Origin of the sequence: Legionella quinlivanii (assembly GCF_003265995.1) — a bacterium.
GTDB classification, from domain to species: domain Bacteria; phylum Pseudomonadota; class Gammaproteobacteria; order Legionellales; family Legionellaceae; genus Legionella_C; species Legionella_C quinlivanii_A.
The window spans coordinates 1-57,671 of sequence record NZ_MVJN01000016.1; the positions used below are offsets into that span (position 1 = coordinate 1).

The window sequence follows — 57,671 nt, forward strand, 5'->3', positions numbered from 1 at the left end:
AACCTCCAAACCTTCCTGCAGACGGAATCCTGTCGTCTTTGCGTCGCTAACGCTCGCAATGACGGTTCTTTTTGTACCGGTGTATATCCAGTTGAGCCTGGCTTGATGGCAGTACCTATGTACTTCGACTACCCCCTCTCCCTCTGGGAGAGGGTTGGGGAGAGGGCAAATCAGTCTCTCAGATACATATCTTTTAATCTGACATAATGTTTCGCTGAGTATTCGAGTTGTTCCAACTCCTGCCCGGTGAGCGGCCGAACTTGCCGCGCAGGATTACCAAGATATAAGTAGCCGGATAAAAGGCGCTTCCCGGGTGACACTACACTGCCTGCAGCAATCATAACATGATGCTCCACATGAACAGCGTCCAGTATTAATGCTCCCATGCCGATCAGACAGTAATCTTCTATATGACAGGCATGCAGAACGGCTTGATGGCCTACTGTAATCCCATTTCCCAGAATCAACTTCCTGCCACTGGCAGTAAATGGACCATCATATGTTACATGTAAAACAGCATCATCCTGATTTGTTTAATCGACTATTGGATAGATTCAGACGTAATCTAATCGTCTTATCTTTGTTTCAAGTATTTCTCCCTCCGGATCCTGGTTTTCACCTGGGATTATAAACATCCCAGAGGAGTCATGTAACTGATCTGCTGAACGTTTCCTTTGACTTTTTCCAGTCTGTTGAATCTGTTTAAATAGGGACGTATGCTCTGATTTATTCATAGGCTTAAGCGTGTCTGCAAGCTTTTTGCTCGTAAAGAATGCAATTTGATATTTCGATTGTATTCGGCTTATAGTTTCCTCGTCAGCGACAGGCGCGATACACAGGATATTCCCATTGTCAAACTCAACTGTTGCAGGTTTGGCGGGATCACTTTGTAAAGCGAGCACTAAATCAGCTAGAAAACGAATGGGCTGACCATTCACTCGCACAATGCGATGACTTATACAACTTGCACCGCTGCTTAAGGCAAAACCATCATAGCCATCGGTTTCTTCCGAGGTTAGTATGGAATGTAATACAACTATCTCGCCGAGATCTTTACTTCGGCTTAGAGCCTCAAAATCATCGAACATCCGGGGCCTTTTGGAGTTATCGCTAATCACCGTACCCCCAGCATTATAACGGGTTGTGAATCCTTCTATCATTGAAGCCGTACAGTGGCTAAAAACAAAGGCGCCATCTTTTCCAGAAGGCTGGATATGGTATTTAATAGGTTTGTCTTGTCTGAATCCCAGCAGTCTCTGGCGGCCTAATTGTCGGTTTAATACAACGGTGAGTGTTAATTCGCAAAGCCTCTCGTTCTTATCATTGGCAGATGCTTCAACATTTAAATCTTGCGCCGATGATGTACTCAACTCGTCTATTACCGCATCGTCAATTCCTTCAACGATTGATTCTTTTCTTAAGACAACCAGATCCAATTTACTGCCATATACTTTGCGCTGGATAAGATAACGAAAATCTATCGAATTTTCTAACTCCTCGACTTCAACATAGCCATCTGATTGAATTGAATGCCCGTCTATCTTTAAAATAATATCGCCAGGCTCTAATATACCATATGCGCAGGAGGTCTGAGGCACCCTATTAACATATATACCGGTTAAGTCCTTGCTGTTGGCATCGCTTAGCCCAAGTACTGCACGCAAAGCTGCATTTTTTAAAGTTTGCCAACTAAAAGACAGCGCTGGCACTGTGACATAATCAATAAACCCTGCCGATTTAAGTTTCCCGAATTTTCTATAGGCATTTATAGTATTCACCACAGTGATTGCCGGGATAAAATAAGCAACACTACTAAGTGAACTGTACCCCTGTGTGACTATTCCAATACATTTTTCTTGACCACTCTCTCTTTCTTGTATAGTAATTGGTCCTCCACTATTACCTGGATTAATTGGTGCGCTGGTTTGCACGGTTATACCTGGGAGACCAGAAAGTGCGATTGTAGATATCTGGGTTCTTGAGATATGTCCTTTTGTGAATGACAAGCTCGTTCCCCCCGCCGGATAACCATAGGCACTCACTTCTTTACCCTTAGTCTGAAATGTTGTTTCTATTGTTAACGCACTAATTTTACTTTCAAGAAAGGCTTTATCTTCTGTATTGGTTGTTTCAAGAATTGCCAGATCCATTACCGGATCAACCCAGCAGGCACGAACAGGCACTTGTGCTGAACCCTTGTCAAATTTAACCTTCAGATACGTGGCATTCACAACAGCATGGGCATTCGTTATGAGATAAATTGTATTCTTATATGAGATAACCGTTACAGTTGCACTCGACTGCGTTGTTTGTCCGGTAGACCACAATACGGCATGGTTGATAGTTTGCTTATTTGCTTCGAGTCTCAAGGTTGAATTTACTAACACAGGTAATCTCTCCAGTATTCTTAATACATCTTCTTTTTCTAATTGATTGTCAGCTGGTAAAAAATTAGATATAGGTTTTTCTTATTCTTCAATAAGTAATAAATTTGCACAGCGGATTATCCCACTTACTTTCCAGCGAGTCCAGCGTGTTTGGATGAAAATTGGTCATTTTGCAGTGTGGAGCCAGGGGCTTGCCGCTTCGTGTTTCCCATTGGATAAACTCTTCTAATGGAGTCTGTGGCTCAGCGCCTGCTGCTAGAGCACGAATGCGCTCATCCGTAATATTTTCGTCTTTTTTAGCCATAGAACATACAGTTTCCAATAGCTTTGAAGAGTTTACCTTGATTCCCGTTTCCTAAATGATTTGCTTGCAGTAAGATAATCTTAAAGCTTCGACTGACTCATGGAGAGAATATGGTCCTGTTAGGCACACCGCATACTGGTTCAGCGACTCGTTTAATGTTGCTGGGAGCCGGCGAGTTGGGCAAAGAGATTGCCATTGAAGCGCAGCGTCTAGGTATCGAAGTGATTGCAGTGGATCGCTACGCGCATGCACCGGCGATGCAGGTAGCGCATCGCTCGCACGTTGTGTCCATGCTCGATGGAGAAGCGCTGACCCGCCTGATTAAAGCAGAAAACCCACATTTCATTGTGCCCGAAATTGAGGCGATCGCCACCAGCGCCTTGCTTGAATTGGAAAATGAAGGCTATGTGGTTACGCCTACTGCGCAGGCGGTCCATTCCACAATGAATCGGGAAAGTATTCGCCGTCTTGCCGCGGAACAGTTAGGATTGCGAACCTCTCATTATTCCTTTGCCAATACTCAGGAAGAATATGAGGCGGCGATCCAAAAGATTGGATTGCCTTGCGTAGTGAAGCCCACCATGAGTTCTTCTGGTAAAGGGCAGAGCATCATTCGTTATCCGGAGGGGGTCGAGGCTGCCTGGGTGGATGCTCTTGCAGGGGCAAGGGGTATGAAAGGCAGCGTCATCGTAGAGGAGTTTCTTGATTTTGATTATGAAATCACCTTGCTCACCGTTCGTCATCGGCAAGGCACTTCATTTTGCCAACCCATCGGCCATTTGCAGATTCAGGGAGATTATCGGGAATCCTGGCAGCCGCATCCAATGCCTGCACAGGTTCTTGAACAAGCCCAGCAGCAGGCTAAAACGGTTACCGACGCCTTGGGCGGATTTGGTCTCTTTGGGGTTGAATTTTTTATTAAAGGAAATGAGGTGTATTTTAGTGAAATCTCTCCGCGGCCCCATGATACGGGACTGGTCACTTTAATTTCTCAGGACTTGTCGGAGTTTGCCTTACATCTTCGGGCTATTTTAGGTTTGCCAATTCCACATATCAGACAATATGGGCCGGCGGCTTCCGCTGCTCTGCTGGCTAATGGTGATAGTCAGAATATCGAATACGATCTTCAGTCAGCACTGGAACTCCCTGATACACAAATCAGACTTTTTGGTAAGCCTGAACTGCATGGAGAGCGGCGAATGGGCGTATGCCTGGCGCTTGGACATTCTATAGATGAAGCGCGCGCCAAAGCCCGGCAAACCTTGAGTCAGATACAGGTTAAAATGCTGCTTTAAAATTACTGAACGCTATCGGGGGTATTGCAAATGATAATGATTATCATTATCATTTGACTTGTAATCCACTTCAAAATAGTTAGATAGCTACTCGAATCTAAAAATTGAATGAAGTAGAATAGGTTATCATTACAAAGGGATGTGTTTTGTATGCTAGTAAGCCGTTTGCATCAATTCTTTGAAGATTTAAGATCTATCGCAGAGCCTTGCGATATAAAATTGCTTACCTCCATGCAAGAGGATTTCGCGATTCTGAATGCGTCCTCTGAAACTGAACAAATCAAGGACGCCCAGATCAACTGTTTGCTGGACTACTTCAATAAGCGCTGGCAGGAAGTCGTCGACAAGGATTTGAATTACACCTTCGATCCGAGAGGGGCCAATCTGCCTTGGGTGGAACTTGCCAGGGAATTAAGCACTGAGCTTAACATTCCTTATCTGAAAATATTAATTCCAGTTTTGATTGATCATGTTGAACCTGATCTGCTCACGCGTTTAAGTAATGAGCTTGATCCCCGTACTATTTTTATAGGTGATGACGATAAATCCTGGCATCGGGTATTGGGTTTATTCAACACAATACAAAAGGATGCTCATTCACTGTATAGCTATGATACCTACAATAAATTAAGACCTCGCCCTATGACATTGAAGGAGCTCTTAAGGCTGAGAAGCCGAAAAGGGGAACTGTCCTTTGATTGGAAAGATCAGATTTACCAGAGTTTCTGGGACTATCTGATAAGAGAAGCCGCACCAGAATGGAAAAAGAAAGGTAAAATTCTCCAGGCTCTCAAACCATTATTGCTCGCGGTTCTGGAAACTTATCTGTTGCTGGATGCAGAGCATGCGGAGACGACGCTGCGATTCAACGAGGCTTATGGCCAATTATCGCTTCAACTGAAATTAGCCAGTATTGAAGATGCGAATCATTTTTACGGCCTTAAATTTACCGCCGAAAATAAAGAAAAATATTTGCTGGATATTCTCCTTGACCTATCGGAAAAAAAACTCGATCTCTGCTGGATAATAGCCATGAGTCAATGGTTATGTGAGGATGGTTCGTTAATTGTCAAAAATATCGCTCTGGACTCAGTGTACAGGACGCGTAAATTAGGTCCCTATTTCGACAATGCCGCATTGCAAAAAATCTTGAATCAATTGCAAACCAGTTGTCCAGCGGAACTTTTACCAACGCTAAATCAATTAATATCGGAGACTAGCGAATCCTTGCCGGATGCTCGGCCCAGTGAGGAGCTAGTGCAAAAGCTAAGAGATTTATATGCTGAGCGCTTTAAAGCGGTAGTTGATAAGGAGCATGACTATTTAAGGCTGCAGAATGGAGTTAATCAGCCCTGGATTGCTCTGGCACAGAATCTGGCTGGTGCCGCTTTAATAGAATCCAATTATTATCGATTCTTAATTCCCAGTTTGGCTCCTGAAAATGATATTGAGCTAATCAGCGGTGATCCAGTAACCCATTATCCATTGTCTCATTATATTTTGTCTGAAAATGGCCGTTACCTGATTTATCTCAGTAATTGTGTCAACCAACACACTGCGCGGCGTACTTTTTTAAATTGCAGTATCGAGCCCCCGCTTCCATTAACTCCAAAAGAAACTCAACGCCTGAATTTTGCCGCCAGTGAGTATATGAATTATTTTAATAAAGAGGTAAGGAAGGATCCCAACCCTCCATTACTTAAATCCACTGTCGACGCCGTGAGGGAGCTTGTTAAAGGCAGTGTCTATAATAATGGGCTTTTGGCTAACACAGTAGATGATTATAGAACGCAGGGACAGAATGCTGCTAAGGCTTATGCAACTTTTCGTGAATTTTTTAAGCAATTGCCGAAAGATGAGCAACAAAATCTTAATTCACAGCGCATTACTTTGGAGCGTGATGAATTCACCTTCCAGGAAATTTTTGAGCAGATTTGGGGGCAGGACAATGGGGATTGGGAAAAACAAAACCTGTGTATGGCCACCGGTGGCCGATTTTTCGCAAAGCTGGTTAGTGACCATTCATTTAAGTATTTCAATGATGAGTTAGAACAGTCTGATAGCATGGATATGCTGTATCTTAGAAACAATTCCTGGAAACGCGCTTATAAAGACAGTTTACCGGAAGACGAATGCTTAAGAAGGATCCGAATCATTCTGGTCTCGTTAATGACTCATACTTTTCATAAATATGGTCCTGAAATCCGACTGGATCTCTGGGATTGCAAGAACAATGTTACCACCACCGGTGAAGAGATATTTGATAAATTAAAACATCTTATTAACTACGACGAACAGGAACACGTTCAATTCGATTATTACATGGTACTGGATATAGTTTCAGGCGCATTGACAAAAGCTGCCTGGTTGCGCTTTCCAGAGACTAAAGCCTGGCTTCAAAGTATACAAACGGGAAGGTTATTCAGTCCATCTACAGTCAGCTGTTTTGAGCCCGAATTATTGTTTAATATGTTGATGCCGCGTCTTCAAACCAAAGAGGCCGAGCCAGAATTATTATTGAATTTCCTGGATCAGATTTTAAAGACCATGCTGCAAAAGGAAAATGAAAATAAAATCTGGATTCGCATCAATATTAAATTTCAGAACTTCCTGCATCAATTAAAACCTGATGTGCAGAATGAAATTCTGCGACAGCTGCGAACCGCGAACAAACAACAGACTATAACTGAAGTGAAATCAACATTTAACATACTAAGCGGTCAGTTTCTTAAAATGAGAAGTGAAATTCAAGTAGTTAAAACGAGAGCCGCGAGCCCCCGATTTTTCTCTAATGCAGTGCAGGATAATACTGTAGTGAGTAACTGCGATGAACCGGTTAGCCCGGCTTCATTTAAAGATCAGGTCATGACCTTGGGTGAATCAAAGATGGAAGATAAAAAAACATTTAGCTTTCAGTATGCAGCCTTTCTTACCAAGCCCATTCCTGATCGAAGAAGTACTCTTGCTGTTAACCAAACGACTATGGTGTACAGCTAGTCTAAAGAACTTAAAGATCCACTGCATATTGCGTTAGTATTTTTAAAAAGCTGTCATAACGTTTAGCTGAGATGTTTCCATCGTAAACGGCTTGTGTTATTGCACAGCCGGGGCTTTGCTGATGATCGCAATTTCTGAATCTGCAACTGGATGTTAAATTGCGAATTTCTCGAAAACCATAAATAATATCCTGCCGCGGCATTTCCCAAAGACCAAATTCCCGTACTCCCGGAGAATCAATTAAAGCACCGCCTTTGGGCAGATGGTAAAATCGGGAATTTGTGGTGGTATGGCATCCTAATTCGGAGCTAAGCGAGATTTCGGCTGTTTGAATGCTTTCATGCGGTAAAATCTGTGCAATAATTGATGATTTACCAACCCCGGATTGTCCTACAAACACGCTGATCTGATTTATCAGATGTGTTTCCAGAGAAGAAAAACTGTCAGGCTCAGTATTGCTAAGAAAGAGAACTGGATAGCCTATGGATTTGTAATAAACGAAGGCTGCTTTAATGTCAGCGCATTCCAGATCAGTCTTGTTAAGCAAGAGGATGGGGTTCAAACCTAAATGTTCAGTAATAACAAGATAGCTGTCCAGCAGCGACCAGGTAATCGCTGGTTTGGGGGCGACCACGATAATTAGCTGGCTTATATTGGCCGCAATCGGCTTTGATCCTCGTTTGTCCTGTTTTTCTAAAACCACTTTTCTTGGAAACCGGCTGACAATAACGCCTTGCGTTTCTCCCTGTACTTGCCAGATAACCTGATCACCTGCAACCAGCGAGTCGATATTGGGCCGGATGAGGCAATGAATAATTTCGCCCTTTTCGGTTTCCACTTCGGCATGCTTTCCATAGCGCGTGACCACTAATCCCTGATGATTCAAGTCGTTCAGCGGATGTGTTTCTTCCAGGAAATCAGCCTGAATTTTCTGAATACGGGCTGCTTGCTGTTTATTTATTCGTCTTTTACTCATAAGGGAAAGCTGATGTATAATCCTGAACGGTTCGCTATCCTGAATAGCCACTCAATAATTGGATTATAATTATGAGAGGTACTACATGGTAGTTGTTCAATCTTACGCTGTTTATCATTTAGCTATTATACAACATCCAGGATGATTTTATTAATGAAAATCTATTTAGTAGGAGGCGCTGTCCGCGATCAGTTATTAAATTATCCTGTCGCTGAGAAAGATTGGGTAGTAGTTGGGGCAACCCCGGAAAATTTGTTAGCAAAAGGCTACAATCGAGTCGGGCGTGATTTTCCGGTGTTTTTACACCCCGAAACGCGCGAAGAATATGCACTGGCAAGAGCTGAACGTAAGTCAGGTCACGGCTATTATGGATTTGAGTGTGATTTTAGGCCAGAAGTCACCCTGGAAGAGGATTTGCAGCGCCGGGATCTAACAATCAACGCCATGGCGATGGATGAAGCTGGCAAGCTTATTGACCCCTATCAGGGTAAACGTGATCTTGAAGCAAAAATCCTGCGGCATGTGTCGCCAGCGTTTATTGAAGATCCCGTTCGAGTACTCAGAGTCGCACGTTTTGCGGCAAGATATCATCATCTGGGGTTTAAGCTGGCGGATGAAACGCGGTTGTTAATGTATAAAATGGCGAAAAATGGCGAGTTAAATCATTTGATTGCCGAAAGAGTCTGGCAGGAATGGCAACGCAGTCTGACGGAGAGAAATCCCGAGATCTTTATTTTAACATTGCGGACCTGTGGGGCATTGGAAATCGTGTTGCCCGAAATCAATCGCTTGTTTGGAGTGCCTAATCCGCCGCATCATCATCCCGAAATTGATAGCGGTGTGCACACCATGATGGTTCTGGCAAGGTCAACTGAATTAACAAGCGATCCGCTGGTTCGTTTCGCGGCTCTGGTTCATGATCTGGGAAAAACAGCGACGCCAATGGAAGAGTGGCCCAAACACCGTCAGCATGAGGAGCGGGGAGTTCCAATAATTGAACAATTATGTCAACGCCTGAGAATTCCGGCTGAGTATCGCAAATTAGCGGTTCAGGTATCTCGATTGCATTTATTGATCCATCGAATCAGAGAATTGAGGCCGGTCACTATTGTGAATGTAATGGAGCGGGCTGATGCCTTTCGACGACCACAACTATTTGAGCAGTTGCTATTGGCTTGTCAGGCTGATGCACAGGGCCGAGGCAAGAAAAGCGAATATAAACAAATTGAAAACTGGCGATATGCCTTGCAACAATGTGCTAAAATTTCCGCTCAGAAATTAATTGAGCAAGGCTACACAGGGGCAGACATTAAAACTGGATTGCATGCGCATCGAGTGGCTTGTGTCGACTTAATTGTAAAATTTTGGAAAAATAATGAGAAATAACAATAATCTGATTTGGATTGACCTGGAGATGACTGGCTTAAATCCAGAGGTTGATCGTATTATCGAAATCGCAACGGTTGTAACCGATTCAAGGCTTAACATTCTTGGAGAAGGACCGGTGTTTGCTGTTTCGCAAAGTGAAGAATTGCTTCTCGGAATGGACGAATGGAATACGAGGCAGCATAATCAGTCAGGCCTGGTACAGCGTGTACGAGAATCCAAAATCACCGAGGCGCAGGCTGAGCAGAAAACTATTGATTTTCTAAGCCAATATCTGGATCGCGGAAAATCGCCAATGTGTGGGAACAGCATTTGCCAGGACAGGCGTTTTCTCTATAAATATATGCCAAATCTGGCTGAGTTTTTTCATTATCGCAATCTGGACGTCAGTACTTTAAAAGAGTTAGTCAAGCGCTGGAATCCCCGGTTAATGGATGGCCTCATAAAAGAATCCAAGCACTTGGCGCTCGATGACATTAAAGATTCAATAGCCGAGCTGGCTTATTATCGGCAGCACTTTATTAATTTATCAGGTGACACGCATGTATAAACGTGAGCAGTTAACTCTTCCCAATGAGGCCGGCAAGCTATTGTTGCACTCATGTTGCGCTCCCTGTTCAGGGGAGGTGATGGAAGCGCTGGTTTTTTCAGAAATTGATTTTACTATTTTCTTTTATAATCCCAATATTCATCCTGTGCAGGAATATGAAATTCGCAAGCAGGAAAATAAAGCGTTCGCAGAAAAGCATAATATTCCATTCATCGATGCCGATTATGACAAGGATAACTGGTTTGAACGCGTTAAAGGCCTGGAGTGGGAGCCTGAGCGTGGTAAACGCTGCACTGCCTGTTTTGATATGCGCTTTGAGCGAACAGCGCTTTATGCTCATGAGCATGATTTTCCGGTGATCTGTAGCTCGCTGGGGATATCCCGCTGGAAAGATATGAATCAGATCAATGACTCAGGCACCCGGGCAGCCAGCCGCTATCCTGGAATTGTGTATTGGACCTATAACTGGCGCAAGGACGGCGGAGCCGCACGCATGTATGAAATTGCCAAGCGTGAAAATTTTTATAAACAGGAGTATTGCGGCTGCGTGTACTCTTTGCGAGATACTAATGCCTGGCGAAAGAAAAATGAGCGTGAGCGAATCAAAATCGGCATAAACTATTATGAAAATGAAAGTATCAATGCAAAACCACAGGATGAAAAATGACTACTCAGGACAAACACTCTCACCACGACCATGATCATTCCTCACATGGACACAGCCATCCTGCTCCCGCTTATAGCAGAGCCTTTTTAATTGCGATAGTTGCCAACGGCATTTTTGTGGTTTGTCAGATTATTTTTGCTATTATTGCTAATTCATCAAGCTTGCTGGCGGATGCTATCCATAATCTGGGTGACGTGCTTGGCCTGATATTGTCCTGGATAGCCAATAGTCTTTTGACACGAAGTCCGACCGATAAAACCACTTACGGTTTGAAAAAGACCTCTATTATCGCAGCCTTGACTAATGGGATTTTGCTGGTTTTCACCTGTGGAATTATTGCGACCGATGCGGTTTATAAGTTATTTTCAGAAACAGAAGTGCAGGCGGTTTCGGTCATGATTGTGGCCGCGATTGGAATTCTGGTCAATGGGGCAACTGCCGCCCTGTTTATGAAGGGAACCGACGATCTGAATATTAAATCCGCTTTCCTGCATCTTTTGTATGATGCCTTCATTTCAGTGGGTGTTGTCATTTCTGCGGCTATTCTCTACTGGACCGGCTGGCAATGGATTGACCCCGTGGTGGGTATTTTGATTGCAGTGATCATCATTAAAGGAACCTGGTCATTATTTAAAGACAGTTTCCGATTATTAATTGATGGTGTGCCCACTGGCATTTCCCTGATTGCTGTGCGGGATCAATTGGAGGCGATTCCCGGGGTAAAGCAGGTGCATGATTTACATATCTGGGCTTTGAGTACTCGTGAAAATGCGCTTTCGGTGCATTTGTGGATGCCTGAGCAAGTGTTGAGCGATGAAAGGCGTCGGGAAGTGGTTAGCATGCTGGAAAAAAGCCATAATATTACCCATGTCACCATACAGGTAGAAAGCAGCCTTGAGTATTGCGAGGATGCTTGCTCACCGAATGAGCGTTAATTCTCTACACGCAGACTGCTTTATGAATAAAGCAATCCAGATTTAACTCTGGATTGCTGTTCAGGCTTAAATAGCCTAACTCATTCGTTGAAATAACTTCCATCAATTAATTTCAATCCCTGCCTGAATGCCTGACAGGCCTCGTGCTGTTCGCCAAAGCGCTCATATAAGGCGCCTATTTCTGCGTAAGCTTCCGGACTTGGATGCAAAGCAATACTGTTCTCAAAATAACTGCGCGCTTTACCCCAAAGGTGTTGGGCAATACATAAGCGTCCCAGGGTCAACAATAGGACAGAGGAGTTCGGGTGCTTCTTGATAAAACTTTCAGCGAACGGTAGCTGCTGTTCATTCACATGGATCTGGCCATAAAGTTTAATGAGTTGCTCATTAAATTGCTTGCGTAAGCTGCGGCGCAAAATGGCTTCGGCCTGTGCCTGTTGATTGTCTTTAATCAGATAACTGCAGTATTGTGCCATCAAATCAGGAGAATCTTTAATAGCTTTCGGCAGGCTCTGTACCAATGCATCCAGTTCCTTTCGCTGGGAAAGACGGATGCAATCAGCCATCGCCTGTTTGTAGGCATGTAGCTGTAACTGCTCATATTCTGCGGCTGAGATAATATTATTTCGTTTAAGCTCTGGCAGCAGCGCTATTAGTTGTGGCCAATCACGAACTTCCTGGTAAAGGTGCATCAGTAGTTTCAATACATAGGGATGACGTGGTGCCAGGTCCTGCAGATGTCGCAGGGTGGCCAGGGCCTGTTCCCACTGCTGATTAGCCAGTTGTAACTGCGCCTGGGTCAGTTCCACGGCTATTCGTGCTTCAGGCATGGACTGCTGTGCTTCGCGAAGATAATCATCTCTTAACTGGCTATCTCCCATTTCCTGGGCAGCTCTGGCCGCGGTCAAATAATTTAGTAAGGGGGTATCGGTATCGGGAAGCGCTTTGATTAAATGGGTCTTCGCTGCATCCCAGTATCCTTCGCTAAACTCAATGAGCCCTTTTCTCGTTTTGGCCTGTGCAATCTGTGCGCGCCGGCGGGCACGCCAGGCACGATAGTTCGAGCGCGAATGACATAGTTTTTGTACAAAAAGAATCAGCCAGTGCAAAAGAAAGAAACAAAGAATGATTCCCAAAATAGCAAACCATAAGGTAGTTTCTATAGTCCAGTGATTCACAGCAATTAGCAGATAACCTGGATCATGATTCAACTGGATACCAAGAACTATTGCAAGCAGTAAAACGACCAGCCCAATAATTAGTCGTGTCATGGCTGTGCTCCATCCGGGGTCGATTGATTGACCGTAGAGTTTTTCTGGTTATCGATGAACTGGTTTAACAAATTAAGTGATCCATTCACCAGGGGGCGTTGATTTTCCAACGAAATTCCTCTTAACTTTTGCAAGTCACTCAGCAAGGCCTGCGTTGGACTTGCGGAAACATCGAAAATACGATTAATTTCCTCAATAGCTTGCTTGAGTGATTGGGTGTAGACGGCACTATTATGCTCCAGTAAAGCCCATTGGGCTTCCTGTAGATTCATGCGAATGCTTTCTCGCAACGCTTCCTGATGCAGCGGAGAAAGAATAGGCTCTACATCATCATCGTGTTTACGAACGACAATTAATTTTTCAAGCAATTTCATATTTTCACGTAATTTGGATTTCCAGGCACTGGATGAGTCTTCATCAGCAGGGGCCACGTTCTCCTCAGAAAGATTATTAATTCCCTGTTTAAGAGGAAGGGTGGAAACCATTTGCTGAGCTGCATCTAACTGACTCAGAAGTCCTGCCAAATCCAGTTTGGGTATCGCCTTGATTGCCGTAATCTCAGTGGCAATGGTTTGCCGGATTTTGAATAATTGCTGATCAGACACATCCTGCAAAACGGTATCCGCTGCTTGCAGAAGTGCGATTGTTGTTTCCTGGCTGTCACTCCAGTGGGCATTAATTTGAGCCAGTTCCAGATAATATTTCGCTTTTTGAAGCAGCCAGTCCTGCCGTTGGTAATGGCGTTGCCGCAAGGCCTTATGCAGGCTTTGATTTAAATCGCTTACCTGTTGCTGAATGCTTTCTTTTGAGAGCTGCAGGGTTTGGCCGAGATTTGCCAAATTGGCTGTCAGCTTTGTCTGCTCTTGTTCAAGGGCTGCAAATCTTGTCTGTAACTTCCCTTTCTGATCGCCTGCGGACTGTTGGAAGTGGTTCACCTTGAAAAAACTAATCAGCGATAAAATAAGGGCAATCGCTGCAGCCAGGCCAATAATCAGTGTTGCAAAATGTTGCTCGTAGACTGAAGTAGAGGCTGTTTTAGCCTTTTGCTGCGGGCTGGCTTCAAGGGGCTGGGATTGAGGAGATTCATTTTTTGTGGTCATTGGCGAATCCTTGTTTGAATTGATACAGACTATCCAGAATTTTATTATTGGGTGTGATTATTTCTCTGCGCTTAAAACTATTGTACATTCCCTGCTGACTAGTAAACAGTATAATATCGACTTCATTATTCTGCCATACCCGCAGCAATTGACAGGGTGAGTGGTAAACCCTTAAACCGGACAAGTCTATCAGGAGTGAACTAAAAGTAATTGCCGAGCGCCATTTTTCAGAAGGTTTTCAGCACAGGACTCTGCGATAGCTGTTGCCGCTTCGATAGCTCCTGACTGCTCATCGGCAATTACCTGGCTTCCATCGAGATTTAGAACTCTGGCCTGAAGATGCAACTGGCCTTCACCTGCTGGTTGACAGAAAACTGCCAGAGGCACATGGCAATTACCGCCAAGCAGTGCATTGACTTGTCTCTCCGCTTTCACACAAGCCGTCGTCAATTCGTCATTTAAAGGGCTTAAAAGGCCAAGTAACTCCTGATCGTCTTCCCGGCACTCGATTCCTAGCGCGCCCTGGGCGCAAGCGGGTAACATCAGCGCAGGATTAATGACTTCACAGATGACATGTTCTAAGCCCAGACGTTCCAGGCCTGCGGCTGCCAGAATAATTGCATCGAGGGATTCATTCTGCAGCTTTTCCAGACGAGTATTAATATTGCCACGCAAGGGAACGATTTCCAGACCGGGTTTCCAGGCCAAAAGCTGCGATTGCCGGCGCAGGCTGCTGGTACCGATTCGAGCCGTCCCGGGTAAATCATTCATATTGGAAAATTGCGTGCTCACCAGCGCATCCAGAGGATTATCCCGTTTACAAATAACAGGAAGGTGCAAAGCAGGAGGAAGCTCTGCCGGCACATCCTTGAGCGAATGAACGGCTAAATCGGCACGCTTGTCCAATAAAGCCTCTTCCAGCTCTTTAACGAACAGGCCTTTTCCCCCCAGAGTTTGCAATTTGCTTTGGGTAAATTTATCACCTGAGGTGAGCATCGGCACCAGTTCGTAGGAAATATCTGGCCAATGCGATTGAAGTTGTTTACCTATATAATTAGCCTGCCACAAGGCCAGCTGACTTTTTCGGGTTGCAATACGTAGGGTTCGCGCCATGTTCGTCAAATTCATCCAAAAGTCTATGATAACATGAGAGAAGACTAAGCGCTAAAGACAAATCGTTTAACTCTGACTACAATCCGCCAGTTGACTTTGGCTTACAGCTTATTTAACAATTTAAAGCTTGTTGGTAAGAGAGTTAGAGAGAGATTTCCAGTACAGGCTCTTTCAAGGATTGAAAGTATCGTGATGAAGCTCAGAGGATTAACTGCTTATTTTAAGAAGGCGATTCAGTACAACTCGCTGTATGCCACACATCAACTGTTCCCCTTAGGCCTCATTATTTTTGTCAGTTTTCCCGTGTTTTACTGGATTTGGACTGAGTGGTTTCCTCAACCTTATGAAGCACTGGGATGGCGTTTGGCTGGGAGTCTGCTAGGCTTGGGACTCATGTTGGGAAATTATTGGCCTGTTCGCTTAAAGCCCTTTCTGCCTGCCTACTGGTTTTTCTGTTTGCTGTATGCCTTGTCTTTTTTCTTTGCCTATTTCTTTTTAATGAACAATGCCAGTGTCATTTCCGCCATGTCACTTTTATGCAGCATTTTTTTGCTGGTGCTTCTGGTGGAGCTGCCGGTGTTATTGCTACTGGTAGCGATTGGATGGAGTGCGGCTTTGCTGCTTCATTATTTTAGTTCGCCGATCTCCTATTTTGGGGAGGAACATATAGAAATGCTGGTGATGATCATTTTTGTGATTATTGCCGGCTCAACAGTTAACTATAAAACCTCTTTACTCCAGCAGCAGCGCCTGGATGGGATTCTTGCGGCAGCAGGAATGATTGCTCATGAACTCAGAACGCCCCTTCTCGGTATAAAAAGCGGTACCAAGGCTATCGAGCAGTATCTACCTGTTTTAATTCAGGCCTATTATATAGCGAGACAGCATAATCTGCTCGAACCTGTGGCTCGTGAAGCCCGTATTGCGCAGATAGCCGGTACTCAGGAGCGTATTATTCATGAGATTGATTATGCGAATACCATTATTGATATGCTGCTGGTTAAAGCAGGCCGCGAAAAATCACTTGAAAACTGTGCGCTTGAAGAGTGTTCAATAGCTGAATGTGTAATGGAAGCATTGCAACGCTATCCTTTTAAATCAGCTGCCGAGCGTAATCAGATTTACTGGGAAGGTAATTTCACATTTAAGGGGTCTAAGCTTTTAATGCAGCATGTTTTATTTAATTTATTAAAAAATGCCCTTTATGCGATAGCTACCGCCCAAAAAGGGGATATCCATATCTGGGCTGTAAGTGGCGAGCGGTATAATTGCCTCTATTTTAAAGATACGGCCAAAGGAATGACCCGAGAACAATTAAATCGGCTTTTTAATCATTTTTATACCACCACTTATATGGGAACAGGCCTGGGATTGTCTTTTTGCAAATTGGTTATGAATCGATTTGGAGGCGATATTTTATGTGAAGCCAAAGTGGGCGAATTTACCCAATTTATGTTGTTTTTTCCGATTAGCCAGGAGACATCCTAATTAATAGTTCTCCTATGAGGATGCAATCGTGAAAATTAATCACCTGTTTTATTTGAAAAATTGAACAATCATGTTATTTTTATAGACAGTCATTAGGAATTTTAGTGTTAGCGGGTTGAGTAAAAGCGAAAATTGCCGCTATCAACCTTCGCTGAAAAACAGTAATTAAGGGACATGGCTCTTGTAACTCACCATGTATGTAGGTTTTTATAAAGGACGCTTGCTCAGGAGGAGCCATGCAACATCTCTCAATACCTACCTGTTATTTTCCAAGCACCGCATTGTTTATCGATGATAGCCGGGATTTTCTGCTGAATTTTGTTTTGCAACTCGATGAGGGATTGGCATATCGCATATTTGATTCTCCTTTCGACGCACTCGATTTTCTGGATAAAAAACGTTGCCAGTTAGAGGCATTGAACGAGAGCTGTACTGATCAGATTGAAGAGATAAGAGAAGGTCATTCCACCAGTTTGAATATGAATGATAATCTGGCGGCAATTCATGCCGAGATCTACAACCGCAACCGATTTACCGAAGTGTCGGTTATAGTTGTCGATTATGCGATGCCAGGGATGGATGGGCTGGAGTTCTGCCGTCGTCTTGCCAACACCAATATCAAAAAAATTCTTTTGACTGGAAAAGCGGATGAGAAGCTGGCCATTCAGGCTTTTAATGAAGGATTAATCCATCGCTACATCCATAAAAGTGATGCGCAGGCTGCGGAATTGATTACTAAAAGTATTAATGAGCTGCAACAGCAATATTTTCAGGCGATGTCGGATAATCTTGTCCGAATGCTTAACATTCCTGTTCCCCATTGTTTGCGTGATCCAAAATTCAGCTATTTTTTCCGTCAATTATGCAGAGAAAAAGGGATTGTGGAATATTATCTCGCGGATTACTCGGGCAGTTTTATGCTTTTAGACGACGATGCGAATGTCAGCTTCCTAGTCATGAAAACACTTGCTGATCTGGAAACCCATTTTAATCTGGCTGAGCGCAATGGAGCGAGCAGTACCGTGTTGGATGAATTGTCGAGGGGTTTAAAAATTCCATGTTACTGGCAGAAAGATGACAATATGCCCGAATGGAATGACTGGTTCTCCTGCCTGGTTCCTGCTCAAAGGCTGGACGCTAATCATACCTACTTCTATTCCTATGTGTCAGGCCCAATTTTGTTTGATGTCCATGAGGAAAGGGTACAGTCCTATCATCAATATCTCGAAGAAATTGATGCGGAGGAACTATTGCTTTGATAGCAAAGGGAAGTTCTTTATCAAGGCCTGTCGTAAGCCTTGATAAATGAAATCAGCGAATCAACGATGACACGCAGCCATAACAGGCCTGTGACTGGCCGGTCATAAATGCCCAGTAGCGATCTCCATAGGACCAATGCCAGTATTCCGTTGGATAATTGACAAAACCCGCAGATAATAAAGCCCTGCTCATGATGTCGCGATTGGCGCGGGCCTTTTCGGAGATAGAGCGGCTGTTGGTTGTTGAAATATGCGCATCGATATCCGTCATCCAGTCTTTGGGGTGAATACCCATGTCAAGAGGCTTTCCGTTTTCGTCAAGCAGATAGACATCAATCGCCGCGCCAGTTCCATGAGGAGGAACATTTTTAGTTCCATCCAGATTAATTACAGGTGAAATAAGCTTCATGGTTTCATTAAAGCGCTCTTCGTGAGACCAATCAGGATGTAAAGCCTGTAGCTGCTCGTAGCGCTCATCAAACAGCGCTTTCTGTAAATCCAGGCTCCGATAGGCTTCATACAGACAGAACTGAAGTCCGGCGGGTAACAAACTTTGAGCCTTGAGCAGCCGGTGAAACACTTCCTCGCGCATTTGGGTATAATCGGTATTATCAGGGATCTCCGGTGATGGGCCAATGAGGATTCGATTGTCCCCTTTAATATCAATCAGCGGATTGTGATTTTCTACCACTGGAATCGCCAGCACCTCAGGCGCTGCGATTAATACAATCGGTTGATTCACTTCCATCTTTAAACTCCCTTAAAACAATAGAAACTGTGGTCTTTGTAACTCCCTCGCTACGTCATCCTGAACGCAGTGAAGGATCTCCTGAATCTGGCTTAGTTCCAGGCAGTTTGAGATCCTTCGCTGCGCTCAGGATGACGTACCGGCAGGATGACGTACCGGGGAAGTTACAATTATTTTAAACAAATCTCCATAACCGTGACCGGAAGATTTCGACAGTGATCCATTGCAATTTTTTTCCAGCCCAGTCTTTCATAATAAGCAGGGATTGTTGGGTCAAAGCAAAAAAGAAATAATTCCGTGTATCCCATGCCGCGGGCTTTCTCTTTTGCTTCCTCAATCAGCAAGCGTCCAATACCTTGTCTCTGGTAATCAGAGTCAACTACCAATGCCCCTAACCAAGGGCACAAGTCAGGCCTTATTCCATCATTTTGCCGCAAACTGCACATCCCCACTGCCTGATCATCAACAATCGCCACCAGGGTCAATGGCATTTCACTATCATTTAAATGAGTAGTAAAGCGTTCTTTGGCTTGAGCAATTGAAAACTCAGGAGCCCAGATCGAGGCTAATTCCTTATGCCAGATTTGAGCTAGTTGTGAGAGTTTTTCCGGCTGATCTTTTAACAGGCCGATTTTAATCATATAGTTCCTGGCGGTTATGTAACTTTAATTCGGCCTGTTGCCGGGGTTGCCGCGAACGGCTTAACTCACAAACCCCTACAGAGATAAGACCGATAACGGCACCAAAAATATAATACCAGGCTGGAGCAATTAGATTCCCGGTTCTCTCGGTTAACCACATCATAACCAGAGGTACCGTGCCGCCAAACACCGAAATACCGATATGAAAGGCGACCCCAAAACCGCTGTAACGATAGGAACGGGGGAACAGGGAAGTCATATAGGCGTTCAAAGGCGAGAACGTAATGGCGATGAGCAGAGTCAGAATGACTAATGCCAGTACTATGAATAAGCTGTTATTTGAGGATAATAAATAATAGGCAGGGATTGCCAAAAGTATAATACCGAGCATTCCCGCGATGATAATTTTTAAATGCCCCGTTTTATCAGCCAGCCAGGCGAAACAGGGTTCAATCAATGCGTCGATTAATAACGCAAAACTGATCGCAAGGGTGGCGAAGCTTAGTGGGATATTAAAATAGTGATGCAGGTAAGCCGCTGAAAAAACATAGGTGCCAAATGTCATAATGCCGGTTAACCAGGCGAGTCCAATCACTCCCAGTATGGCCAAGGGTTTTTCGCGAAGAGCCGCCAGAAAGGGCTGTCTTTTTTTCTCTGCCTCGTGAATCTGGATAAACTCGGGGGTTTCTTCAAGTGAGTTTCTTAAGTAGAAAATGAACAGTCCTAAAATACCGGCCAGCACGAATGCCAGACGCCAGGCCCAGTCGGGCATAAAGGATGCGGTAAAGAGAGAAGCGGCAAGCCCCGCTCCAATTGAGCCCAGGCTATAGGCGGAACTGGACAGGCAGCCGTATAAGGCTTTTCGGTTGGCCGGCGCATGTTCGATTAAAAACAGGGTTGAGCCTGTATATTCACTGCTGGCAACAAAACCCTGCAGGATTCGCAGCATAGTAATGATAATGGGCGCCGCTATTCCGATAGCAGAATAAGACGGTACTAATCCCACCAGGGCAGTAGGAACGGCCATTGCCAGGATACTTAGCATTAAGGCGTATTTCCTCCCGAAGCGATCGCCAATATAACCAAAAAATAAGGAGCCTAGCGGTGCTAGCAGGTATCCTACCGCCAACACGCCAAAGGCGCTAAGCAGCGCTGCGAACTGGTTTTCTTTTGGAAAATAGTTTGAGGCGATAATCGGGGCGAAATAACCAAAAAGTGCAAAGTCGTACCATTGCAGACCTGTGCCCGCAATGGCCGTAAATAATATTTTGATGGGATTAGAAGCGCGCATAGGTTTTTATCAAAAATAAAAACCCGATTTTATCTGGATAGCGTTTGTTTCGGCAAGATTTAAACAAGTTTTTACTGCAAAAGTGGCCGAGGTTTGAATTAAGTCACATCGCCCATATATTACTCAACAGGGCTGCCAGAATCTTCCTTGACCACCTTTTGGCAAGGCCAGATTTGGATCCATATCACCGTTCGGAAAAAAATGAACTGATTAGATAAACTTATGCTGTAAATCTAAATAAAGTGCTGTATAATGCCGGACTATTTTTAACCCTTTTTAAAGTGTATAAGACTGCTATGGCTGATTTAAATCAATATAGAAACATCGGCATCTTCGCCCACGTTGATGCTGGAAAAACCACTACTACCGAACGGATCCTCAAGCTCACCGGCAGAATCCACAAAATGGGTGAAGTCCACGAAGGGGAGTCAACAACCGACTTCATGGAACAGGAAGCCGAGCGCGGAATTACTATTCAGTCAGCAGCGGTCAGTTGCTACTGGAAAGGTACTCGTTTCAATATTATCGATACCCCAGGACACGTCGACTTTACTGTAGAGGTTTATCGCTCACTGAAAGTACTCGATGGAGGTATTGGTGTATTCTGTGGTTCAGGTGGTGTTGAGCCTCAATCAGAAACCAACTGGCGCTATGCGAATAATTCTAAAGTATCTCGTTTGATTTTTGTAAACAAACTGGATCGTATCGGCGCGAACTTTATCAATGTCACTGAACAGGTTAAAAAGGTACTCGGTGCAAACCCACTGATTATGACCCTGCCGATAGGCTTTGAAGACAGTTTCAAAGGGGTAGTTGATTTATTAACCCGTAAAGCTTACATCTGGGATGAATCAGGACAGCCAGAAAATTATACGGTTACTGATGTACCGGCTGATATGCACGATGATGTTGAGATGTACCGCGCTCAGCTTATCGAAACTGCGCTGGAAATGGATGATGATTTATTAATGGCCTATCTGGAAGGAGAAGAGCCGTCCATTGAAGATATCAAGCGTTGTATCCGTAAAGGTACGCTCGAACTTGCTTTCTTCCCGACTTATTGCGGTTCGGCCTTCAAGAATAAAGGGATGCAATTATTGCTGGATGCAGTCGTTGATTACTTGCCTGCTCCTCATGAAGTGAATCCGCAGCCTTTGACTAATGCTGAAGGTGAGCCAAATGGTGAGTTCGCTATCGTTTCTCCTGATGAACCATTCCGTGCTCTAGCGTTCAAGATTATGGACGACCGTTATGGCGCGCTGACCTTCATCCGGGTTTACTCAGGACGATTGAATAAAGGTGATACTATTCTTAACTCCTTTACCGGCAAAACAGAACGCGTTGGCCGAATGGTAGAAATGCAGGCGAATGAGCGTAATGAATTGCAAAGTGCGGAAGCAGGCGACATTATTGCTATCGTCGGTATGAAAAACGTTCGTACAGGTCACACACTTTGTGATCCGGATCACGAATGTACACTGGAAGCGATGGTTTTCCCTGAGCCAGTAATTTCCATTGCGGTTTCACCGAAAGACAAGACTTCTACTGAAAAAATGGCGATTGCCATTGGCAAGATGGTTGCTGAAGATCCTACCTTCCGGGTTGAGACTGATGAAGATTCCGGTGAAACGATTCTTCGTGGAATGGGTGAGCTGCATCTCGATATTAAAGTGGATATTCTGAAGCGTACCTATGACGTTGAACTGATAGTGGGTCAACCTCAGGTTGCTTACCGTGAAACCATCACTAAAACGGTTCACGACAGCTATACTCACAAGAAGCAATCAGGTGGATCTGGACAGTACGGTAAAATCGATTACACGATTGAACCAGGTGAGCCGAATAGTGGATTCACTTTCGTAACTTCTGTTGTCGGTGGTAACGTACCTAAAGAGTTCTTCCCTGCGATTGAGAAAGGGTTTCGTTCAATGATGGATTCAGGTACATTGGCCGGCTTCCCCTTATTAGACGTTAAAATCAATCTGACTGATGGTGGATACCACTCGGTAGACTCTTCAGCAATCGCGTTTGAAATTGCGGCGAAAGGCGCTTTCCGTCAATCCATACCTAAAGCGGGTCCTCAGCTGCTTGAGCCTATTATGAAGGTTGACGTGTATAGCACTGAAGAAGATGTGGGTAATGTGATTGGTGACTTGAACCGACGACGCGGTATGATTTCTGGTCAGGAGCCAAGTGCTGCGGGTGTTCGCATCAAAGCCGATGTTCCTCTCTCAGAAATGTTTGGTTACATCAGTACCTTACGTACCCTGACTTCAGGTCGAGGCCAGTTCTCAATGGAATTCTCTCACTACTCTCCTTGCCCAGCTAATGTGGCAGAAGCAGTAATTGCCAAAGAAAAAGAGAAGAAAGCTGCCAAAGCCTAATGCGCGTCATTTAGAATAGAAGCCCTGCAGTATCAGACTGCAGGGCTTTTTTATTTTACTCGATTGCACTAACCGGCTAACTTAAATAAGCCATTCAGATATTGGGATCTCCCGGTACTGATTCTCTAAATAATGCCCGAGCAAATTCTCAAAATCATAACCATAGCGCTTAATGAAGTTTTGTTGCCAGATACTGCCATTTTGCTGTTTAAGCAGACGATGATGAATAATTTCCAAATAATAATCGATATCTGCTTTAACTATGCCCAAATCTTCCAGACCTTTTCTGGCTAAAGGCAGAAAATCATTTAAAAGATGAAGCGTATCAACTTCGATGCCATTCCACATAAGCCGTGCTCGAAGACCAGAACAGGCTGCCTGATAAAAATTGGCATAACTCTCTTTGAAGGGAATTAAAGAGGTTTCAGGCTCATCACGATTTGCAAAGAAATAAACCAGGCCATAGAAAAAAGCGGCATTAGCAATCATGTCGACAATACTTGGCCCGGAAGATAAAGGTCGGTGCTCTATTCTTAAGTAAGGTTCATCATGAGTATTGAAATCAACAATTGGCCGATTCCAGCGATATACCGTGCTATTTTGCTTACGTAAGTGGAAAAGATGGTGGCTGGGTTCTCCTTTTGCCACTTCGGGCAGGAGATGGGGGTAATTATTTAAATTGGCTTTAAATAATGAGAAAAAATTATTCTTAAGATAATGAGGCTCGAAGAAAACGCAATTCTGGTAGGGGGAAGGAAATGAATATAATTGTTCAAATATTGCGATCCTTGATTCACTCCATAACTCTTTGCCATAAAAAAATGGGGCGTTAGCGCAAAGTGAAAGCAAAGGAGCAGAAAGCATCTGCATGGTATTATAGTATGTAACGGATTGCTCAGGGCTAACCTCCAGATGAAGTTGCAATGAAGAAATGAGCCCTTCAACTGATAAAGATTGCGGCTGGAAAATGAACTCTTCCTCGGCACCATTCAGTTTTAACGATAAAGGCAGCCCCTGTCGATATTTAGACACATTGTCATTCATAAGCCGATATGAAGGATGGGGGGTTATATATTCGCGTGCGGAATGACATTCTTCGGCTTGAGGCATAGAGCCGATGAGCGCCAGGTGCGCATTGTGTTTACGCGCCAGACGGCAGCATTTTGACCATGTTGAAAGAACACTCTGATGCAGATCCGATAAAAAATTGTCGCATAGTGGAAACACCGCAGTATTTATTTCCAGTTGAGAGGCCCCTGCTTCTGGAATAACATTGGGATCGTTTAATTGCTGTGTAAATAACTGATTCTGAGGGACTAATTGATAATTGTTATCGAGGAGGAGAAATTCAATTTCTGCGCCGACTTTTAAACCCTCTGTCTTGAAATATTCGCGTTTGAACCAGATGTGTAATAGTTCAGTCTCTGATATTAGATAATTTTTAAAAGCATTTTTGTTGTAATCATAATATGCTGCTATTTCAGTTTTCATGATATCCCTCGAGTTAATCTCCCCGGGGTTAACCAGATCCTCTTACCTCGATTAATCTAAAGCGTGAAAAGACAATTTCAAATTGGATTCAATAATCACACAATTATTCGCAGGGATTGGTTGCCACTCTAGTTCAGACTTGGATAGCTTTTCAGATGCAATCACAATGTAGGGAGCTGTTATTTTATTTTCTAAAATGATTTGCCGTTTCTTTGGGTTAACCCGTTTGCCCAGAGACAAATACATAGTCTCCGGCTTAACACGCTTGGAACTGCAATAACGCGTTGCAACCAGGCGCTTTCCATCCGTAATGCATATATTTAAATGGGAGCTTTTTTTCGTATTTTTTTTCACCAGAGAATTAATAATATGAAATGTTTCCTGGATGGTACCGACAATATCCACAAGATTTGGCGAATCATATTTTTTCGCTAACTGCAGAAATAAAGCGAATACTAATTCAGAGTCGGTGCTCCCTTTGATCCAGCTAAATATGTCATCATCCAGCAAGTCCTGAAGTTGTCGTTTAATTTTATCAAAATGTGGAATCCATCCATTATGCATAAACATCCAATGCTCAAATAAAAAAGGATGGCAGTTAAACTGTGAAATCCCACCCGTACTGGCTGCTCTGACATGTGCAAAAAAGACTGAGGATTCTATTTTTGTCGATAAGTAGGATAAATTTCTATCATTCCATGCTGGAAAAAGCGAGGTAAACAATGCCGGAGTTTCATCCTGCCGGATATACCAACCCAGGCCAAATCCGTCTCCATTAGTCAGGGTAGTGGACTCGCGCGCCAGAAGGCTTTGCTTAATAATCGAATTCCTTGGCTTAATCAGGATTTCAGAGAGTAATATTTTTTTTCCTAAATAGGCCACCAGTCGGCACATAACAGTCCTTTTTCTTCTTTAAAAAATTATCCTTACTCTTTAAGTATAGAAAACTTGCTGTGATCTGTAATATTTCAGTTTTTAATCCACCACGAATATCGATATAATTATTGCTTATATTATCAAGGAAAGAGCGCGCTCGAGCTATGATGTCCAGGTTTCAGTCAATTTTTTTATTTGCCTTAATGAGTTTTACCCTTGTCACTCAGGCTCTTCCACAAGACCCCATTCAGCGCTGTCTGGATGTCCGAAGGCTCGTGGATTTTACAGCCCGGCAAAAGATGGCTGCTAAAGAGCCGGGAGTGCTGCGATTCAAGTTCCATAAAATCTCACCTGCTGAGCTGCCTCTGGAGAATCCCGCAGGTAACATGAATGAAGTGATTAATGCTTTAAATATTCAGATAAAAAACTGCAAAAAAAGCCGCGGAGAGTTTCAGACAATTACCATTGCCGGCCATCGATTCAAGCGTACGGAATGGTGTCTGCAAACCAATCAGCAAATGCTTGCTTTTGCCAAAGCAGCTCATGGGGATTTCAATAAATTTCTTTCAAAAATAAAAACTGAATTTGACTGGTATAAGAGTGAGGGCTGGCCAGAGAATCATGCGGGATTTAAACGAGGCGAGTTTCAGTTTACTGCTTATTATGCCCCCGCAGCGATTGAAGCGCGAAGTAAAAAACAGGCGGGTTTCCTATATCCCATCTATGGAAATCCGGGGGTGGTCAATGTCGCTCTGGAATGCAGAAGACGTAAACTGAAAGCGCCTCTTTGTGGAGTGGACCCGCTCACAAAAATAGCGCGTGGATTTTGTATGAAAAACGCCGATGGCAGCTACTCAGTGGCTCCGGATCGCAGTGAAATTGAACATGGCGCCTTGCATCCGAAGCATGTGATTGGCTATGTTAAAGATCCCAATGATCCCGCCTTTTTAATGGTTGAAGGCTCTGGTTCCCTGCTTCTTGACGGTCAGTTATTCCATATCAATTATGACGGCTACAATGGCAGGCCGCGCACCATGCTCGGCCGCATTGTTCAGTGTGCGCAAGACCCCAGTTGTGGCGGCAATCTGGATGCAATGGAACGATGTGCCAAAGATCCCACCTGTCATGATGAGGCTAAATTACGCTGTAATCTCACGGATCAAATCAGGCAAAGTGCTGCTTCAGAAAAATTGATTCGCAATTATCTGAATAGTCTAGCAAATCAGGCCCAAGCCTTTGACCTGCGAAATCGAGATCAAAGTTATGTATTTTTTGCTAAAGAACACGGCGGCCCTTATGGGTCGGAAAATATTCCCTTAACTCCCCATACTTCATGCGCTACAGACCATCGAGTGATCCCTGTAGGGATGAATTTTATTTATAACACTAAAAACCGGACATCCTGGTGCGTGGCCCAGGATACCGGTGGTGCTATTGTCGGGGCTCATGTCGACCTTTATAAGGGAGAAGGGGCTCAGGCTGGCATAGAAGCCAATGAACACAATGAATCCGGTCTGTTATTTGTCGCCTTGCCGAAGGGCATTGTGCATCAATAGAATCGAGCAGTTAACTTATCGTCTTTGCGAACGAAGTGAAGCAATCTAGATCGAAGCTTGAACAAAGTTATGATCTGGATTGCTTCGCAAACGCTCGCAAAGACGGTTTTTTGTGGCCATCCCGCTGCCGCAAGGGGCTTAGGGAGCCATTAGGTTTTGCAAATGCTCTTTCTCCGGCTCCGGCGCTTTCTCAATCGGTTCTGCTTTATAAAAGCTGGGCATGCGACCAGCAGCGACATGCCGGATTAATGCCTGTACCGACTCAATCTTCTCTGTCTTACATTCCCGGACAAGGATTGAAATAATCTCAGAGTTGCCAAATGGTTTGCCGTGATCGTTTCTGCCATGATAACCTAGATAATAGGCAAGTCTTCTCATGCTTTCCGTTAACAGATCATTTTGACGAGAAGGGAAATCCTTCTCTGTAAAATAATCCAGAGAACTATCATATAGATCCTCTAATTTTAGATCCTCTAATTTTTTATTTAGCTCGGCAGCCAGATCATGGATAGCATTTGCCTTCCATAACCGACGCCATCCCGGCTTAATGCCAGTTTCGGGCTTTTCGGCACCGCGTATTGCATCATAAGCTCTTGTTCGACCCGAATTGAATTTTTCTAAGAACTCCATCGCCATTGCCTGATTGATAAATGGGGGTAGAATGATACCCTCTAGTGCTTCCTTACGTTTTTTTATTGCGTTTTCTGATGTACGATTCGCTGCCGCTTGGCCATCAATAAAAAGAAGAGAACGGAGAGCTTTGGTATCAGTATCCGCTGAAGTTTTTCTTTTCTTAGTTGGGTCGCTGCTAGCTCCAGGTGCATAATTTAAGGCAGATGCTAACCTTTTGTAAGATGAACTTGATGTGCTTGAACAAGAACTTGCTGGAGGAGACATTGGCTGAATGGGTACATTTGTTTCTTGGGCCGGCTGTTTCTCGGGTGATTCAGCTTTATAAAAGCAGGGAATGTTTCCAGCGGCAATATGCTTGATTAATTCTGGTACTGAATTAATATTTTTTTCCTGACATTCCCTGGAAATAATTGAAAGAATTGCAGAGGCCGTTAATTTCTCGCCGTAAATGCTTTTGGCCTGATAACCCAGGTAAAAGGCGAGGTCATCCATTATGTCCTGATGCACAGGATTAGATGGATCATTATTTAATTTTGAAGCCAGTTCATGAATAGCCTTTGAATTCTTAAGCGGCATACGGCCAGTATCGATTTGCTTGCCGCTATTTTTGTCATTATAAGCACTTTGTCGACCTGAATGTGCTCTTTGCAAGAACAGCCCCGCCATTTCCTCGCTGATAAATTGGGGTAAACCAATATCATCATGTATTGCCTTGAGTTTTCTTGTTACGTTTTCTAATCTACGTTTCAATCCCAATTGGGCATCAACAAAAACAAGATGCTGGGAGGCTTTAGGATGAGCTCCCTGGCGCCTGATTTCAGATACTTTATCACGAGCAGCTGCTGGCGGTGGAGGGGATGTCTCATTTGTGGCAGATGCTGTCATTGGCTGAATGAGTCCAGTTGCCTCTTGGACCGACTGTATCTCAGCGGATTCGGCTATATAAAAGCAGGGCAGGTTACCAGCGGCGATATGCTGGATTAATTCTTGTAATGAATTAATGTTTTGTTCCTCACATTTCATGGAAATCATTGAAAGAATCTCAGTGCCGCTCAAAGTATCGCCGCGATAGTTTCTGCCATGATAAGCCAGATAGTAAGCAAGGCTAGCAATTATTTTCAATGACAGCTTATTTTTGCGAGAAGAAAATTGCTTCTCTGTTAAATCCTGAGAGCGCTCCAGATCGTGTAATTCTTTTTTTAGTTCCCAATCAAGGTCATGAATAGATTTTTTGCTTTTGAGAGGCGTACTGCTAACATCAATTTTTTTGCCATGTAAGTCTTCATAAACTCGTACTCGAGCTGTATCGCATCTTTGTAAGAACAGTATTCCCATTTCCTCGGTGATAAATTGAGGTATAGCGATATCAGACAGTATTTTTTTGCGTTTTTGTATTAGCTTTTCGTTACCCGCTCTTGGTTGAGCATCTGCCTTCATATCCTTTGAAATCTTTCTTTTCACAGTTGATACGCTACTGGTTTCAGATGCATCAGCCAGGGCAGCGGTGATAATAGAAGTTGCAGGAGTATGAGATGAGCTTGCTGTGCTTAATATTGCGCTTGCTGGAGGAATTACAGGGCGAAAGGATATCGTTGACCATTGCATGGCGGCACGCATCCCTTGTCCATAAACAGTTTGTTGACTATTCAGATCGATTAGCAGTTGTCTGTATTTTGAATCGTTAACACTGAAACCGCGGTAATCATAATATCCCAAAATATAGGAGATATTGTCTTCTGTTTTTCTTGAATAAAGAAGCTGCAGATCTTTTAGCTGGCCAGCGGCTATATCGTTTGCTGCGCTGATCCATCCGCATAAGTAAAGTTCCCAGATACGGTTATACTTAATATTGCTTAAGCCACTGATATAGCCTTGAATATAATAGCAGCTTCTACCATCAAATAATTGGGATAAAGGAAGAGGTTGATTATGTGATTTTGCATCAGAATGGCCTGCTAGCAATAATTCTACATTTTCCTGGTTAAGCGAGGTCGATTCAGCTGTAGTATCCAGAATTGGAGCTGTTGGATGGATTAAAAGGGGAGCTGATATTTCAATTGGCAAAGCAGACTGGGAGGTTTGCAGGGCCAATGTCTGCAGCTGTTCCTGATAATGAGGATGCACCGAGTAACTGACTCCGCAGCAACGTAAATAACCCAGAGTTTTTGCAGGTGAATAGTTCTTTTGATTGCCAAGCTCAGCGGGAGGCGGCAGTTGATTATTCTTTATATCCTTCAATGCCTCATTCCAGCCCTGCAGAATGTCCAACCAGATCGCTTGATAAACAGTATCCTGCAAGCCGATGACGTATCCACTAACATAGAATAGATTTTCCTTAAGCAAGTTATTGATTGATGCGCGGCTTAAGTTAAAGCTATTTTTTTTTCCTTCTCTAAGTCCATTGATATGGCTTTGAAATTCATCTATCGAAGGCATAATAAGTCTCTAAAAAATTAATATTGAACAGGGTTTATCCATCAACTGGCTATACAAAGCTGAATTGCCGAATGCCGACCGGATTATAAATGGACATTCTGCCTTTCAAAATCCACTGTTTATTAGTGGAGCAAAATGCATCTCTCGGGTTTATATTTTTGAACAAGGCATTCGGATTTAGTCCTACAGGAGTCTTTATTATGGCTAAAGAATCCATACGCTCTGCGGTAATATCCAGTTGGCGAGAGGGCATACTATATGGAAAACTGTTCACTAGTGCATCTGCGCTAAAAGCCAGACGATAGTCAGAATAGTAGGGATCCTGATATATAAAACGAGCCATCTCTATGGACATTTCGCGCTCTAATTGTTAGGCAGAAGAACATTCTATCTAATAAATGGATTTTTGGGAACCTTTTAGTGCTCATTTTGGTTAAAAAAAGAGCTTTTGATTGTTTATTACTGTCTCTGGGTATGGAGGTCCAAGGCAGCAAAGAAGTTTAGGAGAATATTGGGCTTCTATCGTAAATCGGGTTAGGATAAGACGTTTTCTTTAATGGAGAGTAAATAAATGGATTTATACAAAAAAAGCCTGGTGGCTATAGCGTTGTTGCTGCCTTTGACAGGATTTTCCAATCCACTGGATTATTATCATCAGCGTTATCTTGATAAACATAACAAGAGCAATTTAAACAAGCCAATCCGCGAAGACTATTTTACACAATGGGTTAACCATCAGGATCCTGCTGCCGGCAGTTTTTCTCAACGGTATTATGTGGATGAAACCTATGGCAAATCAGCGGATTCACCGGTATTTTTTTATATCTGTGGTGAAGCGGCTTGCTCACCATTTGTTCTGTATGGTGCCATTCGTACTTACGCCCAGCAATTTCACGCCAAATTAGTGGCTTTGGAACATCGTTTTTATGGAAAAAGTGTCCCTGGCAGGCTCTCTGTTGATAATCTTAAATATCTTTCTACTCAGGCCGCACTGGATGATTTAGCCAGTTTTCAAAGCGCGATGATGACGGAAAGACACTGGCAGGGAAAATGGGTTGCTTTCGGCGGGTCTTATCCTGGTTCTCTATCCGCCTATTATCGTTTGCAGCATCCTGAACTGGTTGTGGGGTCTTTGGCATCTTCTGCACCGGTGATGGCGAAGGATGACTTTAGTGATTACGATCAGCATGTAACCCGGGTGGCTGGCAGCGAATGCGCTGGTAAAATGCGTGAGGTAGTAAAGCAGGTGGAGGACATTCTTGAACAGGATGATATGCAAAGCATCGCCCAGGTCAAGGAGCAATTTTCAGCCAGTGAACTACAGGATAATACCGATTTTCTTTACATGATTGCTGATGTGGGTGCTGCTGCAGTGCAGTATGGTATGCATGAGGAGTTTTGTTCTTCTTTGGCGAAAAGTCCGAGCGCGCTTCAGGGCTATGCTGCGTTTACTAAAATCCTTTTCAGCCGTTGGCAAATTACTGCAGGTGATATGACGCCCCAGGGCGCTTATAGTGAAGACGGTGAATATTACAGTGAGGGTGTAGGCGCGCGGCAATGGTACTACCAATCCTGTACAGAATATGGCTATTGGCAAAATGCCCATCCTGATCCCCTTCAATCCACACGTTCTGCGAGAATCAATGCAGACTATCATCGTGAAGTCTGCAGGCGTTTATTTGGAATCGATGCTGAGGTGGATACTTCCTACATTAATCAGAATTTTTATTCGCCCTTATTGGAATCTGCCGTATCGAGAATTCATTTTACCAATGGCAGTAATGATCCCTGGTCAAAACTCTCTCTGTCAGTGGCGAATGGAAATGCCGCCAACGCACAATTAAATTATACCCTGATTGATGGGGCGGCCCACTGTGACGATCTGCGAACCCCACAAAAGACTGACTCCGCCGCCTTGAAGGCTGCAAGGCAGACATTTGTTCAATTGTTAGAGGAGTGGTTGAGTTAATATGCATTGCTGTCAGCCTGCGTGATAACCCTGCAGGCTGCAGTCTCTCTGAATTTCATTGTTGACAATCAATTTTTCAGATCTTACTATCAGAAAACAGATGGCGCGGGGTGTCGGTAAAACGGCTGAGAATTACCCGTCGAACTTGAACTGGTTCATACCAGCGTAAGGACTGCCTCAATTCAAAATTCTTTGCGAAAGCGAGATTCTTGCTTGCCATCTTTTGTTTATTTTTTTAACAGGAGTTATGGCAATATGTCAAACCAATTATCAAGAACCACTTTATTACTCAACTGGTATGCCAATCCTTATCACTGCCCCATTTTTGTGGCTCAGGGACTTGGATTTTATCAGGATGAAAATATCAGATTAGCCATTTTAGAGCCCAGCGATCCCAGTGATGTCACTGAAATTGTGGGTACGGGTAAGATTGATTTTGGTGTAAAAGCGATGATTCATACAGTGGCTGCCCGCGCCAAGGGCTACCCAGTCACGTCAATCGGCACTTTGCTCGATGAGCCGCCTACCGGATTAATCGCATTGAAATCCAGCGGCATTCGCAGTTTTCAGGACATTGCCGGTAAGCGTATTGGTTATATTGGTGAGTTTGGTAAAAAAATAATCGATGATCTGGCCAAATTGGCGGGAATTTCAGAGCGTTATGAGACAGTGCGTGTCGGTATGAATGTTACGGATGCGATTCATCGAGGCATCATTGATGCCGGCATTGGGTTTATTAATTTTCAACGAGTTGAGCTTGAGCATTTGGCAGGAGAAACCGTTTTTCTGCGCCTGGATGAATTGGCTGGCTTAGGCTGTTGCTGCTTTTGTTCAATCCAGTTCATTGTCCATGAGCGCATGTTCCAGCAGGAACACATCATTAAAGGATTTTTGAGGGCCATTCAGCGAGGTGCCGCCTACACTGTGGAGAATCCCGAAGAAGCATTTGAATGCCTTTGTGAGCAAAAGCCGCAATTGCGCAGTGCCTTGTATAAAACTATTTTTATGCGCAGTTTGCCATTCTTTTCTCGTAATCTGCTCAATATCGAGAGGGATTGGGATAAAGTAGGCCGATATACCCGGCACTTGGGGATTACGGATAAACAATTTGCAATTACTGATTGCTATACTAACTCGTTTTTACCCGCAAAGCCTTATTCCGCTTTAGAGCCTGTTGCCTGCTGTATTCGCGAGGAAGATTGATGATATCTGCGCTCAAATATTGTTATATCACTGATTATTCCAAGCCATCGCTGCTTTTTTCCGCCATTAAAGGGGGCGTTTTATCAGTTCAGTATCGTGAAAAAAACCTGTCCTTCAAGCAGCATTATCAGAAGGCGAAAGAGCTCAAATATCAATTGGATCGCTTTAGAATTCCCCTGATTATTAATGATGATGTGTTGCTCGCTCAGGAAATTGGCGCCGCCGGTGTTCATCTTGGGCAATTGGATCAAAGCCCCGAGGAGGCAAGATGCCTGCTCGGGTCTGATAAACTAATTGGCTTATCTATTGAGAGTATCCCGCAGCTGGAAGCTGCTAATCATCTGGATTGTCTGGATTACGTAGCAGCCAGCGCAGTCTTTAAAAGTCGCAGTAAACAGGATGTTAAAACCTTATGGGAGTTGGACGGGCTTGCAAAACTGGTGCAATTATCCAGGCATCCGGTAATCGCCATAGGTGGAATTAATCTCGGCAATGTTTCCTCCGTTATGTCTCAGGGAGCTTTCGGCGTAGCAGTGATTGCTGCAATTTCTGATGCAGATAATCCCGAAGGGGCTGCGAAATCACTTCATCGTCTTATTTTGGGAGTTAATTATGCTTGAAACGATTCATGCCATCCTCAAGCGTATAAGAATCATGCGTCCGCTGGTTTTAAACATCAGTAATCAGGTGACGATGGATTTTGTCGCAAATGGCTTACTAGCTCTGGGGGCTTCGCCAATAATGACGCAGGCGATTCAGGAAATTGATGATTTGCTACCGCTTGCCGAAGCTGTAGTGATTAATATCGGAACTTTAAACGAGGAGTTTATAAAGCTTGCTGAGCGGGCATCTCGTCAGGCGAATGATTGCCACAAACCACTGGTTTTAGATCCTGTGGGAGCAGGAGCCAGTGAGTATCGCACTAGCCATTGCCTGAGCCTGCTGCGCCAATTCAATTTTCAACTGCTTCGTGGAAATGCCAGTGAGATCGCTGCTTTATCCGGCTCAAGAGTAAGCAGTGGCGGAGTCGATACTCGCCTTTTTACTGAAGAAGTTATAGAAAGTGCGAAAGAGATCTCGCGGGTTTACTCGCTAATCACCGTCGTTAGCGGTGCCAGCGATGCGATTGTTGATGAGAATCGGGTTGAATGTTTGTCAGGTGGCTCAGCGCTAATGTCTCAGGTGACTGGCGCCGGATGTTTATTTACTGCGGTCATTGCACTGTTTATTGCTGTCTGGGAAGACCCTTATCAGGCTGCTTGTGCGGCGACATGGTTCTATAGCTTGTGCGGTGAGAGGGCGGCCCAGGATGCATCGGGACCAGGTTCATTCAAAATGCATTTCATGGATTATCTGGCGAATGGTGAGAGGCTCGTCGTATGAAAAAACCGGCGGTTGTCCTTAGTATTGCAGGAACCGATCCCTCCGGTGGAGCCGGTATTCAGGCGGATATCAAAACTATTTCCGCAACCAGAGCCTATGCTGCCTCGGTAATCACCGCATTGGTCGCGCAAAACACCTGCGGTGTAATTGCGGTTGAAGCGGTTTCTGCCCATTTTATTGAGCAGCAATTAGAGGCTGTTTTTAGCGATCTGGAAGTTGCTGCAGTCAAGATTGGCATGGTCCACACGAAAGCAGCTATCGAGGTTATCGCTTCTTATTTGCAAAAGGTGAAACCACTTCACATAGTGATTGATCCGGTTATGTTTGCCAAGGACAATTCTTCGTTAATGAATAAACAAAGCCTTTCCATTTTCAAAACACTGCTTTTGCCTCTGGCGAGTTTAATCACCCCCAATATTCCTGAGGCGGTAATGCTTTGCGGGAAAGAAATCACTTGCTGTGACGATATGCAGGAAGCTGCTCTGGTAATAAGCCAACACTATGAGACGAATGTCCTGCTCAAAGGCGGCCATTTACCAGGAGAAAATAGTACAGATATCCTCTGCTTACACAAAACAAAGCAAATATTTTTCTTTCATCAAAAGCGAATTAACACAAATAATACACATGGGACAGGTTGCAGCTTGTCGTCAGCCATTGCTTCCTTTCTTGCACAGAAAATGAATTTGCATTCTGCTATCGAACAGGCAAAACGTTATTTAACTGCTGCTATTGTTTCGGGTCGACATTTAAAAATAGGACAGGGGAATGGCCCGATAGATCATTTCTTTATTCAGGATCGGTAAGTTTCTCAGCATTTAAGGCTTTGATTTCCAGTCTTTACTAAGTATCATGTTTAGCATTTTGATTGTTGTTTCACTTTTACTATGGCCATAAAGGACTAAACCATGCAAGGCAATTACAAACTATTTGGGATAAAGAAGATACTGATTGTTATTTTATTAGGATTAATGTCAAATTCTTTTGCAGGCAGCCCTTTGTGGACGTTTGAGCCGCTCACTGCCACCACAATTACAGTGCCGACCAATGGCAAGGCCATTGTGCAATACCGGGTGACTAATCAATCTGCCAGACCCCACATCTTAACTATGCGGCCTATCCAGGGCATTACACAAATCACCTCAGGCCCTGGTCTTTGCGGAAATCCCTTTGTACTCAGCGGTAAAACGGCCTGTATTTTGTCCTTAGAGATTAACGGTTCTCAGATAAACAGCGTGATTACAGAAGGCCCTGAGGTTTGCACGCAGGCGAATCCCAATCAATGTTACCAGCCAGGAATTAACAATCGCTTACAAATTACCCGCAGCCAGGTTCCACCAGCCACCACGCTTAAGCTAAGCCCAACCACATTGCGTTTTACACAAAATTCAACAGGCAATGTCATTGTCACCAATGATGCAAGTTCTCTGTCGCCCGCCATCAATATTGCAGCAACCATCCCTAATGGCAGCGCTATCAGCGTACAAAGTACGACCTGTGGCAGCAGTCTTGCCGTTGGGGCAAGCTGCACGATTACCTTCGCTTCAGGCACGCCGGAAGGGCCAACAACAATTTATATCGCAGGGGACAATACCAATACAACCAGTGTTGATGTCACTGTGTCCAATCAGCCGCAGATCAGTATTACAAATCCTGTGCAGCAAGGCCGGATTGTGACAGTTTCAGGAATGACCCCTTTGTCATTAGAAATCACCAATAGTGCGGACAGTTTCGATTATGCCAATGGGATTACAGTCAGCAACCACGCTGCCTGCCCCAACTTGTCTGTCAATGACAGCGATTGCGCCAGTGTTGCGCCGGGGGGGCACTGTACGCTGGAAATAAGTTCCAGCGCCCCCTATGCCCCCTGCATCATTACTATTAGCGGCAGCAATACTACCAGCCCGCAAACCCTGATTGCTTTTTACTATTTGGGAGGCCTGGTGTTTGAAGAAAGCGGCGGTATAGGTAAGATTGTCATAGATCAAGCAGATAGTTTTTTTAGCCTATGGACTGGTACTAGTAGTGATATAGTGGGTTCAACCAGCTTTGACGATGGGCTTGGTAATACGAATGCCATTGTGGTGGATGCATCTTGCTCAAACGATCCAGGAAATTGTGCGGCTCAACGTTGTCGAGATATTGGTGCAGACTGGTATCTTCCGGCAAGAAGTGAATTAACTGCTATCCATAGCGCGCTCTGCTCTAATGCAGAATTTCCCTGTAATTTTGGCGGATTATCAGGTGTTTATTGGAGCTCCACGCAACAAGCTCCCTTTTCCTTCGTTGCCTGGGGCGTAAGCTTTCCCTCAGGCGCTGACGGATTTGGGTATAACAAAGATTTAATTAATAATCGTGTTCGCTGTATTCGGGCTTTTGCCTGAATTAATTGAGGCTGGGGCAATTTTATCGAGTGGGTAAAGGGAACGGGCCAGTGGATCATTTTCCTGCCATAAGTGATAAGCATGAGTTCTGATTAATTATAGCTTCCGGAGTGCTGCTTATTCCGGAAGCTCGAGTGAGTGCCAATTGAGAAGTTTATTTGTGTTTCTTTTTGTCTTTTTTCTTTTTGTCTTTGTTTTTGCCGCCGCCACCACCACCGCCGCCGGAGATTTGTGCAGGGGCTGCTGATACATTATTTTTAGCCTGTTCTGCTAAAGCCATCTCTAGCCAAATTGGGCCTCCTCCTCCTGAAAGTTTTTCCAGTTCACCATCTGAAACCTTATTCAGTTTTTTATCTTTTGCAGTGAATTTTTCTGACATAAATGTCTCCCCATAGCTCTATGTGTTTGCATTATTAGCATAGGTTCTGTCTAAAAATTTATCAAGAAAATAAAAAAACAATTTACGAAATACTGACAATTCAGCGCCTGTTAATTAAAATTTTAAAGTTTTCACAGGCCCGAGCACTCTGATTTCGAGCTACACTAAGGCTAATGGACTGCTGATCAGGAATAAAATGAAAAAAATACTTTGCATGATGCTTATGCTATTGATGACGAGTGCGTTTGCTGAAACGCAATCGGAGATGACAGAAGATGCCTGCCAACAATACAAGGCAATGGATACTTCCTTAAACTCCATTTACAAACGCATTTTACAAGACTATCAGGGAGATAAAGCATTTATTGCCAGTTTTGTGAATGCTCAGAAAAAATGGCTGGCCTTCAGAGATGCGCACCTGGATTCCTTATATCCAAATGAGAGGGATAATGGCAGTGTAAGCCCTATGTGCCATTGTATGGCGTTATACCAGCTAACAAAAGCCAGGGTGGAGCAGCTTAAACTATGGGATGAGGGCGTTGAGGAGGGCGATGTATGCAGCGGAAGCATTAAGTCACGCTAGGGTTACTTTAAAACTCCTCTCAAGCTTCCGGAATGCCTTACTCCGGAAGCATAACGATGAGCATTTCATGACTATTTATGTTTCTTCTTTTTGTCTTTTTTCCCCTTATTATCTTTACCGCTGACACCCGGTGATGAACCAATGTGAGGCGCGTTTTGAGCCATCGCTTTTTCAATTTGACTGGGGTCAATGGGTGCGTATCCCCCTGAAAGATTTTCCAATTCACTATCAGAAACTTTGTTCAATTTTTCATGTTTGACTTTATATGACATAGATATCCTCCTATAACTAGCTATGCTCGCCTTTCTAGCATAGGATCTGACTAAAAATTTATCAAGAAATGGAAGGGAATATACGAAATGATAACAAGTGAATTCCCTCTCACAAGCTGGGAGAGGGCGGAGGTCACTGCCATTAAGTTAAGCTTAATTGTATATTAAACTGTCATCCCCGCGAAAGGCGGGGATCCATCTCTGAGCTAATTACAATGCCGACTGAGGAATAGATTCCCGCCTTTCGCGGGAATGACATAAGTCCTTAACTTAATGGCAGTGAGGGTTGCTTTTAAATCCCTCTCTAGCTCTCTCCCTGAGGGAGAGAGGACTTTAGGGAAGATTTCTTTTAAGAGAAAACCCCTATGTGAACCGCAATTTGCTCCGCTCCCAGATACAGTTCAAAATCGGTCGCGAACTTTCGCTGAAACTGGTGATTCGCCGCAAAAAATTCCCAGATTGATTTCCACACATTAATCACGGTTGCAGGCATTGGCCCCTTTGCTTCAAACACCAGATATGATCCGGATAAAACCATAACCGTATTGAGGTTGTCGGTGTTGGTTTCCTGGGAAACCCCGGCGGTGACCGTATACAAACCGTCCTCATTGGACTCATAATCGGAATAAACGCCAAATATGCTGGTTGTGTTCGCCAATTCACTGGCAAAAAATCGCTGCCAAAGCGCGGGTAGTTTTGCGCTTTTCGGATTCATTTCATCCTGATTGTTTGTTCTGACGCTAAATCCTTTAACAATAAAACTGGCAATTTCTTTTTTCACCGGTTCAATCATCATTTAATTCTCCTTATTTCTCCAAAGCCACCACGCGAATCCGGTTATTATCTGGATCCAGGGCGACAAAAGTATATCCATAAGCCAGAGTGACGGGTCTTTGGGCAACAGGTATTCCCCTCTGCTTCCATTGTCCAAACAAGGCGTCAACCTGCTCATTAGTACTAACAGTGATTGCCAATTCAAATCCTCCATTTCCCTCTGCTGCGGGCTCGACTGTTTGTCTGTCTTTCAAACCAATGGTCACACCATTTTGCAGCTTAAATGCACTGAAGGCTGGGGAGAGTTCCTCTGGGTTTATTCCCAGCAAATCCAGATAAAAGGAACTGCTCGTGGCGACATTGCTTACATAGATGATTACAGCACTGGGTTCTAACATGTTCTTCTCCTTAAAAGTAACAGGGAGAAATTTAAAGCAGTGTTGTGACAGTTTCTGTCAGCAGTCTGAAACTATTGCTCCGGAATATTGAATCTTGTGCGCCATTGTTTTAAAAGCGCCTGGCGCTTTTGCGGATAACCTGTTTCTATTAAGCTCAGCGAGGAAATCCGATCGCTGCGGAAATGGCGTAAATCATTTCTTAATTCACACCAGGCGATCAGCATACGGCTGTCATCAAAAAAGCCCAGAGCCAGCGGGCGGATGATACGTGTGCTGCTTTCCTCTTTGACATCTGAATAGGTCATTTTCAGCTTGAATTCTTTACGAATGGCATGCCGAATCAAGCTTTCATAATCATCATTGCTTTGAGTTTTTGCAGGACCCACCAGCAGGCCAGAGGACTCCAATTGCTGGCGCAGATCAGGGGGAAGTACCGAGGATATTTTAGTCAGTGCCTTAGTGGCAGCAAGCTTAAGCTTGTGATCCGCCCGTTTGGCCACCCAGCGTGAGCCAAGAACCAGTGCCTCAATTTCCTCTTCGGAAAACATTAATGGAGGCAGCATGAATCCTGGGCGCAGGACATAACCCAAACCAGGCTCGCCCTCAATATCGGCGCCTTGGGATTGCAGCGTAGCAATATCGCGATAAAGGGTGCGCAGACTAATCCCCAGATTTTCCGCCAGCAATTTTCCGCTAACAGGATAGCGATGCTGGCGTAAAATCTGAAGAAGTTCTAAAAGGCGTTGTGTACGGGACAAAGCAGTTCGCAGTGAGTCAAAAGGGGTATATTTTGGCAGTATGAAGATAAAATTTCCAGCTAGTCAGCGATTAGCAAGATAGTCTGCCTGCGACAAGCGATAAAGTACATACTGTCTCAGTGGGTGGTCGTGGTTTAATTGACGCGGATAAAGTTGCATCAAATGAAGCATAAATTGGACGTTTTTTGTGTATTTTGTGTATAATGCTTTCTTGTTTGTTCAGTGCGTGGAGAAAAAATGCCGATTAAAGTTGTCAGAGTGTCCAAAAAATGGCTGCAGGAAAATGCGATTGAAATGAGTTATGAAACCCATACTCCCCTCGTTACTGCTCCGAACGCACTGGCCTACGGGCTAGTTTCTGGGAGTGAGATGTTTACTTCACCCAAGCAATTACCCTTTGCAATTGGCCGTCATAATGCCTCGGCAGGACAATTTTTTATCCCGATGGAAAAAGAAAGGCTATATTATCCCTTATCCCCTGATATGACAATTGACGATGAGAAAGAAGAGCAGGTTACACTTTATCTCTATACTGAAAGCAGCAATAAAAATGGTGACAAAAGCGAAGTAGAAGCGAATAGCAGTAGCACAGCAGGAGACGAGACCGATACAGAAAAAAGCATCGATGAGGAGATGAAGATAGTTGAGGTTGCAGCTAGAAAAGGGCGGGCCTCTAAAGAGCATTATGTCAGCAATTCCTTACTGTTTCATTCCGAGCAAGATGCAATACAATTCGGCATAAAATATTCAAAAACCCCTTTACTGAACTCAATTTGCTGTTGTCTTCCTTTTTTTAAAGCAGCAAAGCTCTCCCCAATACAGCAATTCAGGAAATCTGAGCATTTTAGACAGGCCAGGTCCTATTTGGTGATTTCACAAGAACAACTGCCGGGCTTCAAAAAGGAGTTAGATGCTATTGAAGACAAACCCTCCCTGGATATTCTTAGTGTGTTCGGACAGTACATTAATCATGAAATCAATGCAAAACGCATCGAAAACGATGCGAGCTGGATGGTCATTCGTTTTAACAAAGCGATGACTTTTTCACAGATGCGTGAACTGTTTCCTGAAACTGTGGAAAATAGTCTTCAAATATTGAACAGGGAAAGCTCTCCAGAGAAACTTTCTGTAATATGGTACATTAAACAAGAACATGGCCAACTGTTCAAAGAAGAAAGCGAGGATGCAGAGTTTGCCGATTTCACAACAGAAGATATGGTGATTAACGATAGAAAATTAATCAAGATTACTTTTGCACCAGGAACTTTCAAAGACTTTGTCGAAAGACTTCACCCGAAAACCCATAAACTGGTAATACCCCTGGTGGTAGAGCCTCGCAGTAGAGCAATAGAGAAGGAGCCTGAGAGTCCGTTTTGCGAGATTAGTTTAAGCCATTAAGCTAAGGAATTTTGTCCTTTCCGCGAAGGCGGGAATCTATTCCTCAATCGGCATTATAGCTAGCTCAGAGATGGAATCCCCCGCCTTCGCGGGAAGGACAGTTTATATACAACTGAGCTTAACTTAATGGCAGTGTTTGTAAGGAAAAAGCTATTGAAGTTGACGTCTATATTATTAGCCGACATAGCAGCAGTTCTTAACGTTGCTGGGCACTCAGCACTTTCAAAGCCAATACAACAAAAATAAAGGCAGTTAATCGGTTAAATAGTCTTTGCATGGCATCGTTAGAAAAAATGCGTTCTTTCAGATAAACAAATAAGAAAACATAGAGAAAATTAACCAGGGTTCCCGACACTACAAAGCAGCAGCCTAATGACAATAACTGCAGCCATACTGCTCCACGTGCAACATCCACAAACTGAGGCAGGAAAGTTAAAAAGAAAATACCTACTTTGGGATTTAAGAGATTGGTAAGCACGCCATTCTGATAGGATTTCCAGACTGAAACAGCTTGTTTGTCGCCAGTGAATTGCCTGTTTTTTGACTGTAATGCCTGCCAGGCAAGATAGAACAGATAAAAGGCTCCCACAATTTTTATCAGATTAAACACAAAGGGGGATTCCTGCAATATCGTGGAAAGGCCCAGGGCTGAGGCAATCGCATAAATCGCAATACCCGTTCCAATGCCAATAGTTGCCACGACTCCATGCCTGAAGCTGTTCAGGCTTTGACTTGCAACGTAGAGAACATCATTGCCAGGCGTAATATTCAAAATGATAGTCGCTGTGAGAAAGAAAATGAAATGAGCTGTATCCGGAAACATAAACCCCCGCTTTCATCAAGGCTGTTATTCGCGCATAATTATAACAGAGGCAATTTAATTTGCTCATTATTTTCGTGCAGGGCAAACAGCGCAAGAAACGGGTCCACTTAGATACTTAAGCCCTCTATGATAAGCAGAAGAGCTATTGAGTGAGGAGTGCCGCATGTTAAGGCAACAGCAGATCGATTACGAACGTATTGAGAAGGCAATTCATTACATTGATGAGCATTTTAAGGCCCAACCCTCACTGGAGGAAATCGCCCAAGTGATCCATCTCAGTCCCTGGCATTTTCAAAAAATGTTTACTGAATGGGCAGGCATCAGCCCAAAAAAGTTTATGCAGTACATCAGCATCAGCTATGCTAAACATTTACTGAAAAATAAGATGCCTTTGCTGGAAGTCGCTTTTGAAACAGGCCTTTCCAGCGGTGGCCGCTTACACGATTTATTTGTGAAAATTGAGGGGATGACTCCCGGGGAGTTCAGAAATGGCGGGGCTGAACTCAGTATTAATTATTCCTTTGCTGAAAGCCCATTTGGACGAATAATTGTCGCTTCAACGCCCAAAGGAATTTGCAGCATTGCGTTTGAAGCGAATGAGCAAGCCGCTCTATCTGCTTTAAAAGTGCGCTTTCCCAAGGCAGTTTATCGGCAAATGACTGACCAATTCCAGCAAGATGCCTTATTACTATTTCAAAAAGACTGGCAGCAGCTTGATACAATAAAACTGCATCTGGCGGGAACCCCATTTCAGCTGAAGGTATGGGAAAGCCTTCTGAAAATACCAATGGGATCTCTCGTTACCTATGGCGATATTGCCCGCAGTTTGGGTAAGCCTAAATCTTCAAGAGCGGTGGGGGGCGCAATTGGGAGTAATCCGATAGCATTTCTTATCCCCTGTCACCGGGTGATCCAGAGCAGCGGTAAACTGGGCGGGTATATGTGGGGTGAAACCAGGAAAAAAGCGATGATAGGATGGGAAGCCGCCAAAACAGACGTATAGATAGAAGAGGTGTTGGCGTGGATCTAATCGAAAAAATCGACAATCAGCTGCACAATTTACTGCCTTATGACGGTATAGTGCATTATTACGGTTCAGTTCTGACCCGCGAAATGGCAGATGCCTATTATCGGGCATTAATAGATGAGATCCTCTGGCAAAATGATGAAGCGATAATCTTTGGAAAAAAAGTGATTACCAGGCGTAAAGTGGCCTGGTATGCCGATAAACCTTTTTCATATACTTATTCAGGAGTTACCAAAACAGCTCTTCCCTGGCTTCCTGTTTTGGAGGAGTTGAAGACCATCGTCGAAAAAGAAAGCCAGGAAACCTATAACTCCTGTCTGCTCAATTTATATCATGATGGCAGTGAAGGCATGGCCTGGCATAGCGATGGCGAAAAAGATTTACTAAAAAACGGTGCTATTGGTTCACTGAGTTTTGGCGCTGAACGGAAATTTTGTTTTAAACATAAGAAAAGCAAAGAAATTGTTTCTAAAGTTTTAGAGCATGGCAGTTTGCTGGTGATGAAAGGTGTTACCCAGACCCATTGGCTTCACCGCCTGCCACCAACGAAAGCCAGGCATCTGTCACGAGTAAATTTAACATTCCGAAGTATTGTTGGAACCAATGCGTCTCTCTGGCATACCGAATAAGGATTCAGAGCGAACAAAGTTCGCTCGATCCTGAAATTATTCCATCTTTGAATTCGGTATGGTTTTTGGCGAGAATTGGCTGTACGTAAGGCATACAGCCAAATTCGCTTTGCAATCAGGAGCTTAAACTCATTCCTGCTGCAGTGGGTTCTTCGAGTTTCGCTAATTCCTTTTTAGAGTTTAAAAGTTGTCGCTCTAAACTATTCACCCTAACTTTTGTATCCCAGATTGTGAGATGCGTCTTATCAGCAATTTCTTTTTTAATTGCTTTTAACTCTTTATCACTTATTTCATGGTGTCGAAAATGAGAATAAAGCTCAGCACAAATCCCCCGGATTTTTTCCTCTTCACTTAAGTCTTTATTTTCTTCTCTTAGATGAAAATCGATAGTACCGCATTCTGTCACTTTGATATTATTCATGTGGATTAAAGAGAACAAAGCACGGTAGACTTTATTATCTCGCAGCCATACAGGAAGAAGGGAGTTATTTACACACCAAATTCCACTCAATCCCAACACTTTTACGGGTATTTTGTGCTCGATGGCAAGTTTGGCAGCTCCCGAGTAAACCATTGGCGGCTCCTTCCCTAGCAGGCGAAAGTTGCCTTGGGGGAAAAGTACAACGCAGCCATTTTCATTTAATGCCTGGCTTGCGCGTTCAAGTGCCGCAAAATTGGCAGAGCGTCCATCACTGGCTTTTGCTTTATCCCCTTCAACCGGTATGGTTTTAAACATCTTCAAGGTGGAAGCAATACCAGGGATGCTATTAAAATTAGTTGTGGCAAGGAATTGCGGAGGGTTGCCCTTCATTTTGGATGCAACAACCAGGGCTTCGACGCTTGTGCAATGAGGTCCTATTGCGATTAAGTCTTTCTCAGTATTGTTTATCGTCAGGTCGTCAGCTTTGGTATGCCACATATTAATGATAAATACTAAAGCGCCGGCAATAATCCGAGCCAAACGGCTTTCATAATTTAATCGATTATTGGATTCGGCGTATTTAGCGGCCAGTGCAAGCATGCCTACACTAAAGCTTGCAAAGAGAACCAGCATCGTATAGGTGCTCGCTCCAGAATCGCTTTCGTCATTTTGCATGCCCGCAGGGGAATCAAAAGTATACATGAATTACTCCTTAATAAACAAAAGGTTATTAACTTATTCGATTGAGCCTTTATCCAGGTTCTGTGAACCTAAGCATCCCTATATAAGGAAAACTAATCCGGCGCCCGAGTAACTATGCCTTATTTGCGTGCAAAATGGAATCAAAGTGACTAGAAGATGTTATTTTAATTTCAGCTGTCAATTAATAAGCAGCTGTAAAACCGTCATTCGTTTATCCTGTGGTCAACATCCCGCAGGAGATGCCAGTTACAGTGATTCTCAACAGAGGTAAATCTTTTCTTTTCATAGCCTCAATTTGAATGAGATTTAAAGGATGAACCATTGTAGATCTCAATTGTATACTTTCACCAAGCCAGGGCTGATGGAAGCAAAAGTCTTTCTCACCGGTTATTTCATAAAAGAACAGAATGCTTGAGTCCAGTTCGTTTTGAAAAGGCTTAAGATATTCATCAGAGCCGGTTAATTGATATAAATATTGTTCCCAGACCGGTAAATATACCTTGGAAAGGGTGACCCCTAATTGTTTAACAAAGGCTGCAAAAAGAGCATTTTCTTTATAAAGGGCTTTTAGCTTGTTCTGCTCCTCATCCCTAAGCTCAAGCCAGGTAGAACCAATACCCCACCAGGTTGGGAAAAGAAGCCTTGTTTGTGTCCAGCACAAAATCCAGGGAATCGCGCGAAGTTTTCTCTGATCAGGCCCTGATTTGCGCTTGGTAGGCCGCGAGCCAATTTTAAGCTCGTTTAGAAAATGATAGGGGGATGCCTGTTCAATCGTAGGCCAGAACCATTCGCTTTGAATCAGTGTTTTATATTTCTGACTCACTTTGGCTGAGAATGATTGCAGAGCTTCAGGATATTCATTGACAGTGTTTGTTTCTTTTTGCGCGTAAATATCAAGAAATTTATCAATCTGGCTCTTAAGAATTGAATTCGAACCAAAAAGCCTTGCGACCATTTCACCCTGAATGGTTGCTTTATAATTAGACATTAATTCCTTGGACCAGGAGGCCGTTTGCTCTTTAATATCCCCGCCTCCTCGCTCAATGCTGCCGCCGGAGCCATGAAAAAAGATGGGGCAGAGTCCCTTGCTTTCGAGAGTGGATTGAATGCGTCCCAAACTTTGAGCAATCATAAGCCGAGAAGGTAAAACGCCATTCTCTTTGGAGGAATCGGAGTACCCCAGCATGACTTCGTAGTTACCATTCCACTGTTCAATATGCTTTTGCCTGATATCTTCGGTGATCGACTCATTTAGAATTGCATCAGCGCTGGTTAAGGCGAGTTGATTCTCAAAAAGAGGAACAACCGGAAGGGCATAAGTTTGGAAGATTTGCCTGACCAGCGTGATTCCATTTCTTATATCTTCAGCGGACTCAACCATACTGAGAATAAAACCGCGAATATAATTTTTGGGATCTGTTCCATGAGTTATTGAATAAACCTGTTCAAGCATTCGGGTGATGGTGGTTTTTTTGGGGCTGATTAAACTCTCTTTTACGATAGCTGAATCCTCTCTAAGCTCTAAGGGAATGACCAAAGCGGGATAGAGCTGAAAAATGCTTGAAATAATTGAAAATTGCTCGGGAATGAAATGAAAGAACGCCATGCTATTGGCTTGGAGATCGCTTAAATCATGTTTAAATGCGGATACTTTTTCATTATCCTTTTCGCGAATCTTTCCAAGATTCTGCGCGCTTTTGACAAGCTTAAGCAATTGATTAGTTAAGGCTTTGTTTTCGGCTAATGCGGTCGAGAGTCTGGCAATTTCAATGATTTCTTTCAGTAATTCCTGAATGTGGCGAATAAAAAAGGATCGAGAGAGCTCGAGACTTTTCACCATTATTTTCTCGTCGACACCCGAATGACCATCTTTATCCCCACCGACCCAGGTCCGCAATTGAACGGGAATGCCTTCCGCCAGAAAGGAATGATACAAATTAATGTTATGTGGATTGAGCGCGTACTGATAAATATAGCGCGCTTCATCTTCCACGCTGGGCTTCTCGTGATAGGAAATGCTAATCTGCAGTGAAATTTTAAGCATCTGATCAAAGCAGGATTCGTTCACCAGGTAGGGAGATTTGAGTGATTCCACAAGACAATCGCGAATTGACTTGAAAAGCTTTAAAAATTCATTGGTCCGCGCTTCGGTGGGATGTGCCGTTAATACATAATGAATCCCTTGAGGTTTGTCAGGATAAACCCTTTCTTCTCTCTGATTAATACGAAAAATACGATAGGCGCTTTCGCAGGCGTTAATCAGCTCCATCATCAGCGAAAACGCATGCGCTATTTGATAGAGCTGATGTCGGTTTAGTGTGGAAAGACTGGTTTGTAATTCAAGCAGGGCATTTTTTAGCGTTAACGCATCCCTGCCTATGGTGTCCTGCATTGCAATACGGATATGCTCAAATCGTTCAAAGGCCTCTATTCCATACACGTCTTCAATGGCCTTCCCTAAACGAGAAAGTGACCATGAAACCATACGGCCAAGTTCTCTTGGCAGATGAGAGACATTTTGCTTCATTAAAACTCCGATTTTAGAGGCTGTCGACTAAATCCTTACTGCGCACGCCATTGAATTTAAATCATTTTATCGTAAGCATTGTAATACATTTATGTAGAGGGGGAAATGCTTGGGGAAAGCGCTTTCTTAAGCAAAGTGTTGGGTATGGGGTTGATTTATAAATAATGCTATTATGGGCAAAGCTTCAACCTAAGACTCGTTATGAATGATTTAACTTTAAAGGAACTACTTTCGACAATTCATAGCTTTGAAGATTATGAAAAGCTCAAATCCTTAATTGAAAATGATCTGGTGAAAGCAATTATAAATAAACACCAATTGCCCGAGGCTGCATTAACTTTATTTCCTGATGGAACCAACATTGTTTTTTCGTTCGGGACTAAGGTCATTAAAATTTTTCCCCCTGTACATCAAACTCAGTTTAAAAGTGAACGCCTGATATTAAAGCATCTGGATGGAAAGTTATCAGTAAGAACACCCAGACTTGAAGAAGAGGGAGAGCTATTCGGTTGGCCTTATCTAATTATCAGCCGGCTTGAGGGAACGCTTTTAGAGACTCTCTGGGAAACGATGCCCCAAAATAATAAAATGGTGATTCTTCATGAGCTGGGAGAACTCATTCGGGAAGTGCATACTTTATCCACAGAAGGGCTTGAGGCGATTGATTGCCATTGGCCGCAATTTATTGAAAAACAAATTGCCCAATGCGTAACAAACCACCAGAACAAGGGATTTCCACCAGTGCTGCTGAAGCAGCTTCCTGATTATCTTGATTCGGCTAAGGAATTAGTCACATCCATTAAAAAGCCAGTTATTTTAACGGGTGAGTATACTCCAATGAATTTCCTGGTTAATCACAAAGAGGATATGTGGCATATCAGTGGATTGATTGACTTTGGCGATGCAATGTTAGGTTTGCCAGAATATGATTTGCTGGGCCCTGGAGCTTTTCTAATTCAAGGCGACAAACAATTACTAGAGACATTTTTAATAGCTTATGGATATTCTTCCTCTGAGTTAACAGGCAAATTAAGTCATCAGCTGACCGCATTAATGCTGCTTCACCAATACAGTAATCTGAAGGTTCAGATTAGAATTGCAAACTGGGAAGAGCAGGTTCAAAGTCTGGAAGATCTTGAGAGTCTGGTATGGGGGGTTAAGAGATAGTTTTAAATTCCAGTCGCTTAGAAAAAAAACTTCAATAAATACTCCCATGACAGTAATTTCGGGCCGAGAATGGTTAGTCAAAACTATATCATGAATCGATACAGGATATATGATATACTCAAGGATGAATTTGCCATTGAAAACCATCCAATATCTGCTTTGTCATTGCGAATGAGAAATTCTCTCATCTGAGTGAAATGCGATGTTTGCTTATGATTCACATTTTTAAAAAATAGGATAAACCCAATGACCCAACTATGCCCAGAATGCAATTCAGAATATACCTATGCCAGTGGTACGCTATTTGTTTGCTCGCAATGTTCCTATGAATGGCCTCAAGAGACGGAACAACAGCAAGAGGATCATACAAAAGTGGTTAAAGACGCGCATGGGACGGTGTTAAACGATGGCGATACCATTAGTGTGATTAAAGATTTAAAAATCAAGGGATCTTCCCAAGTGGTTAAGGTCGGAACAAAAGTAAGAAACATCCGTCTGGCTCCTGATGAAGATCATAATATAGACTGTAAAATTGAAGGAATTGGGCCAATGAAACTCAAATCAGAGTTTGTGAAAAAAGCCTAGGCGTTTTTTATATCAGAACTGGAACCAAGGCAGGATATTATTCTGCCTGAATCAGTATTTGTCTGAATATATTCGGGTAATCCGCTTGAATAGTGTGAGTAACTTAATGTTTAGCTTGTTTTCTAAATCGAGTACATTCTTTTGGTATTTACTTAGTGGGCTTCCACGGTTTTTTCGAGCAAATAAAATATAATTTCCACTGAGAGAGAGACCTGCAAATACTTCAGAGAAATAACCCTGCAGGCACTGAATGAAACTTGAATTATATTCTGGAAGTTGATGGTAGTTCACTACAAGCCATCCACTATTATCCAAAATTCTATGGCATTGCAGAATGAATTTTTTTTGTATTTGAAAAGGATCCATTCCCTGCTTTTGGTACATGTCCGCAAAAATAATCTGAGTGCTTTGTTCTTCGCTTTGATGCATTGCTTTTTGTGCGTCAGAAATCACTACATTAATATTGGGGTGGGTTGGCATCAAAAAGAAATTGAGAGCGACCTCATGCACTTTCTTACGAAGTTCAATGGCGTGGATAGTGCATTGAGGTATAAGGTAGTGCAAGGCGTGAAGAAGACTTCCACCACCAAGGCCTAAAATAGTCACGTGCTTAGGATGAACAAAGGCGAGGACTAGTAGCATGATTCGGCAGTATTCATGAGCCGGAATATGAGGTTCTTTCAAATTCAGGCAGCTTTGTTCATAAATGGGATCAAAGGCGAGGATCCTGTTCATTTTCTTGTCAATGACGAGTATTTCACCCCAGCGATCTCTGGTGCGATAAATAATAGCATCACCAAAAAAATCTTTCTCATTTCGATTAGGTCGTGTGAATGCTGAAAACATGATATTCCTTAAGATAGCAGGGTGCATCAACAGTGCTTTAAAATAAAACAATTGATGAATTGATTCTGGAACACTAATTTATTGGTAGAAGTGTATCCTCAACAGGATTATATCATATACCGATATTCGATTTAAATCTTAATGGAATGGACAGAGGCCTTCCTGAGGAATCGATAGGGTTAACGTTCAATCTGCGGCAAAGGACTAACCGTCGTATGGGTTTGTCTGGCTCGCCATAGATCCCATTTTTGTTGAATATTGAGCCAAAACTCTGGCTCTGTGCCTAAGGATTCTGCAAATGATAGAGCGGAATCAGCAGTGACTCCTCGACGCATATTAACGATTTCATTAAGACGGGCATAGGTCCAGCCTAAATGTTCAGCAAATTGCTTTTGAGACAAATTAAGCGGCTCCAAAAAATCCTTCAATAAAACTTCCCCGGGGTGCGCTGGCGCTTTGCTGGTTGGTGTCATAGTGCAAGAATAGTCGATTAGAAAAATATATCTTATACCGATATAGAGGGTTTTGATAAAGAAATTTCACTATTTTATGTGCATTAAATTAAAAAATTATTTTGTATCGATTTTGGCGAGAGGATACTCCATATTATACGGATTGGAGATCACACAAACATCTCTGGAGAATCCTGTTTCTATATCGTAAGAAACTAACTCTCTTTCTTAATCCAATCTTCAATCGCTAGAGTGCTCGCCATAACGGTATTCACTACCTGCTGGTAGTGAAATTCTAATTGTTCTTTTTCCCCTGATTTCCAGTATTGCTCGAATGTTTGGCAGGCCATCTTCAATCGAATGGTACCCACATAAACAGCACCGCCTTTAATTTTATGAATGAGTTGCTGGGTTTTATCCCAATCCGCCACGTGGTGTGCAATTTTCAATTTTTCCATATCTTCAGGCAGGGAGTCTGTAATCATAAAGCGAAGCATCTCGGCAACACTGGCTTCATCACCCAGTGTTTTCATACCTTCTTCAATATCTAGTAAGGGGAACTCGGTCAACGCATTAGCTTGTTTTTCTTGTAGGTCAGTGCTTGGTGGAGAGGCTTCTTCTTTTCGGTGCCCGGGAATAAAGGCTTTCACAATATCCGCACAGTTTTTAGCGGTTAGCGGCTTGGTTAGCACTGCATTCATTCCGGCATCAATACACCGTTTTTTATTCTCATCGCCTGCATGCGCGGTCAATGCGATAATAGGAACGTGGACTTTATGTACTAATTCTTGCACTCGAATGGCATGGGTCACCTCATAACCGTCCAAATCAGGTAAACCAATATCCATAAAAATCAGATCATAGGGCTGAATTTTCGTGAGTTCCAGAGCCTTTCGACCAGTGTTAGCTATGTCGACCAGGCAATTTAAAGCAGAAAGCATTGATTTGGCAACGGCTTGCGCGATGACATTATCTTCTACCACCAATACACGGTGCTCACCTGAGAAGTCCAGCGGTTGAAGCGGTTTAAATTCCTGTGCATAGGTTTTGGTGTACAACTCATCCGTCGCATTTTCCAAGTGTTCTTCAATGCCGGACTCGTCAGCGATTAACGACTCTTTGAGGGGAATAAGGCAAGTAAATCGAGAACCCTTTCGCGGTTCGCTTGTAACATAAATTTCCCCCTCCAGCTCATCAATGAATTGTTTAACTACCGAAAGCCCAAGGCCAGCGCCTTTATAAATGCCCTGATAAGAGGGTGTTAATCGTTTAAATTGAAGATAAATTTCTTGTTGCTTTTCCTTAGGAATACCCATTCCTGAATCTTCCACAACGATTTGAGCGATAATATCTCGTCCAGATTGCCTGGCGAGAGTAACGGATAAAGAAACAAAACCTGTGTCTGTGAAATTGAGAGCATTGGCAACGAGCTCAAGAACTATTCGATGAATGCGAATTTTATCGCCTATAAAATAAATGGGCATCTTTGGGTCATAATGAAGACGAAGCGATAGCCGCTTATGGGCGGCTTTGGATCGGTTTAACTCAATGATATGTTGCAGGCTATCTTTTAAATTAAATTTTTTTCGCAGCATCGGAATATCACCCGAACTGACGCGAATCGCTTCCAGAATTTCGTCTAATAATTCGAGTAAGGCATGACTGGAGGCAACAAGATTATCCACATATTCTTTCAAATGAGGGTTTTGTGTTTCCATTTTTAAAATATCAGCAAATCCAACAATCCCTGTAAGGGGGGTGCGAATGTCATGACGCATATTTTCAAGAAACTCCGTCTTCGCTTGGCTGGCTGCTTCCGCCTTTTCTTTTGCGTCTTGCAATGAATGTTGCATCTGTTTTTGTTCAGTAATGTCTGTATAAATGGCCAGTACCCCATCGACCTTGCCATTTGAATCGAAAAGGGGAACTTTAGAGGTCAGCAATACGCGTGTTCCTTGGCCCGGCAGGGTTTGAACTTCTTCGATATTGAGTTTTGCTTTTCCTGAGTTAATAATCTCCTGATCGTCGCGGCGATAGGCCTCACTTTGTGTTTTAGGAGTTGGCAGGTCAAAATCGGTTTTCCCGATGATTGCGCTATTTGAAGGGAGTCCCATGGCATCTGCCATGGTTTGATTGCAACCGAGATAGATTAAATCTTTATTTTTCCAGAAAATTGTAAAATTAGGCAGTAAATCAATGATAGACATCTGCAATAGTTTGGCTTTTTCGATGGCTTGAATGAGGGTATTAACGGGTTGTGACTGTAAAACCCAATTCCCTTGATGCGGATAAAAAGCCCACTGTAAATGCAAATCCCCGTGAATCGTTAGAGGCATGCTGTCTAATGTAACCCGGTCGTTTAACAGCGATATACTCAATGAACTCAACGCAGAAATAGTGGACAAGAATTTATTGTGATATTGGCCAATCTGCTGGATAAATGCGGAATTGCAGTGTTCGATGAGTCCTTCCTTTGTGCTTATCAATGCTGGGAAGGGGTAGTCTTCCAAATCCTTTTTATTAGTCATTATTAACGATTGCTGGTCTTTTTTAAAGCATAGCTGTTTTTATGAAAAAGAAGGTGGGGCATTCACATTTGTCTGTGAGTTTTTAATCTCATGGAATGTATGCAGGTTGGTGGTTGCCCGTATATCGCTGGGTTTTGTTAATATCTCGCCTAGCCCATGAGCAAGAATACCGTCAGAAGGATAGCGAAAACCGTTATGGATTTGAAGATTGACATTTTTAAGAAGAGCGAGAGTGTCATTTTCGACATCAAAAATATTGCTCACTTTGCCTGGAACGATTGAAATCACATTGTCTTTTTCAAAGGTGACTGCACTGCGAAACTCAGTTTGAGTTCTAAATTTAGCTAATACATTGCCTTGCCAGGCTCTAAATTGAAAGCGCTCGCCAAAATCCGGCCAAAACCGATTCATTTCGGCTTCACAACGGGGCTTAATCTCCGTTTTAATATATTCTTCATCAATCTGATTTAAAATCTTGTAGGCTTCTTCAGTAGTGGAACAAGATTCCATAATGGTATATTGTCCATGCGTTAATAAATAACGGTGATTGAACGGCTTTGAATCCACTAGCGGCATAAGGCAAGGAAACAGGCCATCCATCATGATAACAGAGAGGGGCTTTTGCCCGGGGTCGCTATCTTCATAAATTAATCCCAGGCAGGGTTGATAGGCGATTTCAAAGGGAAATGGTAATGCTTCTTTCGGTTGGAAGGATTGAAAGCTCGACGCGTTAATGACTTTATCAAAGGGAACACTTTGTCCATTCATATTAATAGACGCACCATGCTCGCCAGGTTGAAGTGCACTGATTTCGGTATCTAACTGCAATTTGATACCAGCTTGATCCAATGCTTTGCGAAAATAATTTCGGAGCGGCTCACCAATTAAGATGCTAGGTTCTTTAATATTATGTGCGCTAAACACATTCTCAAAATCCCATTCACTGGGGGAAACTGCTGTATCCTTCTGAAACTCATCACACACTGACTTAAACTCAGAAGTGGTGACATGAGAGGGTTTCCCCATCGAGTCGTTATTCCCAACCGCATAGATGGAGTATTCATGATCAACTACCAGGTCAGGATAGGTTGTCATAAATTTTTCAAATCCTCGTCGACAACTTTCCCTGGTTTCGGGCGAACGCGGATAGTGAGAGCCACAATGCAGGCGAATTCCGAATTGGCCCGAAATACCCTGGAAAATATCCTTATTTTTATCAATTAAGGTGACTTTGTAACCTGCTTTGGCTAGAGCCAATGCAAGATGGCAACCATACCAGCCTGCTCCGATAATGGCAATTTCCATAATGCCTCTCCAGGGGACCTGCTTTTTAAAGTATGGATGATTTTTGGCTCAATTGGTGGCGTTACCTGGTTGATAGGTGTATGGATGTATACGGGGCTCAAAGGGAGTAGCCAGATTATATTCAAACTAATTTATTAATACTTATCAATGGCATAACATCGGAAATGCATTTAAAGAAGACAGTGTCAAAATGTCAAGACTGGTTCTTCTAAAAAAAAGGCGATACAATGCACTTCCCCAAAATATGCCTGTTTTCCTGGCTTTGTGGATAAGTTTTCCGTATCCCCCCCTCATCACCTTCTCCAAACGTCTCGCTTACTTCATAACCTCTTGACCATAAAGGCCTGTCAGGCATTCTGTGGGGAAAATACTCTTGCCAGTTATCCACAAAATCTGTGGATAACCGTGTGTATAGAATGTGGCACCCCTTATATCTAAGGAAAAATGAACGCTGCCCAGACATTTTTCAATGTGTATCGCTGCCAAGGACACCTAACGTTCCTCCGCTTGCCCAAATGTTGATGGCATTGGCGTCTTTTAGTCGCTTCGCCAATTAAAAATCAAGAATTCAAAGCTTTGAACCTGGTTAGAAAGTATCTTGCTATTATTGGCTCAACACCTTAAGACAAAGGAGTTAATATGCTGCCGACTGCGGATTTGCCAACCAATCTTCATAGGTTAGTGCAAAACGAAAATGATCTTGCCAGATGCCATTAATTTTCAAATAACGTGGGGAAAAGCCTTCTTTGATGAAACCGTTTTTTATTGCCAGTTGTATCGATGCCGTATTTGTAGGCTGGATATTCGCTTCAATTCGATGAAGATTTAATGTTGTGAATATTTCACTAAGTACTAATTTTAATGCCTGACTCATCAATCCTTTTCCAGCATACTCTGCGTTGGCGTAATACCCTAAATAAGCACTTTTAAATAAACCATGCATAATGCCACTGACATTAAAAACGCCTATTATTTTTTGGTCATCATTCCAGGCAATGTAGTATTGTTCCGTTTCTTGTTTGTTCTTCTTTAAATAAGTTTGAAATTCTTCAGGGGTACAGGGCGCAGTCACAAAAGGGAAATGAAAATCCCGGCTATTTTTCATTGTAGAAATAAATACAGTTTCATCCTGAGCGCAAGGTCGGGCAAGTAAAATCATTTTTAACTCATCAGACATTTAATTCGGCAGAACATTTTATCACCCTGGATCTTTTTCTTGGCAAATAAATAAAATAAATAAGAAAAAACCAAGTATACCAGCTAAAATCCAACATGCATTATAGCTATAATATTCCATTAAGAGGCCTGATACGACAGGTCCAACAATCAGGCCTGAGGTATATGCGCTTCTCCAGGCACCGGCCGCCATCCCTTTTCTTTTTTTTCCTGCAGACTCATAGCATTCCACAAAAGATGTGGGCATGAATAACATTTCTCCTAGGATAAACGTTAAGCAGGCCAGCATTGCTGCTGCAATACTGTTTACTATCAGCAATGCAAATAAGCCTGCACCTAATAAAAATCCGCCAATTGCCAATTGATGATTGATTTTTAAGGGGGATGCTATTTTTGTTATTTTGACTTGAAATAAGGAAACAATAATAGGATCTAGCCAGAAAAGGGTTGCAGTGATAGTAAAATTTGAAAACGTTTCATTTAGAAAAAGCGGGTAAGCAATACGTTGCTGAGCGTAGATAATTCCTGCTACAAACACTGCGCTAACGGTAATATAAAGCCGTTTATTGTTGCCGTGCTGCTGGTTTATTTCCTTTTCTTCGTGAGGCGAGTTCGCAAGAGAGTATTTATCTATATGCAGATACTTCATTGCATTCAGAGCAAAAAGAAGGAAAAACAGACCAATTATTTCAAAAATTTGTCCATAATATTGTGCTGCAAAAAACATAATCAATAGTATGGAGCAGCTGCTACCAAGGTTTTCGCTTACCACTTTCATACTTTGTACAAAACGAAGGCTGTTTTGATCTTGCGGAGCGTGTTGCAATAAAAGGCTATTATTCGTAGTGAGAAAAATACTTGTTGCAATCCCGATAATGAATGCACATCCAGATATTGCAAGAAAATCAGTACTTTGAGGCAGGCAGAAAAAACTTAGCCCCAGAACGAGAAAACTGATGATAATAATATTTTTACAACTCATTCTGTCTGCTAAGTATGTGGAGCATAGCGCGCCTGATAATGCTCCAAATCCAACCACTGATCCAACCTGACCAATTTGCAATTTTGTTAATGGTGTAGACGTTCCTAAATATAATGATAAGTAGTAAGCAATTCCTCCTGCTGCACATTCCAGGAACGAAAAAAGAAGAAGCAAATAGCAGGTTTTTGAAAGTCGGGGCAGTGAACTTAATCGATGAGACAGTACAGCAAACATATTTTTCCTTAAATATCAGAATTTCTAATCTATGAAATTAACAGATCAAGAATTCTGAGCGAGTGTATGTGGTTATTAGACAGTTTTATTTTATGAATGTTGCTTTAACTCTTTTTGAAACAAGCATGTAGGGTATCCATATAACAGCCACAATTACCGAATGCGCAAGCTCCCTAATTGTATCAGGGTCAAATACAGGTTCGTCTGGTGCAACCATCTTTACTGCAAACGCGTCTGCAACAATAAATACTATGCTAAAAATAGCGATTCCAATAAACCATTTTGGAAAGTTTCTGCTCTTGGAAAAAAACAGGTATGCAAGATAAAGCAAGAGCATGAGCAAAATAAAATTGATCGATAATTCTCCGATTATAATAGGTCCCCAAAGTGGGTTATATCCCTCACTTCCTTTAGTGGTCAGTGCTTCCCATGTACCTGAGGAAAATATTTGAGGATAGGTAGTCAAGAGGGTAAAGACAATCCTTATCGGAGCCAGAACCATTCCTATAGCCACTAATATCAGCCATCCATTGATACCTTCAGGATTCTTTTTTATGTCCATAATTACACCTGATAATGCTGTTTCATAAATGCGAGTGCTATTTTTTTGTATATTACGTTACATAGGGGATTTTGCCAATAATTGAATATGAACTGTTTGGGTCTACACCAGAACCAATCATTTCTGCGCCTTGCCATCATTAAATGCCAACCAAAATTTTGGTTGCGTTTCGGACGAGGCGCGTTGTTTCCATTGTTGTCACTATTTGTCATTCAAATCCCCATCAGTTCCTCTCAGGGGTTCAAAAGATGAGTATAACAGTGTCGTACTCAAGACGCGCAAATCTCACGCAGGATAAAGGATTAAAGAAAACGATAATTATCATTATTAAACTGTAAAAAGGATTTTTGCTTTTGGTAATGAATTGATTTAACTAAAACGATTCCGCGTTCGTCTTTATTTTCTTGTTGCTGAGGTTCT

The 57,671-nt window shown here is 43.1% G+C and carries 51 protein-coding genes, 1 pseudogene and 1 riboswitch (1 of these 53 running past the window's edge); of the genes and pseudogenes, 22 read left to right on the plus strand and 30 right to left on the minus strand.

Annotation, left to right across the window (positions count from 1 at the left end):
- Nucleotides 1-170: 170 nt before the first annotated feature.
- The 3 genes and pseudogenes from B1207_RS15380 to B1207_RS15390 form a co-directional block, all read right to left on the minus strand.
- Nucleotides 171-527, minus strand: a pseudogene (locus B1207_RS15380) (gamma carbonic anhydrase family protein); the annotation flags it as partial.
- 27 nt (nucleotides 528-554) lie between these two features.
- A complete protein-coding gene (locus tag B1207_RS15385; protein ID WP_172458324.1) occupies nucleotides 555-2,387 on the minus strand; it encodes a S1C family serine protease in 1,833 nt (610 codons plus the stop codon).
- A gap of 88 nt (nucleotides 2,388-2,475) precedes the next feature.
- Nucleotides 2,476-2,691, minus strand: a complete 216-nt coding sequence (locus tag B1207_RS15390) for a hypothetical protein (RefSeq protein WP_112220770.1) — start codon at nucleotides 2,689-2,691, stop codon at nucleotides 2,476-2,478.
- A gap of 110 nt (nucleotides 2,692-2,801) precedes the next feature.
- Between B1207_RS15390 and purT the strand changes: the two genes are divergently transcribed.
- Both purT and B1207_RS15400 read left to right on the plus strand, forming a co-directional pair.
- Entirely contained in the window at nucleotides 2,802-3,986 is a 1,185-nt protein-coding gene (gene purT / locus B1207_RS15395; RefSeq protein WP_112220771.1) for a formate-dependent phosphoribosylglycinamide formyltransferase, read from the plus strand.
- A 150-nt stretch (nucleotides 3,987-4,136) separates the two neighbouring features.
- Nucleotides 4,137-6,983 (plus strand): hypothetical protein, encoded by a 2,847-nt coding sequence (locus B1207_RS15400; RefSeq protein WP_112220772.1) that lies wholly within the window; start codon nucleotides 4,137-4,139, stop codon nucleotides 6,981-6,983.
- Nucleotides 6,984-6,993: 10 nt separating this feature from the next.
- Here B1207_RS15400 and rsgA read toward each other — a convergent pair whose 3' ends face one another.
- Complete coding sequence (gene rsgA, locus B1207_RS15405) at nucleotides 6,994-7,959, minus strand: ribosome small subunit-dependent GTPase A (protein WP_112220773.1); 966 nt, start codon at nucleotides 7,957-7,959, stop codon at nucleotides 6,994-6,996.
- Between the two features lie 153 nt (nucleotides 7,960-8,112).
- Between rsgA and B1207_RS15410 the strand changes: the two genes are divergently transcribed.
- Genes B1207_RS15410 through B1207_RS15425 form a run of 4 tightly spaced genes read left to right on the plus strand, consistent with a single transcriptional unit; the run spans nucleotide 8,113 to nucleotide 11,497 of the window.
- Complete coding sequence (locus tag B1207_RS15410) at nucleotides 8,113-9,345, plus strand: multifunctional CCA addition/repair protein (RefSeq protein ID WP_112220774.1); 1,233 nt, start codon at nucleotides 8,113-8,115, stop codon at nucleotides 9,343-9,345.
- On the plus strand, nucleotides 9,335-9,895 hold the full coding sequence (gene orn, locus B1207_RS15415) for an oligoribonuclease (protein ID WP_112220775.1): 561 nt from the start codon (nucleotides 9,335-9,337) through the stop codon (nucleotides 9,893-9,895). Before B1207_RS15410 ends, orn begins: the two co-directional genes overlap by 11 nt.
- On the plus strand, nucleotides 9,888-10,562 hold the full coding sequence (locus B1207_RS15420; RefSeq protein ID WP_112220776.1) for an epoxyqueuosine reductase QueH: 675 nt from the start codon (nucleotides 9,888-9,890) through the stop codon (nucleotides 10,560-10,562). Before orn ends, B1207_RS15420 begins: the two co-directional genes overlap by 8 nt.
- Nucleotides 10,559-11,497: a cation diffusion facilitator family transporter gene (locus B1207_RS15425; RefSeq protein WP_112220777.1), complete on the plus strand. Its 939-nt coding sequence runs from the start codon at nucleotides 10,559-10,561 to the stop codon at nucleotides 11,495-11,497. Before B1207_RS15420 ends, B1207_RS15425 begins: the two co-directional genes overlap by 4 nt.
- An 80-nt stretch (nucleotides 11,498-11,577) precedes the next feature.
- On the opposite strand, the gene B1207_RS15430 is transcribed toward B1207_RS15425, so the two are convergent.
- The 3 genes from B1207_RS15430 to hemC form a co-directional block, all read right to left on the minus strand.
- Nucleotides 11,578-12,768 (minus strand): heme biosynthesis HemY N-terminal domain-containing protein, encoded by a 1,191-nt coding sequence (locus tag B1207_RS15430; protein ID WP_112220778.1) that lies wholly within the window; start codon nucleotides 12,766-12,768, stop codon nucleotides 11,578-11,580.
- Nucleotides 12,765-13,868, minus strand: a complete 1,104-nt coding sequence (locus B1207_RS15435) for a uroporphyrinogen-III C-methyltransferase (protein ID WP_112220779.1) — start codon at nucleotides 13,866-13,868, stop codon at nucleotides 12,765-12,767. Before B1207_RS15435 ends, B1207_RS15430 begins: the two co-directional genes overlap by 4 nt.
- Before the next feature lie 189 nt (nucleotides 13,869-14,057).
- A complete protein-coding gene (hemC, locus tag B1207_RS15440) occupies nucleotides 14,058-14,981 on the minus strand; it encodes a hydroxymethylbilane synthase (RefSeq protein WP_253255895.1) in 924 nt (307 codons plus the stop codon).
- Between the two features lie 192 nt (nucleotides 14,982-15,173).
- Between hemC and B1207_RS15445 the strand changes: the two genes are divergently transcribed.
- Nucleotides 15,174-16,469 carry a sensor histidine kinase gene (locus B1207_RS15445; RefSeq protein WP_253255899.1) on the plus strand — a complete coding sequence of 432 codons (1,296 nt, stop codon included), beginning with the start codon at nucleotides 15,174-15,176 and terminating at the stop codon, nucleotides 16,467-16,469.
- Between the two features lie 236 nt (nucleotides 16,470-16,705).
- On the plus strand, nucleotides 16,706-17,728 hold the full coding sequence (locus tag B1207_RS15450) for a response regulator (RefSeq protein WP_112220782.1): 1,023 nt from the start codon (nucleotides 16,706-16,708) through the stop codon (nucleotides 17,726-17,728).
- 52 nt (nucleotides 17,729-17,780) lie between these two features.
- On the opposite strand, the gene B1207_RS15455 is transcribed toward B1207_RS15450, so the two are convergent.
- From B1207_RS15455 to B1207_RS15465, 3 genes are all read right to left on the minus strand, one after another.
- Complete coding sequence (locus tag B1207_RS15455) at nucleotides 17,781-18,476, minus strand: M15 family metallopeptidase (protein ID WP_112220783.1); 696 nt, start codon at nucleotides 18,474-18,476, stop codon at nucleotides 17,781-17,783.
- Between the two features lie 170 nt (nucleotides 18,477-18,646).
- Complete coding sequence (locus tag B1207_RS15460; protein ID WP_112220784.1) at nucleotides 18,647-19,117, minus strand: GNAT family N-acetyltransferase; 471 nt, start codon at nucleotides 19,115-19,117, stop codon at nucleotides 18,647-18,649.
- Nucleotides 19,110-20,408, minus strand: coding sequence for an MFS transporter (locus tag B1207_RS15465; RefSeq protein ID WP_112220785.1), 1,299 nt, complete (start codon nucleotides 20,406-20,408; stop codon nucleotides 19,110-19,112). The genes B1207_RS15460 and B1207_RS15465 overlap by 8 nt, the downstream gene beginning before the upstream one ends.
- Before the next feature lie 296 nt (nucleotides 20,409-20,704).
- Here B1207_RS15465 and fusA point away from each other — a divergent pair, with 296 nt between their 5' ends.
- Nucleotides 20,705-22,792: an elongation factor G gene (gene fusA / locus B1207_RS15470; RefSeq protein ID WP_112220819.1), complete on the plus strand. Its 2,088-nt coding sequence runs from the start codon at nucleotides 20,705-20,707 to the stop codon at nucleotides 22,790-22,792.
- Between the two features lie 81 nt (nucleotides 22,793-22,873).
- On the opposite strand, the gene B1207_RS15475 is transcribed toward fusA, so the two are convergent.
- Together B1207_RS15475 and B1207_RS15480 are read right to left on the minus strand one after the other, a co-directional pair.
- Nucleotides 22,874-24,283: a hypothetical protein gene (locus B1207_RS15475; RefSeq protein ID WP_112220786.1), complete on the minus strand. Its 1,410-nt coding sequence runs from the start codon at nucleotides 24,281-24,283 to the stop codon at nucleotides 22,874-22,876.
- A 51-nt stretch (nucleotides 24,284-24,334) separates the two neighbouring features.
- Nucleotides 24,335-25,177, minus strand: a complete 843-nt coding sequence (locus B1207_RS15480) for a class II glutamine amidotransferase (protein WP_112220787.1) — start codon at nucleotides 25,175-25,177, stop codon at nucleotides 24,335-24,337.
- Nucleotides 25,178-25,326: 149 nt separating this feature from the next.
- Here B1207_RS15480 and B1207_RS15485 point away from each other — a divergent pair, with 149 nt between their 5' ends.
- Nucleotides 25,327-26,715, plus strand: a complete 1,389-nt coding sequence (locus tag B1207_RS15485; protein WP_112220788.1) for an MltA domain-containing protein — start codon at nucleotides 25,327-25,329, stop codon at nucleotides 26,713-26,715.
- Between the two features lie 138 nt (nucleotides 26,716-26,853).
- Here B1207_RS15485 and B1207_RS15490 read toward each other — a convergent pair whose 3' ends face one another.
- Nucleotides 26,854-29,784 carry a hypothetical protein gene (locus tag B1207_RS15490; RefSeq protein ID WP_112220789.1) on the minus strand — a complete coding sequence of 977 codons (2,931 nt, stop codon included), beginning with the start codon at nucleotides 29,782-29,784 and terminating at the stop codon, nucleotides 26,854-26,856.
- A gap of 49 nt (nucleotides 29,785-29,833) precedes the next feature.
- Nucleotides 29,834-30,139: a hypothetical protein gene (locus B1207_RS15495; protein ID WP_112220790.1), complete on the minus strand. Its 306-nt coding sequence runs from the start codon at nucleotides 30,137-30,139 to the stop codon at nucleotides 29,834-29,836.
- Between the two features lie 216 nt (nucleotides 30,140-30,355).
- Here B1207_RS15495 and B1207_RS15500 point away from each other — a divergent pair, with 216 nt between their 5' ends.
- The 6 genes from B1207_RS15500 to B1207_RS15525 all read left to right on the plus strand — a co-directional run bounded on the left by B1207_RS15500 (nucleotide 30,356) and on the right by B1207_RS15525 (nucleotide 36,723).
- Nucleotides 30,356-31,753, plus strand: a complete 1,398-nt coding sequence (locus tag B1207_RS15500) for a S28 family serine protease (protein WP_112220791.1) — start codon at nucleotides 30,356-30,358, stop codon at nucleotides 31,751-31,753.
- Nucleotides 31,754-31,849: 96 nt separating this feature from the next.
- A riboswitch (TPP riboswitch) is annotated at nucleotides 31,850-31,943 on the plus strand.
- A gap of 65 nt (nucleotides 31,944-32,008) precedes the next feature.
- A complete protein-coding gene (locus tag B1207_RS15505) occupies nucleotides 32,009-32,956 on the plus strand; it encodes an ABC transporter substrate-binding protein (RefSeq protein ID WP_112220792.1) in 948 nt (315 codons plus the stop codon).
- The gene (gene thiE, locus B1207_RS15510; protein WP_112220793.1) at nucleotides 32,956-33,576 is read left to right on the plus strand and encodes a thiamine phosphate synthase; all 621 of its coding nucleotides are present in this window, start codon (nucleotides 32,956-32,958) and stop codon (nucleotides 33,574-33,576) included. Before B1207_RS15505 ends, thiE begins: the two co-directional genes overlap by 1 nt.
- Nucleotides 33,569-34,339 carry a hydroxyethylthiazole kinase gene (gene thiM, locus B1207_RS15515; RefSeq protein ID WP_172458325.1) on the plus strand — a complete coding sequence of 257 codons (771 nt, stop codon included), beginning with the start codon at nucleotides 33,569-33,571 and terminating at the stop codon, nucleotides 34,337-34,339. Before thiE ends, thiM begins: the two co-directional genes overlap by 8 nt.
- Nucleotides 34,336-35,145: a bifunctional hydroxymethylpyrimidine kinase/phosphomethylpyrimidine kinase gene (gene thiD / locus B1207_RS15520; protein WP_112220795.1), complete on the plus strand. Its 810-nt coding sequence runs from the start codon at nucleotides 34,336-34,338 to the stop codon at nucleotides 35,143-35,145. Before thiM ends, thiD begins: the two co-directional genes overlap by 4 nt.
- Nucleotides 35,146-35,247: 102 nt before the next feature.
- Nucleotides 35,248-36,723, plus strand: a complete 1,476-nt coding sequence (locus B1207_RS15525) for a DUF1566 domain-containing protein (RefSeq protein WP_172458326.1) — start codon at nucleotides 35,248-35,250, stop codon at nucleotides 36,721-36,723.
- Between the two features lie 154 nt (nucleotides 36,724-36,877).
- Here the strand turns inward: B1207_RS15525 and B1207_RS15530 are convergent, their stop codons facing one another.
- Nucleotides 36,878-37,102, minus strand: a complete 225-nt coding sequence (locus B1207_RS15530; protein WP_112220796.1) for a hypothetical protein — start codon at nucleotides 37,100-37,102, stop codon at nucleotides 36,878-36,880.
- 196 nt (nucleotides 37,103-37,298) lie between these two features.
- On the opposite strand from B1207_RS15530, the gene B1207_RS15535 reads away from it, so the two are divergent.
- Nucleotides 37,299-37,685 carry a lysozyme inhibitor LprI family protein gene (locus tag B1207_RS15535; RefSeq protein ID WP_112220797.1) on the plus strand — a complete coding sequence of 129 codons (387 nt, stop codon included), beginning with the start codon at nucleotides 37,299-37,301 and terminating at the stop codon, nucleotides 37,683-37,685.
- Nucleotides 37,686-37,756: 71 nt separating this feature from the next.
- Here the strand turns inward: B1207_RS15535 and B1207_RS15540 are convergent, their stop codons facing one another.
- The 4 genes from B1207_RS15540 to B1207_RS15555 form a co-directional block, all read right to left on the minus strand.
- Nucleotides 37,757-37,957, minus strand: a complete 201-nt coding sequence (locus B1207_RS15540) for a hypothetical protein (RefSeq protein WP_112220798.1) — start codon at nucleotides 37,955-37,957, stop codon at nucleotides 37,757-37,759.
- A 349-nt stretch (nucleotides 37,958-38,306) separates the two neighbouring features.
- Nucleotides 38,307-38,753, minus strand: a complete 447-nt coding sequence (locus B1207_RS15545) for a GyrI-like domain-containing protein (protein ID WP_112220799.1) — start codon at nucleotides 38,751-38,753, stop codon at nucleotides 38,307-38,309.
- A gap of 10 nt (nucleotides 38,754-38,763) precedes the next feature.
- Nucleotides 38,764-39,129 carry a VOC family protein gene (locus B1207_RS15550; RefSeq protein WP_112220800.1) on the minus strand — a complete coding sequence of 122 codons (366 nt, stop codon included), beginning with the start codon at nucleotides 39,127-39,129 and terminating at the stop codon, nucleotides 38,764-38,766.
- A gap of 71 nt (nucleotides 39,130-39,200) precedes the next feature.
- On the minus strand, nucleotides 39,201-39,887 hold the full coding sequence (locus B1207_RS15555) for a helix-turn-helix transcriptional regulator (protein WP_112220801.1): 687 nt from the start codon (nucleotides 39,885-39,887) through the stop codon (nucleotides 39,201-39,203).
- Between the two features lie 237 nt (nucleotides 39,888-40,124).
- Here B1207_RS15555 and B1207_RS15560 point away from each other — a divergent pair, with 237 nt between their 5' ends.
- Complete coding sequence (locus tag B1207_RS15560; protein WP_112220802.1) at nucleotides 40,125-41,285, plus strand: hypothetical protein; 1,161 nt, start codon at nucleotides 40,125-40,127, stop codon at nucleotides 41,283-41,285.
- A 196-nt stretch (nucleotides 41,286-41,481) separates the two neighbouring features.
- On the opposite strand, the gene B1207_RS15565 is transcribed toward B1207_RS15560, so the two are convergent.
- Entirely contained in the window at nucleotides 41,482-42,108 is a 627-nt protein-coding gene (locus tag B1207_RS15565; RefSeq protein WP_112220803.1) for a LysE family translocator, read from the minus strand.
- Between the two features lie 163 nt (nucleotides 42,109-42,271).
- Here B1207_RS15565 and B1207_RS15570 point away from each other — a divergent pair, with 163 nt between their 5' ends.
- Both B1207_RS15570 and B1207_RS15575 read left to right on the plus strand, forming a co-directional pair.
- Nucleotides 42,272-43,111 carry a bifunctional helix-turn-helix domain-containing protein/methylated-DNA--[protein]-cysteine S-methyltransferase gene (locus B1207_RS15570; protein ID WP_112220804.1) on the plus strand — a complete coding sequence of 280 codons (840 nt, stop codon included), beginning with the start codon at nucleotides 42,272-42,274 and terminating at the stop codon, nucleotides 43,109-43,111.
- Nucleotides 43,112-43,128: 17 nt separating this feature from the next.
- Entirely contained in the window at nucleotides 43,129-43,764 is a 636-nt protein-coding gene (locus tag B1207_RS15575; RefSeq protein WP_216362475.1) for an alpha-ketoglutarate-dependent dioxygenase AlkB family protein, read from the plus strand.
- A gap of 115 nt (nucleotides 43,765-43,879) precedes the next feature.
- Here the strand turns inward: B1207_RS15575 and B1207_RS15580 are convergent, their stop codons facing one another.
- Both B1207_RS15580 and B1207_RS15585 read right to left on the minus strand, forming a co-directional pair.
- Nucleotides 43,880-44,887 carry a lysophospholipid acyltransferase family protein gene (locus tag B1207_RS15580; protein WP_253255896.1) on the minus strand — a complete coding sequence of 336 codons (1,008 nt, stop codon included), beginning with the start codon at nucleotides 44,885-44,887 and terminating at the stop codon, nucleotides 43,880-43,882.
- Between the two features lie 211 nt (nucleotides 44,888-45,098).
- Nucleotides 45,099-47,414 carry a phosphoenolpyruvate carboxylase gene (locus B1207_RS15585; protein WP_172458327.1) on the minus strand — a complete coding sequence of 772 codons (2,316 nt, stop codon included), beginning with the start codon at nucleotides 47,412-47,414 and terminating at the stop codon, nucleotides 45,099-45,101.
- A gap of 201 nt (nucleotides 47,415-47,615) precedes the next feature.
- Here B1207_RS15585 and B1207_RS15590 point away from each other — a divergent pair, with 201 nt between their 5' ends.
- The gene (locus B1207_RS15590) at nucleotides 47,616-48,581 is read left to right on the plus strand and encodes a phosphotransferase family protein (RefSeq protein WP_112220807.1); all 966 of its coding nucleotides are present in this window, start codon (nucleotides 47,616-47,618) and stop codon (nucleotides 48,579-48,581) included.
- A gap of 246 nt (nucleotides 48,582-48,827) precedes the next feature.
- Nucleotides 48,828-49,166: a zinc ribbon domain-containing protein YjdM gene (locus tag B1207_RS15595; RefSeq protein ID WP_112220808.1), complete on the plus strand. Its 339-nt coding sequence runs from the start codon at nucleotides 48,828-48,830 to the stop codon at nucleotides 49,164-49,166.
- Nucleotides 49,167-49,217: 51 nt separating this feature from the next.
- On the opposite strand, the gene B1207_RS15600 is transcribed toward B1207_RS15595, so the two are convergent.
- From B1207_RS15600 to B1207_RS15640, 8 genes are all read right to left on the minus strand, one after another.
- Nucleotides 49,218-50,012, minus strand: coding sequence for a spermine synthase (locus B1207_RS15600; RefSeq protein ID WP_112220809.1), 795 nt, complete (start codon nucleotides 50,010-50,012; stop codon nucleotides 49,218-49,220).
- Nucleotides 50,013-50,191: 179 nt separating this feature from the next.
- Nucleotides 50,192-50,485: a HigA family addiction module antitoxin gene (locus B1207_RS15605; RefSeq protein WP_112220810.1), complete on the minus strand. Its 294-nt coding sequence runs from the start codon at nucleotides 50,483-50,485 to the stop codon at nucleotides 50,192-50,194.
- A gap of 194 nt (nucleotides 50,486-50,679) precedes the next feature.
- Entirely contained in the window at nucleotides 50,680-52,992 is a 2,313-nt protein-coding gene (locus B1207_RS15610) for a response regulator (RefSeq protein WP_253255897.1), read from the minus strand.
- Between the two features lie 39 nt (nucleotides 52,993-53,031).
- Nucleotides 53,032-54,297, minus strand: coding sequence for an FAD-dependent oxidoreductase (locus B1207_RS15615; RefSeq protein WP_112220811.1), 1,266 nt, complete (start codon nucleotides 54,295-54,297; stop codon nucleotides 53,032-53,034).
- Nucleotides 54,298-54,931: 634 nt separating this feature from the next.
- Nucleotides 54,932-55,474, minus strand: coding sequence for a GNAT family N-acetyltransferase (locus tag B1207_RS15620; protein WP_253255898.1), 543 nt, complete (start codon nucleotides 55,472-55,474; stop codon nucleotides 54,932-54,934).
- Nucleotides 55,475-55,495: 21 nt separating this feature from the next.
- Nucleotides 55,496-56,689: an MFS transporter gene (locus B1207_RS15625; protein WP_112220812.1), complete on the minus strand. Its 1,194-nt coding sequence runs from the start codon at nucleotides 56,687-56,689 to the stop codon at nucleotides 55,496-55,498.
- Nucleotides 56,690-56,774: 85 nt separating this feature from the next.
- On the minus strand, nucleotides 56,775-57,251 hold the full coding sequence (locus B1207_RS15630) for a DUF2569 domain-containing protein (protein WP_112220813.1): 477 nt from the start codon (nucleotides 57,249-57,251) through the stop codon (nucleotides 56,775-56,777).
- Nucleotides 57,252-57,553: 302 nt separating this feature from the next.
- On the minus strand, nucleotides 57,554-57,671 hold the end of the coding sequence (locus B1207_RS15640) for an AAA family ATPase (protein ID WP_172458328.1). The gene runs 683 nt beyond the window's last position; the window shows 118 of its 801 coding nt (coding positions 684-801); its start codon lies off the right edge, out of view; the stop codon is at nucleotides 57,554-57,556.

Bases quoted from the DNA above. Each gene is read 5' to 3' on its own strand.
- B1207_RS15390 (WP_112220770.1), bottom strand. From the start codon at position 2,691: ATGGCTAAAAAAGACGAAAATATTACGGATGAGCGCATTCGTGCTCTA.
- purT (WP_112220771.1), top strand. From the start codon at position 2,802: ATGGTCCTGTTAGGCACACCGCATACTGGTTCAGCGACTCGTTTAATG.
- B1207_RS15400 (WP_112220772.1), top strand. From the start codon at position 4,137: ATGCTAGTAAGCCGTTTGCATCAATTCTTTGAAGATTTAAGATCTATC.
- rsgA (WP_112220773.1), bottom strand. From the start codon at position 7,959: ATGAGTAAAAGACGAATAAATAAACAGCAAGCAGCCCGTATTCAGAAA.
- B1207_RS15410 (WP_112220774.1), top strand. From the start codon at position 8,113: ATGAAAATCTATTTAGTAGGAGGCGCTGTCCGCGATCAGTTATTAAAT.
- orn (WP_112220775.1), top strand. From the start codon at position 9,335: ATGAGAAATAACAATAATCTGATTTGGATTGACCTGGAGATGACTGGC.
- B1207_RS15420 (WP_112220776.1), top strand. From the start codon at position 9,888: ATGTATAAACGTGAGCAGTTAACTCTTCCCAATGAGGCCGGCAAGCTA.
- B1207_RS15425 (WP_112220777.1), top strand. From the start codon at position 10,559: ATGACTACTCAGGACAAACACTCTCACCACGACCATGATCATTCCTCA.
- B1207_RS15430 (WP_112220778.1), bottom strand. From the start codon at position 12,768: ATGACACGACTAATTATTGGGCTGGTCGTTTTACTGCTTGCAATAGTT.
- B1207_RS15435 (WP_112220779.1), bottom strand. From the start codon at position 13,868: ATGACCACAAAAAATGAATCTCCTCAATCCCAGCCCCTTGAAGCCAGC.
- hemC (WP_253255895.1), bottom strand. From the start codon at position 14,981: ATGGCGCGAACCCTACGTATTGCAACCCGAAAAAGTCAGCTGGCCTTG.
- B1207_RS15445 (WP_253255899.1), top strand. From the start codon at position 15,174: ATGAAGCTCAGAGGATTAACTGCTTATTTTAAGAAGGCGATTCAGTAC.
- B1207_RS15450 (WP_112220782.1), top strand. From the start codon at position 16,706: ATGCAACATCTCTCAATACCTACCTGTTATTTTCCAAGCACCGCATTG.
- B1207_RS15455 (WP_112220783.1), bottom strand. From the start codon at position 18,476: ATGGAAGTGAATCAACCGATTGTATTAATCGCAGCGCCTGAGGTGCTG.
- B1207_RS15460 (WP_112220784.1), bottom strand. From the start codon at position 19,117: ATGATTAAAATCGGCCTGTTAAAAGATCAGCCGGAAAAACTCTCACAA.
- B1207_RS15465 (WP_112220785.1), bottom strand. From the start codon at position 20,408: ATGCGCGCTTCTAATCCCATCAAAATATTATTTACGGCCATTGCGGGC.
- fusA (WP_112220819.1), top strand. From the start codon at position 20,705: ATGGCTGATTTAAATCAATATAGAAACATCGGCATCTTCGCCCACGTT.
- B1207_RS15475 (WP_112220786.1), bottom strand. From the start codon at position 24,283: ATGAAAACTGAAATAGCAGCATATTATGATTACAACAAAAATGCTTTT.
- B1207_RS15480 (WP_112220787.1), bottom strand. From the start codon at position 25,177: ATGTGCCGACTGGTGGCCTATTTAGGAAAAAAAATATTACTCTCTGAA.
- B1207_RS15485 (WP_112220788.1), top strand. From the start codon at position 25,327: ATGTCCAGGTTTCAGTCAATTTTTTTATTTGCCTTAATGAGTTTTACC.
- B1207_RS15490 (WP_112220789.1), bottom strand. From the start codon at position 29,784: ATGCCTTCGATAGATGAATTTCAAAGCCATATCAATGGACTTAGAGAA.
- B1207_RS15495 (WP_112220790.1), bottom strand. From the start codon at position 30,139: ATGTCCATAGAGATGGCTCGTTTTATATATCAGGATCCCTACTATTCT.
- B1207_RS15500 (WP_112220791.1), top strand. From the start codon at position 30,356: ATGGATTTATACAAAAAAAGCCTGGTGGCTATAGCGTTGTTGCTGCCT.
- B1207_RS15505 (WP_112220792.1), top strand. From the start codon at position 32,009: ATGTCAAACCAATTATCAAGAACCACTTTATTACTCAACTGGTATGCC.
- thiE (WP_112220793.1), top strand. From the start codon at position 32,956: ATGATATCTGCGCTCAAATATTGTTATATCACTGATTATTCCAAGCCA.
- thiM (WP_172458325.1), top strand. From the start codon at position 33,569: ATGCTTGAAACGATTCATGCCATCCTCAAGCGTATAAGAATCATGCGT.
- thiD (WP_112220795.1), top strand. From the start codon at position 34,336: ATGAAAAAACCGGCGGTTGTCCTTAGTATTGCAGGAACCGATCCCTCC.
- B1207_RS15525 (WP_172458326.1), top strand. From the start codon at position 35,248: ATGCAAGGCAATTACAAACTATTTGGGATAAAGAAGATACTGATTGTT.
- B1207_RS15530 (WP_112220796.1), bottom strand. From the start codon at position 37,102: ATGTCAGAAAAATTCACTGCAAAAGATAAAAAACTGAATAAGGTTTCA.
- B1207_RS15535 (WP_112220797.1), top strand. From the start codon at position 37,299: ATGAAAAAAATACTTTGCATGATGCTTATGCTATTGATGACGAGTGCG.
- B1207_RS15540 (WP_112220798.1), bottom strand. From the start codon at position 37,957: ATGTCATATAAAGTCAAACATGAAAAATTGAACAAAGTTTCTGATAGT.
- B1207_RS15545 (WP_112220799.1), bottom strand. From the start codon at position 38,753: ATGATGATTGAACCGGTGAAAAAAGAAATTGCCAGTTTTATTGTTAAA.
- B1207_RS15550 (WP_112220800.1), bottom strand. From the start codon at position 39,129: ATGTTAGAACCCAGTGCTGTAATCATCTATGTAAGCAATGTCGCCACG.
- B1207_RS15560 (WP_112220802.1), top strand. From the start codon at position 40,125: ATGCCGATTAAAGTTGTCAGAGTGTCCAAAAAATGGCTGCAGGAAAAT.
- B1207_RS15565 (WP_112220803.1), bottom strand. From the start codon at position 42,108: ATGTTTCCGGATACAGCTCATTTCATTTTCTTTCTCACAGCGACTATC.
- B1207_RS15570 (WP_112220804.1), top strand. From the start codon at position 42,272: ATGTTAAGGCAACAGCAGATCGATTACGAACGTATTGAGAAGGCAATT.
- B1207_RS15580 (WP_253255896.1), bottom strand. From the start codon at position 44,887: ATGTATACTTTTGATTCCCCTGCGGGCATGCAAAATGACGAAAGCGAT.
- B1207_RS15585 (WP_172458327.1), bottom strand. From the start codon at position 47,414: ATGAAGCAAAATGTCTCTCATCTGCCAAGAGAACTTGGCCGTATGGTT.
- B1207_RS15590 (WP_112220807.1), top strand. From the start codon at position 47,616: ATGAATGATTTAACTTTAAAGGAACTACTTTCGACAATTCATAGCTTT.
- B1207_RS15595 (WP_112220808.1), top strand. From the start codon at position 48,828: ATGACCCAACTATGCCCAGAATGCAATTCAGAATATACCTATGCCAGT.
- B1207_RS15600 (WP_112220809.1), bottom strand. From the start codon at position 50,012: ATGTTTTCAGCATTCACACGACCTAATCGAAATGAGAAAGATTTTTTT.
- B1207_RS15605 (WP_112220810.1), bottom strand. From the start codon at position 50,485: ATGACACCAACCAGCAAAGCGCCAGCGCACCCCGGGGAAGTTTTATTG.
- B1207_RS15610 (WP_253255897.1), bottom strand. From the start codon at position 52,992: ATGACTAATAAAAAGGATTTGGAAGACTACCCCTTCCCAGCATTGATA.
- B1207_RS15615 (WP_112220811.1), bottom strand. From the start codon at position 54,297: ATGGAAATTGCCATTATCGGAGCAGGCTGGTATGGTTGCCATCTTGCA.
- B1207_RS15620 (WP_253255898.1), bottom strand. From the start codon at position 55,474: ATGTCTGATGAGTTAAAAATGATTTTACTTGCCCGACCTTGCGCTCAG.
- B1207_RS15625 (WP_112220812.1), bottom strand. From the start codon at position 56,689: ATGTTTGCTGTACTGTCTCATCGATTAAGTTCACTGCCCCGACTTTCA.
- B1207_RS15630 (WP_112220813.1), bottom strand. From the start codon at position 57,251: ATGGACATAAAAAAGAATCCTGAAGGTATCAATGGATGGCTGATATTA.